This window comes from Paenibacillus sp. (genome assembly GCF_035645195.1).
GTDB lineage: Bacteria > Bacillota > Bacilli > Paenibacillales > YIM-B00363 > Paenibacillus_AE.
The window spans coordinates 1-57671 of the sequence record NZ_DASQNA010000004.1 but is presented as its reverse complement, the minus strand read 5'-3'; the positions used below and the strand labels follow the sequence as shown (position 1 = coordinate 57671).

At 54.6% G+C, this 57671-nt stretch carries 44 protein-coding genes and 2 pseudogenes (1 of these 46 running past the window's edge); 2 read left to right on the top strand and 44 right to left on the bottom strand.

The genetic code is table 11. The features are described 5' to 3' along the window. The 18 genes from VE009_RS00580 to VE009_RS00495 form a co-directional block, all read right to left on the bottom strand. Positions 1 to 1305 carry the 5' portion of an FAD-binding oxidoreductase gene (locus tag VE009_RS00580; protein WP_325005433.1) on the bottom strand. 162 nt of this gene lie to the left of the window's left edge, so 1305 of the gene's 1467 nt are visible here — the first part of the coding sequence; it begins with the start codon at positions 1303 to 1305; its stop codon lies beyond the left edge, outside the window. Positions 1306 to 1310: 5 nt separating this feature from the next. After that, entirely contained in the window at positions 1311 to 2663 is a 1353-nt protein-coding gene (locus VE009_RS00575; protein WP_325005432.1) for a (Fe-S)-binding protein, read from the bottom strand. Positions 2664 to 2665: 2 nt separating this feature from the next. Next, entirely contained in the window at positions 2666 to 3964 is a 1299-nt protein-coding gene (locus VE009_RS00570) for an FAD-binding oxidoreductase (protein WP_414694751.1), read from the bottom strand. Between the two features lie 51 nt (positions 3965 to 4015). Continuing rightward, positions 4016 to 5449 carry an NAD-dependent malic enzyme gene (locus tag VE009_RS00565; protein WP_325005430.1) on the bottom strand — a complete coding sequence of 478 codons (1434 nt, stop codon included), beginning with the start codon at positions 5447 to 5449 and terminating at the stop codon, positions 4016 to 4018. Between the two features lie 320 nt (positions 5450 to 5769). Beyond that, entirely contained in the window at positions 5770 to 6990 is a 1221-nt protein-coding gene (locus VE009_RS00560; protein ID WP_325005429.1) for a mandelate racemase/muconate lactonizing enzyme family protein, read from the bottom strand. Between the two features lie 17 nt (positions 6991 to 7007). Then, entirely contained in the window at positions 7008 to 8063 is a 1056-nt protein-coding gene (locus VE009_RS00555; RefSeq protein ID WP_325005428.1) for a tartrate dehydrogenase, read from the bottom strand. Positions 8064 to 8086: 23 nt separating this feature from the next. Next, positions 8087 to 10381, bottom strand: coding sequence for a helix-turn-helix domain-containing protein (locus tag VE009_RS00550; RefSeq protein WP_325005427.1), 2295 nt, complete (start codon positions 10379 to 10381; stop codon positions 8087 to 8089). 44 nt (positions 10382 to 10425) lie between these two features. Further along, positions 10426 to 11511 carry a mandelate racemase/muconate lactonizing enzyme family protein gene (locus tag VE009_RS00545; RefSeq protein WP_325005426.1) on the bottom strand — a complete coding sequence of 362 codons (1086 nt, stop codon included), beginning with the start codon at positions 11509 to 11511 and terminating at the stop codon, positions 10426 to 10428. A gap of 81 nt (positions 11512 to 11592) precedes the next feature. Further along, positions 11593 to 12504, bottom strand: a complete 912-nt coding sequence (locus VE009_RS00540; protein ID WP_325005425.1) for a hypothetical protein — start codon at positions 12502 to 12504, stop codon at positions 11593 to 11595. Positions 12505 to 12530: 26 nt separating this feature from the next. Further along, positions 12531 to 14099 carry an extracellular solute-binding protein gene (locus VE009_RS00535; RefSeq protein WP_325005424.1) on the bottom strand — a complete coding sequence of 523 codons (1569 nt, stop codon included), beginning with the start codon at positions 14097 to 14099 and terminating at the stop codon, positions 12531 to 12533. Between the two features lie 13 nt (positions 14100 to 14112). Continuing rightward, on the bottom strand, positions 14113 to 14934 hold the full coding sequence (locus VE009_RS00530) for a hypothetical protein (RefSeq protein WP_325005423.1): 822 nt from the start codon (positions 14932 to 14934) through the stop codon (positions 14113 to 14115). 32 nt (positions 14935 to 14966) lie between these two features. Beyond that, complete coding sequence (locus tag VE009_RS00525; RefSeq protein WP_325005422.1) at positions 14967 to 15842, bottom strand: carbohydrate ABC transporter permease; 876 nt, start codon at positions 15840 to 15842, stop codon at positions 14967 to 14969. Between the two features lie 41 nt (positions 15843 to 15883). Then, positions 15884 to 16804 carry an ABC transporter permease gene (locus tag VE009_RS00520; RefSeq protein ID WP_414694750.1) on the bottom strand — a complete coding sequence of 307 codons (921 nt, stop codon included), beginning with the start codon at positions 16802 to 16804 and terminating at the stop codon, positions 15884 to 15886. Between the two features lie 653 nt (positions 16805 to 17457). Next, positions 17458 to 18573, bottom strand: a complete 1116-nt coding sequence (locus VE009_RS00515) for an SGNH/GDSL hydrolase family protein (protein ID WP_325005421.1) — start codon at positions 18571 to 18573, stop codon at positions 17458 to 17460. Continuing rightward, positions 18570 to 19406, bottom strand: coding sequence for a carbohydrate ABC transporter permease (locus tag VE009_RS00510; RefSeq protein WP_325005420.1), 837 nt, complete (start codon positions 19404 to 19406; stop codon positions 18570 to 18572). The genes VE009_RS00515 and VE009_RS00510 overlap by 4 nt, the downstream gene beginning before the upstream one ends. A 21-nt stretch (positions 19407 to 19427) precedes the next feature. Continuing rightward, the gene (locus VE009_RS00505) at positions 19428 to 20315 is read right to left on the bottom strand and encodes a sugar ABC transporter permease (RefSeq protein ID WP_325005419.1); all 888 of its coding nucleotides are present in this window, start codon (positions 20313 to 20315) and stop codon (positions 19428 to 19430) included. A gap of 120 nt (positions 20316 to 20435) precedes the next feature. Continuing rightward, a complete protein-coding gene (locus tag VE009_RS00500) occupies positions 20436 to 21908 on the bottom strand; it encodes an ABC transporter substrate-binding protein (RefSeq protein WP_325005448.1) in 1473 nt (490 codons plus the stop codon). 123 nt (positions 21909 to 22031) lie between these two features. After that, the gene (locus tag VE009_RS00495) at positions 22032 to 22493 is read right to left on the bottom strand and encodes a YdcF family protein (RefSeq protein WP_325005418.1); all 462 of its coding nucleotides are present in this window, start codon (positions 22491 to 22493) and stop codon (positions 22032 to 22034) included. Positions 22494 to 22973: 480 nt separating this feature from the next. Here VE009_RS00495 and VE009_RS00490 point away from each other — a divergent pair, with 480 nt between their 5' ends. Further along, positions 22974 to 24146: an ROK family transcriptional regulator gene (locus VE009_RS00490; RefSeq protein WP_325005417.1), complete on the top strand. Its 1173-nt coding sequence runs from the start codon at positions 22974 to 22976 to the stop codon at positions 24144 to 24146. Positions 24147 to 24349: 203 nt separating this feature from the next. Here VE009_RS00490 and VE009_RS00485 read toward each other — a convergent pair whose 3' ends face one another. From VE009_RS00485 to VE009_RS27180, 22 genes and pseudogenes are all read right to left on the bottom strand, one after another. Further along, positions 24350 to 25108, bottom strand: coding sequence for a 3-oxoacyl-ACP reductase family protein (locus VE009_RS00485; RefSeq protein ID WP_325005416.1), 759 nt, complete (start codon positions 25106 to 25108; stop codon positions 24350 to 24352). A 52-nt stretch (positions 25109 to 25160) separates the two neighbouring features. Then, a complete protein-coding gene (locus VE009_RS00480) occupies positions 25161 to 27866 on the bottom strand; it encodes a UxaA family hydrolase (protein ID WP_325005415.1) in 2706 nt (901 codons plus the stop codon). 376 nt (positions 27867 to 28242) lie between these two features. Then, complete coding sequence (locus VE009_RS00475) at positions 28243 to 29781, bottom strand: alpha-L-arabinofuranosidase C-terminal domain-containing protein (RefSeq protein ID WP_325005414.1); 1539 nt, start codon at positions 29779 to 29781, stop codon at positions 28243 to 28245. Between the two features lies 1 nt (position 29782). Further along, the gene (locus tag VE009_RS00470; RefSeq protein WP_325005413.1) at positions 29783 to 31264 is read right to left on the bottom strand and encodes a response regulator transcription factor; all 1482 of its coding nucleotides are present in this window, start codon (positions 31262 to 31264) and stop codon (positions 29783 to 29785) included. Then, positions 31261 to 33072 (bottom strand): sensor histidine kinase, encoded by a 1812-nt coding sequence (locus tag VE009_RS00465; RefSeq protein ID WP_325005412.1) that lies wholly within the window; start codon positions 33070 to 33072, stop codon positions 31261 to 31263. Before VE009_RS00465 ends, VE009_RS00470 begins: the two co-directional genes overlap by 4 nt. Before the next feature lie 78 nt (positions 33073 to 33150). Then, positions 33151 to 34101 (bottom strand): aldo/keto reductase, encoded by a 951-nt coding sequence (locus tag VE009_RS00460; RefSeq protein ID WP_325005411.1) that lies wholly within the window; start codon positions 34099 to 34101, stop codon positions 33151 to 33153. Positions 34102 to 34103: 2 nt separating this feature from the next. Then, entirely contained in the window at positions 34104 to 34898 is a 795-nt protein-coding gene (locus tag VE009_RS00455; RefSeq protein ID WP_325005410.1) for a sugar phosphate isomerase/epimerase family protein, read from the bottom strand. 12 nt (positions 34899 to 34910) lie between these two features. Further along, complete coding sequence (locus tag VE009_RS00450) at positions 34911 to 35753, bottom strand: phosphoenolpyruvate hydrolase family protein (RefSeq protein WP_325005409.1); 843 nt, start codon at positions 35751 to 35753, stop codon at positions 34911 to 34913. Then, a complete protein-coding gene (locus VE009_RS00445) occupies positions 35750 to 36982 on the bottom strand; it encodes a Tm-1-like ATP-binding domain-containing protein (RefSeq protein ID WP_325005408.1) in 1233 nt (410 codons plus the stop codon). The genes VE009_RS00450 and VE009_RS00445 overlap by 4 nt, the downstream gene beginning before the upstream one ends. Positions 36983 to 37004: 22 nt before the next feature. Then, a complete protein-coding gene (locus VE009_RS00440) occupies positions 37005 to 37844 on the bottom strand; it encodes a carbohydrate ABC transporter permease (RefSeq protein ID WP_325005407.1) in 840 nt (279 codons plus the stop codon). A gap of 4 nt (positions 37845 to 37848) precedes the next feature. Further along, positions 37849 to 38739, bottom strand: a complete 891-nt coding sequence (locus tag VE009_RS00435) for a sugar ABC transporter permease (protein WP_325005406.1) — start codon at positions 38737 to 38739, stop codon at positions 37849 to 37851. Between the two features lie 77 nt (positions 38740 to 38816). Further along, positions 38817 to 40115, bottom strand: coding sequence for a sugar ABC transporter substrate-binding protein (locus VE009_RS00430; RefSeq protein ID WP_325005405.1), 1299 nt, complete (start codon positions 40113 to 40115; stop codon positions 38817 to 38819). 36 nt (positions 40116 to 40151) lie between these two features. Further along, positions 40152 to 40970, bottom strand: coding sequence for a carbohydrate ABC transporter permease (locus VE009_RS00425; RefSeq protein WP_325005404.1), 819 nt, complete (start codon positions 40968 to 40970; stop codon positions 40152 to 40154). Position 40971: 1 nt separating this feature from the next. After that, positions 40972 to 41862 carry a sugar ABC transporter permease gene (locus VE009_RS00420; protein ID WP_325005403.1) on the bottom strand — a complete coding sequence of 297 codons (891 nt, stop codon included), beginning with the start codon at positions 41860 to 41862 and terminating at the stop codon, positions 40972 to 40974. 66 nt (positions 41863 to 41928) lie between these two features. Then, the gene (locus VE009_RS00415) at positions 41929 to 43197 is read right to left on the bottom strand and encodes an ABC transporter substrate-binding protein (protein ID WP_325005402.1); all 1269 of its coding nucleotides are present in this window, start codon (positions 43195 to 43197) and stop codon (positions 41929 to 41931) included. 254 nt (positions 43198 to 43451) lie between these two features. Beyond that, positions 43452 to 45269: a family 43 glycosylhydrolase gene (locus VE009_RS00410; protein WP_325005401.1), complete on the bottom strand. Its 1818-nt coding sequence runs from the start codon at positions 45267 to 45269 to the stop codon at positions 43452 to 43454. A gap of 22 nt (positions 45270 to 45291) precedes the next feature. Beyond that, positions 45292 to 46170 (bottom strand): carbohydrate ABC transporter permease, encoded by an 879-nt coding sequence (locus tag VE009_RS00405; RefSeq protein ID WP_325005400.1) that lies wholly within the window; start codon positions 46168 to 46170, stop codon positions 45292 to 45294. Between the two features lie 11 nt (positions 46171 to 46181). After that, positions 46182 to 47081: a sugar ABC transporter permease gene (locus VE009_RS00400; RefSeq protein WP_325005399.1), complete on the bottom strand. Its 900-nt coding sequence runs from the start codon at positions 47079 to 47081 to the stop codon at positions 46182 to 46184. Between the two features lie 75 nt (positions 47082 to 47156). Further along, positions 47157 to 48416, bottom strand: a complete 1260-nt coding sequence (locus VE009_RS00395; protein WP_325005398.1) for an ABC transporter substrate-binding protein — start codon at positions 48414 to 48416, stop codon at positions 47157 to 47159. 19 nt (positions 48417 to 48435) lie between these two features. Next, a complete protein-coding gene (locus tag VE009_RS00390) occupies positions 48436 to 49356 on the bottom strand; it encodes a nucleoside hydrolase (protein ID WP_325005397.1) in 921 nt (306 codons plus the stop codon). A gap of 83 nt (positions 49357 to 49439) precedes the next feature. After that, positions 49440 to 49889, bottom strand: coding sequence for an AraC family transcriptional regulator (locus VE009_RS00385; protein WP_325005396.1), 450 nt, complete (start codon positions 49887 to 49889; stop codon positions 49440 to 49442). A 469-nt stretch (positions 49890 to 50358) separates the two neighbouring features. Further along, positions 50359 to 50730, bottom strand: a pseudogene (locus VE009_RS27180) (hypothetical protein); the annotation flags it as partial. Positions 50731 to 52156: 1426 nt separating this feature from the next. Between VE009_RS27180 and VE009_RS00380 the strand changes: the two are divergent. After that, a pseudogene (locus tag VE009_RS00380) lies at positions 52157 to 52671 on the top strand (MFS transporter); the annotation flags it as partial. Positions 52672 to 52816: 145 nt separating this feature from the next. Here VE009_RS00380 and VE009_RS00375 read toward each other — a convergent pair. From VE009_RS00375 to VE009_RS00360, 4 genes are all read right to left on the bottom strand, one after another. Next, positions 52817 to 54706, bottom strand: coding sequence for an ABC transporter ATP-binding protein (locus VE009_RS00375; protein WP_349256546.1), 1890 nt, complete (start codon positions 54704 to 54706; stop codon positions 52817 to 52819). Continuing rightward, positions 54703 to 56937, bottom strand: coding sequence for an ABC transporter ATP-binding protein (locus tag VE009_RS00370; protein ID WP_325005395.1), 2235 nt, complete (start codon positions 56935 to 56937; stop codon positions 54703 to 54705). Before VE009_RS00370 ends, VE009_RS00375 begins: the two co-directional genes overlap by 4 nt. A gap of 74 nt (positions 56938 to 57011) precedes the next feature. Next, positions 57012 to 57446, bottom strand: coding sequence for a MarR family winged helix-turn-helix transcriptional regulator (locus tag VE009_RS00365; RefSeq protein ID WP_325005394.1), 435 nt, complete (start codon positions 57444 to 57446; stop codon positions 57012 to 57014). Positions 57447 to 57573: 127 nt separating this feature from the next. After that, the gene (locus VE009_RS00360; RefSeq protein WP_414694749.1) at positions 57574 to 57657 is read right to left on the bottom strand and encodes an IS3 family transposase; all 84 of its coding nucleotides are present in this window, start codon (positions 57655 to 57657) and stop codon (positions 57574 to 57576) included. Positions 57658 to 57671: the final 14 nt, after the last annotated feature.

Sequence of the window (57671 nt, the reverse complement as noted above, 5' to 3'; positions counted from 1 at the left end):
TCGCATTTCTTCCTTCTTCTCGATCCCGACGCCGTGCTCCCCCGTGATCGATCCGCCGACATCTGCACAAGCTTTCAAGCAGGCGCTGCCGGCTTCCAATGCCTTCTCCGTCTGACCCGGGATTCGTGCGTCGAATAGGACGAGCGGGTGTAGATTGCCGTCTCCCGCATGGAAGATGTTTGCGATGCGAAGCCCCGATTCCTCGCTAATTCGGTGAATTCGGTTCAACACCTCCGGCAGCTTGCTGCGCGGAATGACGCCGTCCTGAACCAAGTAATCCGGGGAAATCGCCCCCATCGCCCCGAACCCTGTCTTGCGATTCGCCCACCATCGGGCCCGTTCCTGCTCGTCCCGAGCGACCTTCACCTCACGTACATTCCGGCGTTGGCAGATGTCCAGAATCTGATCGATTTGTTCGTCGATGCCCGCGGAAATGCCGTCTACCTCGATGAGCAGGAGGGCTGCGATATCCTTCGGATGTCCGACCGGAAATGCAGCGGCTTCCACGGCTTCGATTGCCGTCTTATCCATCATTTCGAGAGCGGCCGGCACGATGCCCGCAGATACGATATCGGATACGGCATAACTGCCGTCCGACACTTCGTCGAAGTAGGCAAGCACCGTCTTTTTGGCTTCGGGATTTTTCAAGATACGCACCGTAATTTTGGTGACGATTCCCAGTGTGCCTTCCGAACCTGTAAATAGGCCGAGCAGGTCGTAGCCCGGCGCATCCGCGATACCTTCGGTATTGATATCGACGATTTCCCCGTTCGGCAGAACGACCTCGAGGCCGAGAACGTGGTTCGTGGTTACGCCGTATTTCAAACAATGCGCTCCGCCGGCATTCTCCGCCACATTGCCGCCGATCGTGCAGCAGTATTGGCTCGAAGGGTCGGGTGCGTAGTAGTAACCTTTTTCGGCGATCGAATGGGTCAATTTAAGATTTACAAAGCCCGGTTCCACGACAGCGCGGCGGTTTTCCAAATCGACGCTCAGCAGGCGCTTCATACGAACCATGCTGATGATCACTTCCCCATTAATCGGGATGGCGCCGCCGCTTAATCCGGTCCCCGCCCCCCTGGCAAGGAAAGGGAGACCGCGGGAAGTGCAGTACCTTACCACCTTGGCTACTTCATCGGTATTTTTCGGAAAAACGACCGCTTTGGGCAAATGCCTATGAATCGTGAACCCGTCGCAATCGTAAGCAATCAAATCTTCCTTTAAATAAAGGATGGAATTCGGACCGTCCACAAGCTTCGCAAGATTGAGTATATGCTCATCCTTCGTTTTCAGCTTCTGCGACACAGCCTTCACCTCCTAGATTGGATTGTATTTACGCCCCGCTCATCGTCTTTCTTATATGCCCAATCCAGCAGCTGCACGGTGTGCACGATCCTTTGATTTCGGCCATACTTTTTGACCCCCACCGCCATTTGCAGCATGCAGCCTGGGTTCCCCATCGAAATCATTTCCACGTCCTCCGGGACATTCTGCATCTTGCTTTCCAAAACAGCGCCGGCCATCTCGGGATTCGTAAGGTTATAAATCCCAGCGCTGCCGCAGCAGCGGTCGGCGTTCGGCATATTCACCATCTCGACCCCCGGGATATCCAGCAAAATCTCGCGCGGCTCCTTACGGATTCCTTGGCCGTGCGCCAAATGGCAAGCGTCGTGATACGTCAATCGAGTTTTGATTTCAGACTTCGGTTTTTCGTAACCTGTGTCGTGAAGGTATTTGGATATGTCCTGCACTTTGGCGGAGAAGGCTTCCGCCTTTTCCTTCCACTCGGGTTCTTCGCGGAATAACTCCGGGTAGTCCTTCAACATGCAGCCGCAGCCGGCGGCATTGACGATCACCCGATCCGCGTCCTTGAACGCCTCGATATTTTGCTTCGCTAATCTTCTGCCGGTTTCCCGGTCGCCCGCGTGAACGTGAAGCGCGCCGCAGCAGGTTTGCTCCTTCGGAATGACGACATGATTGCCGTTCCGAGTCAGTACATTAATGGTTGCTTCATTGATATCGCTAAACATAACGTCCATGATACAGCCAGTTAACATGGCAACTGTATTCTTGACTTTTCCCTTGGCCGGGATCATACCCTTACTTTTATATTTCTTGCGGACAGGCATGCCGATCTTGGGCATGATCGATTCCATCTCGACAAGATGCTTCGGCATGATGCGAAGGAGTCCCGTCGAACGAACAAGCTTTTGCAATCCGCTCTTTTGGTAAAACTTTAAAAGGCCTCCCAACGTCTGCATTCGGGCGGGATGAGGAAATAAACCTTCGAGGAAAGCCTTGCTGACCAGCCCTTTCACGCCCGTTGGCGGCATCGCCTGACGAATTTGACCGCGCGCTTCTTCGATTAAACCGCCTACGTCAACATCGGCCGGGCAAGCGGTCGTGCAGGCGCGGCAATCTAAACACTGGAACACCGGGTCCGCAAACTGTTCATTCACTTCAAGCTTGCCTTCAGCCACCGACTTCATCAGATGAACGCGCCCGCGCGGCGAATGCTGCTCTTGACCCGTAATTTCGTAGGTAGGACATGATTCCAGACACATCCCGCAGTGTACGCAATCAGCCCATTTATTCTCATCCGGAGGGTCGCTCCACAAGTAATTGCTTTTGACGTTCGGGGAACAGGCCGGAATCTGTTTCACCTTCAAATCCCTCCAATATACCTCTTATCGTTCAAGACACGCCGGGGGTCGATCTTGGTCTTAATGCCTTCAAGCAAGAAGAAGGTATCCGGGGTCTCTCCCCAAACGTTAATGTTTCGACGCAGGGATAATGGAATATGCTTTACGATGACGTAACCTTTCAGCTTCCCTACCGCATTGCGCAGCTCCTGGATGGCGGCTTGCACGTCGCCCGCTGCTCCTTTTAACACCGTATGACATAACCCGTGCCCAACGCCGCCGTGCGCATACGCGGTCAAACGATGCCGATCCGCAACCGCCGAGCAATCTTCCAACACTTGAAGTACATCCATATTTTTCACGCCGATTTTTAAAGCAGCCTCGATTTCCGCCGTCGGAGACGGCGCCTCGAGCCCATTAGGAACCATGCTGTACAATTGGTTCCAAAATCGGGCAAGCTCTTCATTCCGCAACACGGTAACATGCGCTGTCTTCGGCACTGCTCGAGTCAATTTCTGTTCCTGATAAACGACGGCGCTCTCTACATCTTCGAAGCTGATGGCAAGCGTCGGCTGTCTTCGGCCGATCAATCGTTCGGCTAACGAAGGATTTAACAATTCGAAAGCAGTCGGTTCCAACATGGAGTCCAGTTGTTCGACCGCGAACGAGCGCAGCTCCTCCGTATGATGGTCTTGGAACGACACTAAAACCAAACTTTCGAATTTCGGTAAAGGCCGCAGCTTGAAGGTAATCTCCGTGATGACGCCAATCGTCCCCATCGACCCAATAAACAATTTATTCATATCATAGCCGGCAACATTTTTAACGACCTTCCCGCCGGTACGAATCACGGTTCCATCGGGGTAAACGACCCGCAGCCCAAGAACGACATCCCGGGCCGAGCCGTACCCAAGGCGCTTCGGACCACTATCATTGGAAGCGATTACTCCGCCAACCGTAGACAAGCGCGGCAGCGCCGGGTCAAGCGATACCTGCTGCCGGTGCTCCCTTAAAAAAGCCTGCAGCTCGTAAAAAGGCGTTCCGGCTTTTACGGTTACGGTCATGTCGCCCACGGTATGCTCTACGATGCCGGTATATTTGGATAACGACAGCAAAATATCGAACGATTCCTTCAATCCGCCGAACCCGCGCTTGGACCCATTGCCTTGCACCGATACCGACTTGCCCCGCTCATGCGCATACTTGAGCAGCGCTGCGATTTCTTCCTCCGATGTCGGATACACATGCACATGACCGCCGTTTCCTAACCAGTCGTTCATCCGGCCGGGTTCCATGGCCAACCCAGGGAACGCGGCTTTCATCTCGGATAACATTGCTCCAACATCCACATTGTACGCCTCCTAATTCATAAATTAGGTAATAGCTGTAAGTTCTTCGTGGGATTGCAGCTCCCGAGGAATCCGTTTGGCTACGCCCGATTTTACTGCTGCCTCCATCACGGCCTCCCTGACGGAAGAAACTACTTTATCGTTGAAAATACTGGGGATGATATAGTGTTCATTCAACTCTGCGTCGGTCACGATCGAGGCGATGGCTCTGGCCGCCGCAAGCTTCATCTCTTCATTGATACGTGTGGCTCGACAATCTAGGGCCCCGCGGAAAATTCCGGGAAAACATAGGACATTGTTGATCTGGTTCGGAAAATCGCTTCTCCCTGTAGCAAGCACGCGAACCAACGGCTCTGCCACTTCCGGGTCGATCTCCGGTTCGGGGTTGGCCATCGCGAACACGATCGGGTCTTTGGCCATCCTTTTGATATCTTCGGCTTTGAGGACTCCGGGACCGGATACGCCTATGAACACATCGGCGCCGGATATGACTTCGCTCAACGATCCCTCCTCATAATCAGGGTTCGTCTTGGAGGCGATCCGATCAAGCGTCGGGTGATCGTAAGTCGTGTTCGGGACGAGCGCTCCGCAGCGGTCAACCGCTACCAAATTGCGCACCCCTGCAACTAGAAGCATTTCTATGCAAGCTGCCCCGGCCGCGCCCACGCCGCAGACGACAACTTTGATATCGCGAATCGACTTCTCTACCAATCTAAGGGCGTTGATCAGTCCGGCAAGCAGGACGACGGCGGTACCGTGCTGGTCGTCGTGAAATACGGGGATATTCAACTCCTCCTGCAATCTGCGTTCGATCTCAAAGCAGCGGGGGGAACTGATATCCTCAAGATTGATCCCGCCGAACGTAGGGGAAATTCCCTTAACGATGTTGATGATTTCCTCCGTATCCTTCGTTTGCAGACAGATCGGGAACGCATCGACGTCGGCCAGCTGTTTAAACAGCATCGCTTTCCCTTCCATAACCGGCATTGCGGCTTCAGGTCCAATGTCGCCTAACCCGAGAACGGCCGTGCCGTCCGTGACGACGGCCACCGTGTTCCGCTTGGAGGTTAAGGTGTACACCTTTGTCGGATCCTCGACGATCGCTGTGCAAACCCTAGCAACGCCTGGAGTGTACACGCGTGAGAGATCCTCGCGATTTTTGATAGGCACCTTAGGGACTACTTGAATTTTACCGCCCAAATGGGCCAAGAAGGTGCTGTCGGAAACATGGATGATGTGTATACCTTCAAGCGATTGTATGGCATGTATCAATTTTTGATGCATTTCTATATTCAATTGAACGGTAATGTCGCGGATCGTCTTGAGCTTCCCGGCTTGAATCACGTCAACCGCAATGATATCGCCGCCGGCACCGTTAATGGCTGTTGCAATTTCGCCGAAGGTGATTTTCGATTTATCAATTTCTACCCGGCAAATAATATTCGTATGAATGGCCATTTTGTGCCCCTCCTGTTTTGTTCATCATAATGAACCACATTCTATATTATGAATTAATTATAATATCACATAGATTGATTCTTCTGTCAATTGCAAAAGTGGAAATCGAAAGCCGGGGTTCCTGAATCTCCCCCGGCTTTCGGCAATCAATCACTTATTTGCGGCTGCCCATGCGTCCAACTGCTTCTAATGCCGGCAGCCTCCATCTTTATGCATCCGGTTGTAACCACCGAAGAACGGTGATGAAGCCGGGGCGGTCCCGCAGGCCGAGATACGATTCGTCCGCTTTCGGGGCCGAGGAGCTCTAGGTCATCGATCTCCTACCACAACGTATGCGCGTGCCGCAGCATCCCGCGAACGACGCTTTCGTCCAGGCCGAGGCCGGGACCGCGGGGCGTCTTCATCACGCCGTCCTGCACCTGCAGCATCGGGTCGAACAAGCCGCCGGTTTCCGCGACGCCCGATTTCAGCTCCTGGAAGGCGCCGAGATTCGGGATGTACGAGGCGAAGTGAAGCATATAGGCGTACCCGAAGCCGCTCGAGATGTGCGGCGTGACGGGGATGCCCTTGAGCGCCGCCATGCGGGCGACGCGGGTCGTCCGGATAAAGCCGCCGTTATATTGCAGATCCGGCTGCATCACCTGCGCCGCGTCGCGCTCGACGATCCAGCGAAACCGGCGCAGGCTCGTCTCTTGTTCGCCGAACGCCAGCGGAATGTCCAGCGCGTTCGCGACGGCGAGCGTTTCCTCGAGATGATCGAATGGACAAGGCTCCTCATAGAAGAAGGCGCCGATGTCCTCGAGCAAATGGCCGTATTCAATGGCGAAGTCTGGGTCGTAGGAGCCGTTCCCGTCGGCGTGGATGGCGATCTCGTCGCCCAGCGTCTTCCGCGCCAAGGCGATCAGCCGCTCCGAACGCCCGCTGATCGAATCCGCATTGCGGCTCATGCGCCCGCCGATCTTGAACTTCACGGCCCGAGCGCCGGTCTCCGCCATCCTGCCCTGCAGCACCTCGATCTCTTCCTCCGGCGTCGTCCCCCGATTCCCGCTGGCGACGTAGATCGGCACTTCGTCCCGAATGACGGCGCCCAACAGATCGCCGATCGGGCGCCCTTCGATCCGTCCGAGCAAATCCAACAAGCTTGCTTCCACCCAAGAGACGCAGCACCAGAACGCGAGACCGGATAGCTTGTAGTTGTTGTCATACCCGTACACGCCGTCGATCAACTGCTCGAGCTGCCGCGCGTCTTTGCCGAGAAAGTACGGAACGATTTGCTCCCGAAGCAAAGGATGCAGGTACGAAGCTCGGTCGCTGGCGACGGCGATCCCTTCGGCGCCGTCCTTCGAGCGGGTCCGAACGAAATACTGCCCGTGGTTGAACAACAGCTCGACGGAAGCGATGACGACGGGCTCGGCGGTCCGGACCCGAAGCACGGGGGCGTTCGCCGCCGCCTCCAACAGCGCTGCGTCGACCCCCTGCCCGACGCACGCGCGAGACGGGTCCAAATACAAATAGGAGAGATCCCGATACATAGGGTTCATGAACGCCATGCCCTCCTTTATTGTTTCAATCGACGTACGATGTCCCGCGACACTTCCAGCGTCGAAGCCGTCCCGCCCAGGTCTCTCGTCTTGACGCCGGCTTCCGTGACGTCCTCGACGACCTGCAGCAGATGCGCGCCCATGTCCGGGTGCCCGAGATGGTCCAGCATCAGCTTGGCCGTCCAGATTTGCCCGATCGGATTGGCGATGCCGAGGCCCGCGATGTCCGGCGCGGAGCCGTGCACCGGCTCGAACATGGACGGATACTTGCCGTTCACGTTCAAGTTCGCGGCCGGCGCGATGCCGATGCCGCCCATGATCGCGGCGCCGATATCGGTTAGAATGTCGCCGAACAGATTGCTGCCGACGATGACGTCGAACGTCTCCGGCTTCGTGACGAGGAACGCCGCCAACGCGTCGACGTGCGCGGAACCGGCCGCGACGTCCGGATACTCGGCGCCGACCTCGCGAAACACTTGATCCCAGAACGGCATAGAGTGGACGATGCCGTTCGACTTGGTCGCGCTTGTGACGCGTCCCCGGCGCTTGCCCGCCAGTTCGAACGCGTACCGAATCGCTTGCTCGGTCCCGCGCCGCGTGAAGATCGCGCTCTGGACGGCTAACTCATCCGCGCCCTTATGAATGCGCCCGCCGATCTCGCTGTATTCCCCTTCGCTGTTCTCCCGTACGACGACGAAGTCGAAATCGTTCGGCTGCCGCAGCGGCGAGGGAAGCCCGCGGAACAACTTCGCGGGGCGCAGATTAATCGCTTGCTCGAATTCGCGCCTGATCGCGATCAATAAGCCCCACAGCGATACATGGTCCGGTACGCGCGCGGGATCGCCGACGGCGCCAAGGAAGATCGCGTCGTAATCTTGCAGCGTCCGCAGTCCGTCGTCCGGCATCATTGTCCCATAGGTCAAGTAATAATCGCAGCTCCACGGGAACGTGTCGTATCGGAAGGCGATGCCGCCGTGCAGCGCGGCGATCGCATCCAGCACCTCGAGCGCGGCGGGAACCACTTCTTTGCCGATGCCGTCGCCGGGGATGACCGCAATGCGGTAGGTGTGCACGAATTCTTCGACTCCTCTCGATTCTAATTCGCTTTATACCGACCCCGATGGTAGTCCTCGCGATACGATCCCGGCGTCGTTCCCGCCAACTTGCGGAACGAGCGGATAAAGTTCTGAGAGTTGTTATAGCCCAGCTTCTCCGCGATCTCGGACACCTTCAGATCGGTCTCTTCCAGCATCTCCTTGGCTTTCTGGATGCGGTATCGCAGCAAATAGTCGCTGAAGCTGATGCCGAGCTCCTGGCGAAGCACCTTGCTGATGTAGCTCGGGTGGTAGTTCAGCGCGTGAGAGCACGATTCCAGCGTAAGATCCGTATCGTAGTCTCGATGAATCATTTCCACGATTTCCTGGGAGATCGTCCGGTGCCGATTCTTCCGCTGCTCCTCGAAGACGCGCATCATCGGTCCGATCAGCTGCCCGGCGAACCAGTCGCGCACGTCTTGGACGGACGCGAGCGCATGCAGCTGCTCGAGCCGCGGCGGTTCCCCGCCGAACGGCTCCAGCTGCGGAACGCCGCTCTCTTGCAGCAGCCGAATGAGGTTTACGAAAAACCGGGTGACGGCAATTTGGTAATCGTTGTAATTATGGTACTGCCCGCCGATGTCCTTGAAGAACGCGTCGAGCAGCGGCGGCAGCCCTTCCCGGTCCGCCATCTTCACCGCATCGAGAATTTGCCGCTCCAAGTCCTTCGGATATTGCGTCGCGACCGCTTGTGCGGGTTGGACGTCCTCGATGCGAAGGATCGTCTTCTGTCCGTACAGCACGCGGTATTTTAGCGCGTCCCTTGCCTCCCGGTATGCGATCTTCGCATCCTTCGGTCCGCTGTACATCCGACTGACGCCGATGCTGACGCGCAGCGCGAGGCAGCTTTCGATGCCCTCTTGAATGCGTTTCGCCAGGGAATAGACGGACGTTCGGAAATCCTCGTTCGCGTTCGGATCGTCGAACACCAGCGTCACTTGGAAGGAGTCCGCCACGATCGGTCGCAGCCGCCGGTGCTCTGGCACGAGATCGCCCACGATGTTATTGATGGCGAAGAGCAGCAGCTCGCTGTCGCCGTCGCTGTACCGGGTCCCCCGCAGCGTGTCGATCTGAATCGTCAGAAGGGCCATATGCTTCCACTTCGTCGCGTCGACCTGCACGAACTCGAGCTTCTCGTAAATTTTCGAAGGCGGGATCTCTCCCCGAATGAGCTTAAGGACGTAGTACTCCTCCAGCTGCCGCGTATGGGACCGAAGGGAATCGGCCATCTCGAGCTGGGTTCTTCGCATGCTGGCGAAGCCCTCATGGATGGCGCGGAATTCGTCGAGCCGCTTCCGTCCTTTGTCCGCATGCACGAACAACGATTGATACAGCCGCTGGATCGGCGTATACATCCGGTGCGAACCGGCGAGCGAAATGGCGACCGCGAACAGCAGCATGGCGATGCTGGCGATCAAGATGAGCGCGCCGGTCTGCCGCGATTCCAACCGGACCAGGTCGATCGGGATGATCGAAATGTAGATCCAGCCGTTGAAGGTCGAACGTTGATACGCCACGCCGACCTGCTTCCCTCCGAAGCTCGTTTCGTACAACCCGGAAGGGTCCTCGGACGCCTTCAGGCGGGCGATCAGCGCATCCAACACTGCCGCATCTCCGATAACGCTTTCATTTTGCGCGGTCAACAGCCGATAATTCTCATCTAGGATGAGGATGTCGCCCAGCGCGTTCTTCTCGATCAAATAATTACGCAGTTGATTCCCGGGGATATCGATAATGAGCATGCCGTTCGGTCGTTCGGCGAAGGCCGGCACCTTCTTGACGAGGCGGATGCTGAACGATGCGTCCCTCCCGCCCTTCAGCACCTCTTCCGTATCAGCGGCCCAAAACTTCGTCCGATCCAGCTCCCGATAGCGGTCAATCGAGACCATCTCCGCCTGGGACAACGGGTTCAGTCCGTCGCTGTTGAGGATGGTGCCTCGATTCAAGTCGATCAAGTGCACGTCGCGAATGCCGATATCCAGTGTCTGCACCTGAGACATCGAACGATGGAGCTGCTGAACAAGCATGAACTTGGACGGCGTAATGCCTTCTTCCAGCGCCTCGGCGACAAACGGGCTTTCGGCCAGCCGTTCGATCTGCAGATCGAGCGCGCCGAGCACCTGCTCGATGCGCAGGTGCGTCTGCTCGAGAAGAAGGATGTTCCCGTGGTTCACCTTCTCTTGCACGGTGCCCGATGTCTTAATGTAGAAGAAGAGGCCTAGCAAAATAATGGGCAATGTGCTGATCCCGACAGTAAAGACGATCATCTTCGTCAGATATTTATTATAGGTAAACATCTATCGATCACCGCCTATGGGGTAGCTGCAATGCCTGCTCTTCCTTATCGGGTAACCTGCAACAGCGCTTCCATCTTCTCGACGTCGACCTCGATGCCGAGTCCTTCCCCAGTCGGCACTACGATCCGCCCGTCGTTCGGCTCGAACGGCGCGCGAAGGAATTGCTCGCGAAGATTGTCTTTCTCGATCGAATATTCGTAGTAGCCCGAACATTCCGGGGTACTCGCCGCAAGATGCAAAGCGGCCGCGAAGCCGATGCCGCGCGTCGTGTTATGCGGCACGTATTGGACGCCGAACGCCCGGCACAGCGCCGCGGCCCGCTTGGCGTTCGACAGCCCCCCGCACTTGATCGGGTCCGCCGCGTACATATGGCATGCCCCGCGCGCGATGAAATCCCGGAACGTATATATATTCCAGTCTTGCTCGCCGACATGGATCGGCACCGGGAGCGAGGCGGCGAGTTTGACATACGCCTCGACGTCGTAATAGGGGCACGGCTCTTCGTAATGATGAATGTCGTATTCCTTGATTTTATCATACAGTTGAACGGCCTGAGCGTATGAATACGAACTATTTCCGTCCACCATCAGCTTCACGTCGGGACCGACGGCTTCGCGGACGGCCTTCACTTTGGCGGCGTCGTCTTCGAGGCGTACCGGCAACCCCGAGCCCATGCGCGGCCCGACCTTGATTTTGACCGCCGGGAACCGGAACCGATCCAGCATCTCCCGCAGCTTCGCGGCTTCCTCCGTCGGCGGCAAATCCCGGCTCATGCTGGAGCCGTATAACGGAACTTCGGCACGATACAATCCTCCGAGCAAATTGTACAGCGGCTGCCTCGCCGCCTTCGCCCGAATGTCCCAGCAAGCGATCTCCACGCCGCTGTACGCCATCGCCAGCAGCTGACCGGACAGCTTGTAATGCTTCGTCAGCACGCGCTCTTCCATCTTCTCGCCGTCGAAGGGACTCATCCCGAGCACCTGCGGCTTCACGACGTTCCGGAGAAGCTGCAGCGTCGTCTCGATTTGCATCGGACTGCATTCTCCGAACCCCGAGATCCCCTCGTCGGTATCCAGCTTAATATACAATAACCCTTTAGCGGAGTAACACGTCAGTTCGGTAATCTTCAAGCTTCATTCCCCCAACCGCGGAAGTACCGGACCGGCGCGAACGCCGATCCGGTCTGCGAACGCACGGCATGTGCCGCGCCGTCAGACGGCCAACCCGTCTCTGCCCTTCTTCCCGACGTCCAGCCGATCTTTGAGCGTCTCTTGGTCGATGTCGCCTTGGAAGAAATCGCTGGCCGCGACGAGATATCCGTAGCCCATGCGCACCGCATGCGCGTAATGGCTGGTCGGCTCCTCTGCGTATGCCGCGTCGATCCGCTCCGGGGATACTTCCTCGCCCCGCCGAAGCGCTTCCGTCACCTGCAGAATCGTGTCTGCTTCGTTGTAGAAATTCGTGTCGACGATAAACCGTTGCACCTTCACCGGATCGGGCGTCAGCGCCGCCTCCGCGTACCGGTGCAGCGGAATGACATGCTCTTGATGCTTTGCATGCAGCTTATCGATCCATTCCTCGGCCGGACCGCCCTCCGAGGCGAACCGGTGCAGGCCGACGAGGTAGCGCTGCCAGACGGAGCGAACCGTCGCCTCGACCGCGGAGACGCGAAGCCCCGCCGCGGCCGGCAAGCTTGCCAGCTCGTTCTCGAAATGCGCCGCCCGGTACGGGAACGGTGTATTCGCGTTCCCCTTGTAGAGCCTGTTGTAGATAAAGCCATCGTGATAGATACTGCAATCGGTCGGGAACTCCCTCGATTCCGGCTCCGCCTCCCGGAAGACGACTTTCATCTGCCGATCGGCCGCCCGGTGGCACAGCCACCCCAGGACGTAAGCCAGCTTGAAGGATAACCGGTCCGCCTCCTTGCGTTCGTCCCAGATGCCTCTGTATTTCTCGAGGAGCGGCACCGTGAATTTATCCCCGGAGCGCGTGACGCTGCCGTACTGCGAGAAACGGATATGCTCGCGTCCCGCTTCCTTGAATGCCTCGCAGATCCGATTCCCGGCGAACATCATGAGGAAACAATCCTCGACGACCGCGGTATGCGTTACGTTTTCAGACATGGCTCATCCTCCGTTCGATCGAATGGTCACTTCTTGTTCGGATCGGCTTGATATTCCTTGTTGAGCTCCTCGAGCACTTGATCCCCGCCGGAGCGGTGCCAGTTCTCCAGAACGGCCTTCCAGCCGGCCTCGTCGATCTCGCCCATGATGTACTTGACGCGCGCGTCGTTAATCAGCTTATCCAGCGCCGTGCGCTTCTCGTCGTACGTCGGGGAATTGTACCCCGCGGCCGGGTTCACGACGAAGACGTCCGGGATCGCAGCGGCTTCCTTCTTCGCCTTCTTGTACTTAGCCGTGTATTTGTCGAGCGTGCCTTCCATGGCGAGGGAGCCGTCGGCAATCTGCATCGCCTGCTGCAGGTGGATGACCTCCGCCGCGTACTTCGCGGATTGCTCCGGCGTGCGTTCCGCCTTGCCGTCCTTCACCGTATAGTGAACGCCTTCGATGCCCCACTCGAAGATGTTCTGCCCTTCCGGCGTGGAGAGCGTATCGAAATATTGCAGAATCCGCTTCAATTCCTCTTCTGTCTTGACGGTTTCCTTCGGAATCAGGAAGCTGCCGGACAATCCGTTGTCCATGAGCAGCTTCTGGCCGTTCGCCCCGTTCAGGATGCTCGACGTGTCGAGCTCCGCGTTCGGGTTCAGCTTGAACAGCTCCGAGTGGCGCGTGATGAAGTCGTTGTCGCCGAGGCGGAAGCCGAACAGCCCCTTGTTGCCGTTGTCGATATTCTGGGTACGCTCCGTGATCGCGAAGTCTTGGTTAATCAGCTTCTCGTCGTACAGCCGTTTGTACCAATTCATCGCGTCGATATACGCCTGGCTTTCGTGCGCGGGGACGATCTTGCCGTCCTTGATTTCCCATACGTTCCCGCCGCCGGTCGCCGCCAAGATGAACTTAAATCCGCGGACGCTCTTCTCCTCGGCGAGACCGATCGTGTCGTGCTGACCGTTCCCGTCGGGGTCCTGCGTCGCGAACGCCTTGATGACTTCGTACATTTCATCGAGCGTCGTCGGCGGCTTCAGTCCCAAATTGTTCAACCAATCCGTGCGGTAAATCATGCCGTCTCCGACCAGCGAACGCGCGCGGTTCAGGCCGTACGTCTTGCCGCCGACCGCCGTGTTCTTCAACACTTGCGGATTGAGCGCCTTCTCGAGATTCGGGAATTCTTTCAGGTACGGGCCAAGTTCCCAGAAATACCCGTCGCGCATGGCGCCCTTCAAATTGGAGTTGAACGGGGTGACGGACGTGAGGATGACCATCGGCATCTGACCAGACGCGATCGTCGCGTTAAACTTCTCGTCGTAGGTGCCGTTCGGCACCCATTGAATTTGAAGGTCCGTGTTCGTCAGCTTCTCGACCTCGGCGATCACCGGATCGTTCTCCTTCGGCGGTTCGGCCAACACGGACAAGTTCATCATGGTAATGACGAACGGTTTGTCCGCCGCCGCTGGCGTATCCGTCCCCGCCGGCGTACCCGTATCGTTCTCCTTCGCGACGGGCGCCGTCCCTCCGCCGTTGCAGCCTGCAAGCGCGATCGCCAGCGACATTCCTGCGACAGACCATTTCATTGCATTCGCGTTCCACATCTTCGCCATCCCCGATCCCTCCTTAATTGGATGCTTCCAAGGTCAGTTCGTCGACGCGGCGAGCGAAGAACGCGTTCGCCTGCTGCAAGCTGCCGACGGCCGCCCGCAGCGCTTGCCCGTATCGGCTTACCGGTTCTGCGGCAAGCGCCGCCTCGCGTTCCTCGGCCGTCGCCGTCCCGCCGCTTCGCAGCGTGTTCGCCAGCGCCACGATCGCGTCGTCCGCCCGGTAGAAATTCTCCTCGAGGACATGCCGCCGTTCCCCGTCCGCGTCGGGCTCCGCGACCGCCTTCGCGAAGCGGCCCATGTAGGCGTCCCATGCCTGCATGCCGGCATACAGCGCGTCGAACCAACCTTCGATGTCGTCGCTGTCCGGCTTGAACGTGTGCATCTCGATGAAGTACCGCTGCTTCAGCACTTCGAACAACTCAACCAGCGCGGCGGCGTCGAGCTTCGCGTCCGGCTTCGCGTAGCGGGCCCGGAACAGGTACGCGTCGCGACACAGCTCCGCTTCTTCCGAAGCCGCGGGCAGCCAGCGATCCGCGGCGCGGTGCGCGAGCCAGCCGAGCGCCGCCGCCAGGACGGACTCCGCTTCGGTCTTCGTCGCCAGCGGCGCGGACCGGAAGCCGACATCCTCTCTCTTCGTTTTATATGTGTCCCAGTGTAAGCGATACCGGTCCAAGTAGGGAAGGGCGAATGCGTCGTCCGCGCTTCGCAGCGCGCCGAACTGCAGGAAGGCCGCATGCGCGCCGGCCGCCTCCGCCAATGCTTCGCTCACGTCGTCCGTCGCGAGCAGAATCGCCGCGCTGTCTTCGATCAATGCGGTACGCGTCAGTTGAATGACCATGTCTCAACCTCCAAAGTGGAAATAGATTCCTTCTACCCTTTCACGGAACCGATCAAGGCACCTTTCGCAAAATGCTTCTGCAGGAACGGGTATACGAGCAGAATCGGCAGCGTCGAGATGACGATGACGGCCATCTTGATGATCTGTCCGGGCGGCACGATATAGTTGGAATCGAAGACGGCGGAGTCGCCGAGCCCCCCGGAGGACAGAATGACGATCTGCCGCAGCCAAACTTGAATCGGCCACTTGTAGTTGTCGTTGATATACAGAATCGCCTGGAAGAACGAGTTCCAGTGGTTAACGGCGTAAAACAATGCGAATGTGGCAATCGCCGGCAGCGAGAGCGGCAGCACGATCTGCCACAGGATGCGAAGGTCGTTGCAGCCGTCGATCTTCGCCGCCTCCTCCAGCCCTTCCGGGAGCTGCTGGAAGAAGTTCTTCAGTACGATCAAGTTGAACGCGCTGATCGCCCCGGGCAGCAGCAGCGACCAGTACGAGTTGATCAGTCCGAGCGATTTCACGACCAAGAACGTAGGAATCATGCCGCCGCTGAAGAGCATCGAGAAGACGACCCCGAGCAGGATGATCCGTCGACCGTCCAGATCCTTCCTCGCGAGCGGATACGCCATTAAGCATGTGAACAGCAGATTGATCGCGGTGCCGGCGACCGTAATGAAGATCGTAACCCCGAGACTGCCTAAGAGCACCTCTGTGGAGAAAATGTATTTATATCCCTCCAACGAAAATTGCGTGGGAAATAATACGATCTTCTTGGTGATGAACTCCTGCGGCGAGGTGAACGAACCCGCGACGACGTACACGAACGGCAGCAGCGTCGCTAATCCGTACAACCCTAAGAACGTGTAGTTAAAAGCGTCAAAGAGCTTGCTTCCGATCGACGTTCTCATACGAACCTCTCCTTTCCCTGCGTATTCGCCGCGCCGCCGTCCTAGAGGATGCCCTCCTCCCCGACCTTCCGCGCGAAATAATTCGCTCCCAGCACCAGCACGAACCCGATCACCGATTTAAACAGGTTGACCGCCGTCGAGTAACTGAAGTCGCCGAGTTGGATGCCTCGTTCGTATACATACGTTTCGAATACTTCGCCGACCTCCCGGTTCATCGGGTTCAGCATGAGGAAGATTTGTTCGAATCCGAGATCCAAGAACGAGCCGAGCCGCAAGATAAGAAGCACGACGATCGTGCTCCGGATCGCCGGAAGGGTGACGTGCACCATCTGCTTCCAACGTCCGGCGCCGTCCATGCGGGCGGCTTCGTACAATTGCGGATCGACCCCGGCCAATGCGGCCAGGAACAGGATCGTGCCCCAACCGGTCTCCTTCCAGATCATTTCCCCGACGACCATCGTCCGGAACCAGCTGTTGCTAAGCAGGAAATTGACTTTCTCGCCGCCGAGCCGAGCGATCAGCTCGTTGACGATGCCCCCTTCGGTCGTAAACAGGATGTATGCGAGACCGACGACGACGACCCAAGAGAGAAAATGAGGAATGTAGATTAAGCTTTGGATCGTTCGTTTGTACGCCTCGCTGCGCAGCTCGTTCAATAGCAGCGCGATGACGATGGGCAGCGGGAAGAAGAACAAGATGTTATATAGCGCTAAAATAAACGTGTTGCGGAACAATAACCAAAACTGAGGCTCGCCGAAGAACGTTCGGAAATGCTCGACGCCGACCCAGTCGCTGCTCCAAAATCCACGAAACGGGGAGAAATCCTGGAACGCGATCAGCACGCCCCACATCGGGACATACTTGAAGATAATGAAGTACAGGACACCGGGCGCCAACATGTAGTACAGCCAGCGGTTTTTGATCATTCGTTTCTTTAAGGAATCCCCTGTGCCCGCGGTCAGCTGTCCTCCCCTTTGGATCGTCGACGTCGTTCTCAATCGCTTCACCTTCCCTTCCGTATGATTACAGCCGCGTTCCGCTGTTACGATGAATCATAGCATTAGGTGTTGTAACCGAATACAATCCGCAGAGAGCCAAAATGTATCCGTTTCCAAAACTCCCGCCGCGCCACACGTCGGTCCCGAGCGATCGCGCTCGATAATCATTAGAGATCCGCCGGATAATCATGAGAAATCCTGCCGGAACGGAACCCTCTATTCTTCTTTAGTCGTCGGCGTCGGGGATCGTAAGGGGACCGAGCGGGAGAACGGCAAGATTCATCGCTGATCCGTATTTCCCTTTCAGCCGCTCAAGGGATTCACTGATGTCGCCGACCGGTGTCAGCATCGGTGATCGTGCTAAGTTTATCATTACGGCATGTGGCGGGCGGATCTGGTCTCAGAACATATGGCGCCAAAGTCGCACGGAGCCCCTTCGTCCGTCGAAGAGCATGGTTTTACCACCAAAATTTTGTCGTTTTACTACGAGTCAATAAAAAAGGAGCCGCCAATGGCTGACTCCTCATCTTTACATCACGAATTGGGCAAAACAAAAGACATTGCGTTCAGACAGACTACTCCTGGGAAAGATGAAATCGACCGAAAGGTCGGAAACTCTAAGATTTAAGGCCGACCAGCTTTTCGATCGCAGGCTTCAGCGCCTGCGCGATCCGCATGAAGCCAAGGTCCGTCGGGTGCTTGCCGTCGACCGTGCATTCTTCTGCGTATTCCTCCCCGAGGAGAGCAGAACCGTCGAGAAAATGAATTTGGGAATCCCCGCCCGCTCGCCTCGACATCACGTATTCGCGTTGAATGCGCCTGCGGGCTTCGGACAATTCGCGCTTGTCCTCGTAGAATAGATCTACGCTATTACGAATTCTGGAGACGACGAGAATCGGAACGTTCGGATGACGCTCCCTAAGCAATTGGACAAAAACGGGAAGACTGCCTGCAATATTTTCGGGCGCTCCCGTATTCCCTTCGTAGTCCAGCACGTAGAGCGCTGGATCTTCGATATCCGCGATAAGCTTGGCGACCTCCGGTTCCCCCTTCCCGCTCCCCGAGAACCCAAGGTTTACGAAAGGGAGCGGAATCATACGGCTAAGAATGTTGGGATACGCCATGCCCGGCCGCGAGGCGCAGCCTCCCTGCGTAACGGAAGTGCCGTAGATGACGATCGGTTTGTCGCAAGCGTACGGCGGAGGTTCCCCGACCGAAGCCGCCTCGTCGACGCCGATCCAAACCTCCTTAACGCCTTGGTATAGCGGGAAATTAATGACGACGTCCATCGTCCGCTTATCTCCCCACTTGTAAAGCTGATCCGAGTATGCCATGCCATCCCTGTGAAATCTAGCCGTCGAGAGGTACCGCAGCGGCTTCCCGGGCTCGGCGACGTAACAGTCGAAGCCGCATTGACCCGCGGCGGTCATATGGTACATGCTCGCCGTTCCCGCCAGGCGCACCTTGATGAGCAGCCGGGAGGAGTCCGTGCGGAACCGGATCTGCCCCCCCGCCGTGCAATCGGCCAACGTGTCGACCGCTCGCGGCAATCTCACGCCGGGGTTGGAGGGCAGTCTGCGATAGATGCCTTCCTTCCCGATCCATGGAAAACCTGCGATACGGAAAGGAGGGGACAGCGGGGACATCCACTTCACGCCGACGTCGTCGACCGTCTCGACCGGTGCGGCAACGAGCGGATCCAATTCGTTTTTGCGTTTTAATTCTCGGCTCATCCTTTCACCGCCCCCATCGTCGCCCCTTCCATGAGCAGTCGCTGGAACAGAATATAGATGAGAATCGACGGCACCATCGTGATCCCGACGCCCGCGAACAGGGTAACCCAGTCGGCCGTAAACTCCATTTGCTTATTGGCCGAGTACATCTGCACCGCGATTGGATATTTATCCGGATCGCTCAAGTAAATGAACGGCCCCATGAAATTGTTGTAATACCCGAGAAACTTGAATACGGCGACCGTCACGATCCCCGGGGTAGACAGCGGAACGATGACGCGCCAGAATTTCTGAAATAATGTAGCGCCGTCCATTATGGCGCTCTCTTCTAATTCTTTCGGCAGGGAACGCATAAACCCGCCGAGCAGCATGAGGTAGAATACACTCTCCCCCAACCCAGAAAGCAAGATCAATCCCGGGATGCTGTTTGTCAGCCCGAGCTCCCTCATCACGACGTACTGCGGGACGAGCGCGTTCACGCCTGGCAAAAACAAGCTCAGCATGATCAGGCTCCAGATCAGTTTTCTGCCTTTGAACTCCATCCGCGTCAGCGCGTATGCATTGATCGTCGTGAAGAAGAGGCTGACGACGAGCGTCCCCCCTACATAATATAAGGTATTCAACAACGATTTCCCGAACCCGTAATCCGTCCAAGCGTCCGCGTAATTTTGCCAATTCAGTTCCTTCGGCAGCGCCCAGATGTTTTGGTAAAACTCGGGGTTTGTTTTGAGCGACTCGTAGAGCACCCAACATAGGGGAAACACGATCGTCAGCGCCCATATATACAACAGCAACCGCCAGAGCGCGTCCAGCCAAGTGTGTTTTTCTTTCAACGCGACCCCTCCTTTTACTATTTAGAACTCAACGCCCTTATTCGGAAAAAGTTTATCCGTGATGAGCTTCGCGCTTACTAAGATCACGAATAAGATCATCCCGACCGCGGATGCATAGCCGTAGTTTCGATACTCGTCGCCGAACGCAAGATTAAACATATACAAGCCGATGACGTCCGTCGAACCGAACGGGCCCCCGTTCGTAAGAATCAAGATGATTTCGAAGCTCTTTAAAGTTCCGACGACCAAGAACAAGATGCCCACGCGGACGACGGGCATCACCAACGGCATCGTAATCCGAAACAATCGGTCCATATGCCCGGCGCCCTCCAGAATCGCCGCTTCGTACAACGATTTGGGGATCGCCAGCATCGCATTCGCGAAAATAATGACGTATAAGCCTACCCCGCTCCATACCCATGCGGGTATTATCGCCGCCAAAGCCGTTCGCTCGTTCCCGAGCCAATAGAAGTTGCCTGTATCTATGCCGAAGAGTCCCAGCAGACCGTTAAGAAGACCGTAGGTGCCGTCGTATATGAATGCCCAGAGCAGGGCGACGACGATGGTGGATAACACGTTCGGGAAGAAAAACAACACTTTCAAAAAACCGTTTTCCCGGTAGGATTTATTCGTAATTAAGTAGGCAAGAATTAACGAGATGAACACGACGAGGAAGGGAACCGTCAGCATAAACCAAAGATTATGCGTTAATGCGCGCCATACGTATTTATCCTGAAACGCCGTAACGAAATTGGACAGTCCGACGAAGGTGGCGTCCGTGAATCCGTCCCAATCCAGCAGCGAGTAATAGACCGATAACAGGTTCGGAAACAACGTAAATACCAAGTACCCGCCGAAGGGCGGCACGATCGCGATCGTTAGAAAAATCCACTTTTGCGTTTTTGCCATATCCAGTCCTATTCTTCTCCCTTGGGAGCGCGTTGCGTTCGCCTCGGCCGGTGCCGCCATCGAGATCAGCCCCCTCTAGATAAAATAAGAGCGGAGAGGATGCCTCCCCGCTCGTCATCCTTACTTGTTTTCGGCCTCCAACGCTTTCTTCAAGAGCTCCTCGGCCTCTTCCAGAATCGGCTTCGGCTCCTGCAAACCTAAGGCGAATCTCACGATATTTTCGTCCAACAGCTTGTTCGCTTGCGCAAGGTTTGGATCCGAGATGCTGACGGAACGACTAGCCTTGTAGGTGTGCGCGTCGTTGTCGCCGATGTATTTCAAGATCGACTGGGCCGAAGTGGACAAGTTCGCCGTCTTGGCAGGATCCTCGATCAAGTCTTTACGCATCGGCAGCGCTCCGGATTTCTCCGCCGCGAATTGCTGATTTTCAAGCGTCAAGGTCCATACAATGAATTCCTTCGCCCACTTCTTGTTCAATTCCGGCTTCGCCGCCCAGATGTAGTTAAAGTTCGAAGTGCCGCTTCGAATCCACAGCTGTTGATCCGCGCTGTCCCGGAACGGTACTGCCATATATCCCCACTGGAAGTCCGCCGGCGTCGCTTCCTTCATCTCGTTCTCGACGTGGCTGCCCGTCGAAACCATCGCCGCTTGTCCTTGAATCACTTGCATCTGCGACTGCGTATGGTTCAAGGCCGGCAAGCCCTCCGCGAAATAGCCGTTCTTGCCCAGTTCGTAAATCCGGTTCCACATTTCAAGCTGTTCCGGACTCGTAAACTCTGGCAGCCCGTAAGTTTTATAACGTCCGATGAACTCGTCCGCGGTTCCGTTCATATCGGCCAATTCGAACATCTTCGCGGGACCGAACGCCCAGGCGTGATAGCTCGGATATAAGCCCGGGAACGTGATCGGGATGACGCCGTCCGCCTTGATTTCCGCCAGAAGCGACTCGAATTCGGTCCAGGTTTTCGGATTTTGATTCCAACCGTTCTCCTCGAATAGCGTTTTATTGAAGAACAAGCCGCCGAAGCTGCTCGCCGTCGTGAATTCATACATCTTCCCGTCGATCAAAGGAGTGGATTCGTACATCCCCGGCAGCATTCGGTCTCTTACCTTCTCGCCCGGAACGTCCGGCAGCGGATAATCCCAGAGATCGCCCATCTCCTCGAGTTTGCCCGCTTCCGCAAGCGACACTACGCCGCCCGGAGGAGCGGTGTTGAAGAGGTCGAACATATCTTCGTCGTCTCCTGCGGAAATTTTCGTAGAGAGGAGGTTTTTCAGGTCCGGGGAAGCCGTAATGTCGAAAGTTACGTTCGGATATTTCTCCGTGAAAGATTCGACGGCATGATCGAACCAATCGCGCCCGTAGCCGCCTACGAAGAAGCCGACTTTCAAGGTTACCTTCTCGTCCTTAGGCAACCCGTTTTCATATACCTCCGGCTGCGCTGCGGCTTCCGGGGAACCTGTGTTGGTCGGTTCTTCGGAAGGTGTTTGCTTGGACCCTTCCCCTGTAGTACCGCCGCCGCATGCGGCGAGCACGCCCATAGCCGCAACCAAACTGACGGCTAGCACGTTCCGAAACCCGATCTTGTTCATGTAAGCCAAAACGATTCGACCTCCAATTAATAAATTCAATTGATTTTATAACAACGTAAGTGTACCCCACTTTTGTTATGGGCTTGTCATGGTTGGATGAAGGTTTTGTAAAGGACGCGTCCTTCATCGCAGCTTCTCGATCCAGGGAAGAGAGAGACGGAACGCCCGAATTTCTTCGAAGGTCAGCCTCCACTGCTTGAATAGGATGCTTTGCAAACTGCGATCGGCATAAACCCCGGCGCTCACGTTCAGCTTGTCCGCAATGTATTTCATCCTCCGAAGGTGGAATGAGTTGGATACGATCACGCATGAAGCCAGGTTCGCTTGTCGAAGGAGGGTGCGGCAATACGCGATGTTTTGCACAGTATTGCGAGATTGCGCTTCCGACACGATTTTGTTCGGCGGTACGCCTTGCTGGATCAGATACTCCCGCATGATCTCCGCCTCGCTCCTCTCGCAGCCTACGGCGCCGCCGGATACGATGATGCATCGGTAGCGGTGCTGCCCGAACAGTCGCACTGCGGTGTCCAAGCGCTCCTGGAGCAGAGCTCCGATTTCCCCGTTTTCCGTACGTTGGCCCAACACGATGAGCGCATCGCAGGAGCCCCTCTCCCTTCTTATCGAATGCATCCAACCAAAATACGCCGCGGCAACGAGTAACAATCCAATGATCAAGTTCAACAACCAATTGAAGAACCACATTTCCGCTCACATTCCTTTGATGTATTTTGATATATTGCATAAGAGATCAACGGTTACTGCCAGCCTCTGAAGAAAACTAGGTATATTTTTTAATCAATTCGATATATTAATAGGAAATATTCGATCTCGTTATGGAATCTCCTTCACGCCGATATGTTATTTGATTGTAAAGCTGTCATGAGAGGCCGGTTCTCGGACAATGCTTCTCTCAGGTGAGCTATTAGTCTCGTTTACAATATATTCATTCCTGAAGCAAGCCAACTTCTTCCCAATTCCTTGGATATTCCTTATAATTAATAAATCAAACTTGTTTATTATTCGGAAAAGTTGACTATACTCCAACGGAACAGCGGGGTCACCGCCTTGCCAGCTCAAAAAGACACGAGCCACAAGCTTCTTAAAACGATCAATCAACAGAAGGTTCTTCAATTGATTTATACGTGCGGTGCCATCTCACGCGTCGAGTTGGCGCAGAAGACGGGCTTGAGTCAACAGACCGTCACCAATATCGTCAACAGACTGCTAGAGGAAGGCGTCGTCTCCGAGGGGGAGCATCTGCCCCAGGAAGCGGGAAGCGGCAGGAAACGCGTTCAACTTTCCGTGAACGCCAAGGACTTCTACGTCATCGGCATCGAACTCGCGGGCAAATACATTCGTGGCTCGTTGTGCGATTTCCGCCCCGAAATTCTTTGTAGCACGGAACGTCGCACTGAGAAATACCGCGGCCCGGATCACCTGCTTCAACTGCTTAGCGAGGTTGTCGAAGAACTGCTGCAGCAAGCGCCTGACATATCCCGGACGAGAGGAATCGGGATCAGCGTGCAGGGACTGGCGGATTCCCGAGAAGGCGTGTTGCTCCGTACGCCCGGGATCGGGTTCGAAAGAATCCCCGTCAAGGCGACGCTAGAGAAGATGTTCGGTATGCCAGTTTATCTAGAAAACGATGCGAATTTGCTCGCGCTTAACGAGAATATGTACGGTTCTCTCTTCGATTCCGCAGAAAACATTACGTTGAAATTCGATTACGGCATCGGCGGCGCGATCGTATCAGGGAAGCGGCTCATCACCGGTTCGTCGTTCGTAGCCGGCGAATTCGGTCATGTGAAAGCGTTCACCGGACGGGACGCCCACCCTTGTTTATGCGGCGGATCAGGCTGCCTAACGACGCTGCTTTCGATCAGCGGACTCCGGGTAACGACGGGTCACACATTGGACAGCTTTGCTCTCGCTTACCGCAATGGGGACGGGGAGATTGTGCGTATGTACGCTGCAATGGTCGATGCTCTCGCCATGGCGCTCAGCAATTTGGTAACGTTCTTTAACCCGGACCGCGTGCTGCTGACCGGGCGCGTACTTACCGCGATTCAAGAGGACATCCTCTCCATCCTTACGAGGAAGGTGAAGAACAACACCCCGCTGACTAGCCGCGGCGTCGAGTTGATCCATCTGGATCAGATGCCCGACGAGACGTTATTGGCTGCCAGGCTCGTGCTCAAGCACGTGTTCGACGTGCCGCTGGAAGTCTTAGGGATTTAACTTACGGATAAGCGAGGGGGGACGCAGGTTATCGTCGCATCGTTCCTACATTTTCAATGAGAAAGTGGTTAAACACGTGCGAGCGTCGTCTTACCGTAAAACAAAATGAACTCCTGAGTTCCATTGGAACAAAGGAGTTCGTCTGCAATTAATGTCGCTGTAAAGGCCGGCTTGACATGTCGTAGCTGTCCGCTTCTCTGTTGTCAGTCCATAAGCTGTCCGCCGTTTACTTCGATAATTTCACCTGTGATGTAGTCGGCGAGAGGGGACGCGAGAAACAGCGCCGCGCCAACTGCCTCTTCCGGCGTGCCTTCTCGGCCCATCGGGATCGTCGCCAGCGATTTAGCCCGAATCTCTTCAGGGGTGAAACGATCATGGAACGGCGTAGCGATGACGCCAGGCGAAATGGCATTCACTGTAATGCCGAATACGACCAAATCTTTGGCCAAGCCCCGGGTCATCGTGCTGACGCCGCCCTTCGACGCGGCATAAGCGATGGAGCCGAAGCCGCCGCCGTTTCGTGCCGCGATCGAGGTGACGTTGATGATCCGCCCCTTTTCCGACTTCTTAATTAGCGGCAGCGCGGCTTTCGTCACCAAAAACACCGACTTGAAGTTGACGTCCATGACCTCGTCCCAGAGCTCTTCTTCCAACTGCTCGAATCGCACTCTTTGAATCAAGGCCCCGGCGTTATTCATGAGCACGTCCAAACGGTCGAAACGTTCCCCGATCTCCTGTACCATCCGGGCGACTTGGTCCCTTTTTCCGACATGACCGGTGACCACCATCGCCTGACGGCCCATGGCTTGGATTTCCGCTGCAGTCGCTTTCGCCTGCTCGACGCTGCTGTTTCCGTGTACGATGACATCCGCTCCGTGCTTCGCGAAAGCGAGGGCGGCCGCTCTGCCGATCCCCGTACTGCTTCCCGTTACCCAGACGACTTTCCCTTCGAAAGTAAACATGGACAAACCCCTTTCCCGTATTTGGCGGGCAGCGAATACATTCCGCCTGGTCTTAAAGCGAAACGCCGAGATACCCACGCGTTAATTGGAAATCGACGTTCCCCTGCAAATAAAGTCGCGGAGAATAGCTGCGCTCGATCACTTTCTTGCAGCACTCTAAGATCTGTTCGGTCCAATCGTTCGGGTTCCCTGTCAGGGCAACATCCAATTCATTGGCGTACCTTGCTTGAACTGCAGGATCGGAAGCTGCTTGCAGCATGGGAACGAATGGGTGCGTCTGCATCGTCCGTTGATTGACCAAAGCAATGATTAACTGTACGCCTGTGGCCGCGATCCCCGTGACCGTCTCCACCCAGTGCTCCGTCGGGGTCTCCATGACGTGAAAACCGCTGCGGCGGGCAGACTCACCGTAGCACAGCGACGGCGAAACATGAGACGAGGTCAGTACATTCTCCGTATAAGCCTTCGTTGCAAGCAACCCGCTGTTTTCGGGAATGACGACCGTACCGCCGGCGCCGACGATCGCTCTCGTCAATTTCGCCAGCTGTTCGCCGGCAGCATCGTCAATGGATCCGTCACTTAGGATCCCTATGCGTAATGCCTCCAGTCCTGCAATTTCCTTCGTGGCCGCAGGAGTTTCAGACAATCGATCGGCAAACCATCTCTCCACTTTCTGCACGACCTTCTCGATTCCGCCGTCCAGTTGAATGCTGGCAAAGCCGAGACGGTTGTGGTCGATCCCGAGCTCCTCCATCTCATGCCGCATGTAGTCGTTATGCGTCTTCTCGCAGCCATGCTCCAGCAGGAGACAATACTTCACCGACGGGTGGGTGATATAACCGATCATGGTCCTGGAAAAAATCCGCTGCTCTTGTCGGCCATCCGAAATTCCGCATCCTTCCGTATGAGCCAACGCCACAAAACGCGAAAGATCGGGCTGTCCAAGACCTTGATGGTTCAGCCGCCGCGCAATCATATTCGCCACCTGACCGGAGCAAAGACTGGTGGGAAGAATGAGGCCGATTTGATCGGTTGCCAATCGGTTTTGATCCCGGATACATGCGAAGCGAGCGTTGACAGTAGCCTCTGCTGTATCCTTACGAATTGGAATCGGCTCCCCCGTTGGTTGGGGAGCGTTAAGCAGCAAATCCAGCCGGCTTCCATCGTTTTGCCGCCAGTTGCGCCAAATCTGCACCTGAGCATGGCCCGCCTTCTCGCCGACGCTGCGCTGGCCGGAGGCGATTTGCAACGTCAATTCGAAGGCTTGCTTGCCCAGCTCATCCATAGAGATCCCGTCTAGATATTGGCCGGCATTAATGTCCATATCCTTTTCCAACAGTTGATATCTTTGCGTCGTCGTCACGACTTTAATGGTCGGCACGTACGGAAAGTTGGTGATCGAGCCGTTGCCCGTTGCGAAGTAAATCAAGTTACACCCAGCAGCCACCTGGCCGGCAATGCTTTCCAGGTCGTTCCCCGGGCTGTCCATGAAATAAAAACCAGGCTCCTTCATGAGCTCCCCGTATTGAATCGCATAATCAAGGCGTGTGGCCGGATCCTTCTTCATGGCGGCGCCGATAGATTTTAAATAAATGTTATAAAGACCGCGGTATTTATTGCCGCCGGACGGGTTCCCTTCCGCGTTGGCGCCGTGCCAAGCCGCGCGCGTTTTGAATTGTTCGACGAGATTCAGAAATTTCCGGGCGGTCTCCATGTCACGGACCTTCTTAAGGATATAGGGCTCGGCGCCGATCAATTCGTCGGTTTCCGCCAAATTCGCGGCCCCGCCGTACCGAACAAGCTCCTGCACGACCCAGCCGAGCAGCGGATTCGCGGAAATGCCGGAGAAAGCGTCCGAGCCTCCGCATTGCAGACCGATCTTAAGATGGGCCAGGGATTCCGGCGTCCGTTCAAAGCTGTTGACGATCGGCAGCCACTCTCTAACGATTTCTTCACCTCTGGCCAGATTCGTCATAAACCCGTCTTGGATCGATAGGAAACGGTGCAGCACCTCGTCGACCGGATAATGGTGCTCGCGCATATAAGCTTCTAGCATTTGGTTGGTCACAGGCTCGGCGCCATGATCTGCAATCAGAACTGCACCTACATTCGGATTCACAATGAATCCGGCTAACGTGCGCAGCAACAGCTCCAGATTGTTCGGCTGCTCGGTCCCGCCCTCGGTATGAGCTACGGGGACGATCCCGTCTATTTTCGGAAAATGCGCCAACTCTCCCTGCAGCCGGGCGGCCAGCTGCTTAACAAAGCTGCCCGTAACGGAGGATGTGCCAAGCAAGACGATCATGTTGCGTGTGCCGACTCCGCGTGACGGACTTCGCCGGTAGCCTTGGAAGGTGCGGGTTTCCGGATATACTGGCGTCGCCGGGGCCGGTTGAAAGTTTGCCTCGTCCAAAACGAAAGGCGGAACCTCATCGTCAAAGTTGGGCGCCGCCGGCAGAGAAAAATCTAGTTGTCGAACTTTAAGCGCTTCCAAAACCATGTGATTGATTACATAATTGCCGGGCTGAATCGGCCGGATCGCCGTACCGAAGGGCAGCTCCCATGAAAGCAAAGGTTCGCCCGGAGCGATCGCCTTCACCGCAAATCGATGCCCCTCCATGACGGTATAATCTAAAGTAAGAACTTGATCCTGATAATGAATGACCGTTCCGGCGTCCATCCGGCGGACGGCGACGGCGACGTTGTCCCCCGGCAAGGGGAGTCGGCCTACCTCGTCAAAGTCAAAAGACGCAGGCATCTATGTACGCATCTCCTTTAATGAAATGGCTACACCTATTGTATCATAAGAAATACCAAGATCCCCTTTATTTATTGCAGGAACTTGCGATCAATTTTCCGCCCTTCTCGAACATCCGGGTGAACGCGATAGCTGTATGTTTCCGTCATTTTCGATACCCTACATCCCAAAGCGATTTCCTCCGGAGGCTTGTTCTTGCAAGATAATCCGGATGCAAATATACCTCTTGCGATAGTTCATCCATTGATATTTCTTTGGAGATATGATTCTCAATATATTGTGACCCTCCCAATACATCAAGAAAAAAACGAAGGCGCCCGATATAGGCTGCCTTCGCGATTATTTCACCTGTCTATCGATAGGGGAGCATATCAGTTCAAGACTGCCCCGCAATCAACAATACATTTACAGAATGCGGTTGGATCAAAAGTTCGATGCTGTTCCGATCCGCAACGACCAATGTCTCCTTCGTAACTTTGACATCATCGGGACGATCGATGTCGTTGTAAGCGTCCTTAGTAGGCCCGTTCAACGTATGCAAGGCGGCGGTCAACGCTCCGGACGTCCCGAGCCCCGCAAAGGACAACTCGATCGGCACGGCCGCCTCCGGATTGCGGTTCACGATCGATACCGCGAGTTCCCCGGTGTCGGATTTACGCGTGGCAACGACATCCAGCGAAGGAACGTGCACAGTCACGCCATCCCGATTTTGCGCCTCGAAGGAGGAGTCGGATCGCTCGTTCCAGCAGTCGATGACTTCATCCCCCATCAGGTTCACATACAGGTCGAATACGAAGTATGTCGAACGCAGAACGATACCGTCCTTATGCGCAAATACCGCGCCACGCGTATTGACCGTAGGAGCGAAGTTGGCCATGCCGACGACGTCGCTGTGGCGGAGGCATTGGTTCAAGAAGCATGCGCTGAAAACGGCGTCCGCCATCGTATAACTGGAGTTGACGTCATTCAAATTTCTCGGCGTTACGTAATCCTCGGTGGCCGAATTGACGTGGGGATGGTGCCAACCACGCAAATTCCATTCATCGAAGGCGATTCGGATTTTTCCCAAATAGCCGAACGCCCCGAGGATATGTTTCACAACTAAGATATCCCGTTCGATTTCCAACGTATAAGTCATGCACTTCTCGTAAGGAGAGAGGTTATTGTTTTGCCAGAGCCAATCCCAATAGCCGTGGATGGAGATCCAATCTAGGAACGGACCGGCTTGGCGGAGCAGTGTCGCGTTCCAGTCGATATCCTTGACGCTGGCGGCGAGCACCTGGATTGAAGGGTCGACCCGCTTCATCATTTTCGCGGATTCACGGACGAAGTAGCCCCACTCCGCCGCCGTCTTCGCCCCCATCTCGCCGGGAAGATAATTTTCATTGCCGATGCTCCAATATTTGACCCTGTGCGGTTCGGGATGACCGTTCGCAATGCGGCGCTTCGCGTATTTTCCTTCGGAAGGCAGATTGCAGTACTCGACCCAGTCGCTCATCTCCTCGGGCGTGCCGGTGCCGGCGTTCGTGCAAATATAGGGCTCCGTGTCCAAGCTCCGGCACAATCGGATGAACTCATCCGTGCCGAACGCATTTGAATCCTCCACGCGCCAAGCCTTGTCAAAGCTCGGCTGCCTATCCGGTCCGACCCCGTCCTGCCAGTGGTAAGCGGAAACGAAGCAGCCGCCCGGCCAACGCAATACCGGGGGCCGGATACGCCGAAGCGCGTCGACGACGTCTTTACGTATCCCATATTCGTCAGCGAACGATGAGGACGGATCGAACACCCCGCCGTAAATTTGGTTGTGGAAATGCTCCAAGAAATGTCCGTAAATGTTAAAGTCCCGAACGGACAACACGCGTTTCGAGTTGATCGCGAACTTTTCCATGGAAATCGTCCCTTTCATCAGTTCCATTTTATTGGCTGTCGTTCTTTCTCGCGATTCGATACTCCTTCGGGCTGCAGCCCGTATATTTTTTAAACACGTTACTAAAATGGCTTTCCTCTTGGAAGCCGAGGCTCGTGGCGATTTGGACCATTTTCATGTCGGTATTTTCTAGCAATGCCTGCGCCCGCTCGATGCGGACCTTCGTGACGTAGCCCCAGAAGTTTTCGCCGATCTCCGACTTGAACATTCGACTGATTACGAATTTGTTCATGTGAAATTTTTCTGAAAGCGCCTCTAGATTGAGCACATCGCCCGGGTTGTTATCGATGTACTTTTTAATTAGCTGGATCATCTCCGAGGAGCTCGGCGTTCGACCTGGAAAGAGGGAGAGCAAGCTTTCCTTGAATCGGCGCTTCGTTTCCTTCAGGCTCGTTCCCGGGTCGTTCCATGCGGTTCGAGGGCCATGCCCCCTGCCGGCGCAGGCGACGCTAGCCATCTCGTACAGCCATTCCTCGCACCAGGCGCGAACGCGGCTCGGTTTCGCCTTATGCGAGAGGAGGGACGCGAACATTTCGTCGATCATATTTTTCACGACCGCCTCCGAATATCGCTGCTCGAGCGCATCGAACAGCCGCCGTTTCCACCTTAGCGCAAAGTCCGGGTCATCCTCTCTCGCGAAATATAACGGATCGTGGAAGAAAACACCGCTTCCTTCGTAATACCCCCGCAAGTAAGCGTCGTTCGACTGCTGCAGGGATTCCCCGACGCCCGGCGCATCGAATGCGCTCCATCCGATCGTAAGCCGTTCTTGCTCCCCCGCCTCCGGAGCGAGTTCCTCGCGAAGGCGCGTCCCCAGTCGAAGCAGGACTTCCTTCGATCGCATCTCCGCGTCGAATACGATGAAACACTGCGAATCGTCGACGGGAAAGACGAGGAGGCGGTCCCGCAGTTCTCTGTAAGCCGGGCAATCTTGGAGTCGCTTCGCAAGCCCTGTCACTCCGCCGATCAGCGCCGTTGCGTGATGACGGAACCGCAGAATGCGCAGTGATTTCTTGATTTCGTCCTCCACCTGTTCGACAAGGAACGTTCTTTCCGGGAGAAGGGCGGGAATTTTTTGTTTCAGATTCGTACGCGCCTTTTGTTTAACGAGGTCGACCATGCTTTGTAACGCTTCCACCAACTGATTCGGATCGATCGGTTTTAATAAATACTGCTTAGCCCCGTATTTCATCGCTTCCCGTGCGTACTGAAATTTGTCGTATGCGCTTAAAATTACGGTGTGCGGCGCGACGGTCTGGCCATGCGTCGTCTCCAACACCTCAATCCCTGTGCGGTAAGGCATCTCGATGTCCAAAATCAGCAAATCCGGATGTCCCTCCCGGACGCGGCGGATCGTCTCCTCCCCGTCGTAAGCGTGTTCGATCGCTTCGATACCGAGCTTTCCCCAATCGAAAGATTTCGTTATGAAAGTATGAATCGAAACAGAGTCGTCGGCGATCAACAGTTTCATCGTAGAAGCGCCCCCTCATGGTATGGCACGAAAATGAAAACCGAAGTATATCCGTCGGGTTTGGACCGAACGAAACATCTCGCTTCACTTCCGTAACATAGCTTCAACCGGCTGACGGCGTTGTTCATGCCAATCTGATCGGACGGTTCGGCTTTTGCCAATCGCTCGTTTAATGTCCTTAGCTCCGCGGGAGGGATGCCCCTGCCATTGTCCCGAATGCGGATTAGTACGCCTTCTGCCGTACGTACGGCCCTTAGCTTAATTTCGGCTCCTTCCGCTTGGGGAGGAAAGCCGTGTTTCAAACAATTCTCGACGAACGGCTGAAGCGTCAGTTTCGGAAGAGGAACCTGATCTAGCTCCTCCGGAAGCCGAATGCGGAACGAGAGTTGGTGGATGAGTTTCGCGGAGGCAATCCGAATATAATCTTGCAGATAATCTGCTTCCTCCCGCAGCGTCGCCATGCCCTGATCGGTGTTCATGGAATAGCGCAGAAGCTTGCTTAGCGAGAGTACGATGTTGGACGATTCATGCTTATCGCCGAACATGATCTCGGTTTGGAGCATCTGCAACGTATTGAACATGAAGTGCGGGTTGATTTGCGATTGAAGCACCTGCAGCGTCGTGTTCTTCAATGCCAGTTCCGATGCGTAATTTTGAACGACCAGAACGTCGATTCGCTTCAGCAGGCTTTTGAATTTATCCTGGATCCGGTTCAACTCCCAATATGGGATCGAAACTGTTTTGAACGTTAATGTCTGCGTCTCGATTTGATCGATCGCCTTCAGCAACCGATGTACCGGCTGCCATATGCGGAGGGCGATTAACAACGACAGGAGCAGCAGAATGACCGTGCTTGCCAAGATCATTTTGTACAAATGCGACTTTAGATGGACCGACGGTCCGAGAATCTCCGACATCGGAAGGCTCAGCAGCATATACCAGTCGAAGAAGGAGGATTGCTGATAGATAAACAAGTGTTCCACGCCCTCGACGCTTGCCGTGAAGTGACCGTTCCGGCCTTCCCGGATGTTAGACAACACAGCCGGATCCGTCCCTCTCCCCAGCATGTTGAGGTCGTGATGGACGACAATGGCGCCTTCCTGATCGATCACGAACACGACTTGGTCCCGATCGTATAACTTCATGCTCATCATATCGAACAAGTTCTTCAAATCGAAGTTACAGATGACGGAACCTAACACGTTGCCGTCGGGATCGTACACATGATAGGCCATACCGATCGTCTTTAGCCCTGCTTTGGATTTGTAATTGTCGTTGTAAAAATCTTGGTCGTACTGCCCCAGGCTGATGATCCCCCTTGGGGCGTCTGCGAACGAGGTTTTTACCCAGGACTGCTCAAGGAATGGATAGTCCCATTTCAAAGAAAACCGATTATCCAAATTGTTGACGTACCCGTTCTTCCCGAGAATGAGAATATCGCTGATCATCGGCTTATAAATATTAATGCTCGACGCGATATCGGCGATGCTCCGATCCAGATACAGCTGCCTTGCCGGCGACGGCGAACGGATCGTCATCGCTTCGATGACGGCCGGGTCGAGCGCAAGCTTAATGAGCGGCTGCTGCGCTTCCCGGAACGTGACCTCCATGATTTTGGACATCTGTTCCATCGTCCTGTTTGCGGAATCGAAGATTTGTTTCGTCAGCTGGCTTGTCGAATCCCGAACGACGACGAACCCAAGCGTCGTGAAGAGGAATAAGCTGCACAACAAATAGCTATAAAAGATCGTTCGGATAATTGAGGGTTGATACAGCAGCAGGTTCAGAACGATCTTAAATCCCTTCATGCCGCGGCTCCTTCCTTTCAACGAACGATTCGCGCCGTCCCCCGGGGAGGTTTTCCTAGGGGAACGACGCGATTCGTATTATATCTTCCGAATTTGTTCCAACACGTCCTCCGGAAGCGGCCCCTTCCGCGCGGCTTCCAGGTTCGACTCCAACTCTTCGACCTTACGCGGTCCCGGAATGACCGTGCTTACCTGCGGATCGCTCAACAGATAACGAACCCCCATTTCCGCCAGCGGAATCCCCGTTTCGTCCGCGAGCTTGTAAATATGGTCAATCTTGCGAACCACTTCTTCGTTGAACCCCCACGGATATTCGCCCGTCCGGCGCATCTCCGCAATTCGCGCCTCCTGCTTCACCGCGAGCGCTCCTTGGCGGAACGGTCCTCCGAGAATGACGCCCATGTCGTGCTTCTTCGCGGCCGGCAGCAGCCGCTCTTTCGCATCCTGCACCGCGAGGTCGTAGTGCATGAACGTAAGCAGTACGTCAAACCGCCCCGTCTCCGCGAGGCGCGTCATGACGTCGAGATGGCCGCCCCCCATCCCGATCGCGCCAATTACGCCTTCTTTCTTCAGGCGCTCCAGCGTCGTCAGGATGACGCCGTCGCCCGTATCCGGGTCGAGCCCCCACTGCTTCCACTCGGGCTCGTGAACCATGACGATGTCAAGGTAGCTGCGCCCAAGCAGCCGCATGCTGTGCTCTACCACGCGGCGAATCGCCGCTTCGTCGCGGTACGCCTCGTCGCCAAGATTTCGAACAATCGTACGGTCAAGCCAGCCCACCTTCGTAGAGATGTAAATCTGTCCGCCGGCCTTCTCCGTCCCCCTGCCGACCAGCTCCTCGCTCTCCCCGAAGCCGTACATCGGGGCACTGTCCACAAAGTTGATCCCGCTCCGGAACGCTAGGTCCATAATGTCGAACGCGACCGCGCGCGGCACCCCGAATTCGCCGGTAAACTGAAATCCACCAAGCCCGAGCTCCGTTACCATCAAACCCGTTCGGCCAAGACGCCGCTTGTTCAATTCTGTCATAGTTATATCCCCAATCCTTGTTTGATGAACTGTCTGCTGATGGCTGCACACTCCCGGGGGTCTCTGCCCTTGCTTTTGCCTTCATGCCCATTCTGCTCGACAACGACCCACCCTCGGTACGGAAGCGTTCTCATGTAGGTGAATACCGCTTCGAAATCGCAATGTCCCTCGCCCAGCGGCGTGTTGAGGCCGGTGATTTCGTTAAAATCTTTCAATTCAATGAAGCTCATCCGTTCCCGGTACGAATCTAGGAACGCGGACGCTCGCTCCCGCACCGGAAGCTCAACAAAGTCTTTCGTCGCGTGACCGACGTCGCACATGACGGAAACGAACTTCGGGTCGGTTGCAGCGAGCAGCTTCTCCATATCGGTAAAGCTTTCGCCGGTGTTATCGGTATGGTTGTGATAATGTACGCGGATGCCGTACGGCCGCGCCTCCCGACCGAGGTAACTGAGGAACGTTCCGACCATGCCGTAATCGGATTCCCCCTTGCCGAACGCGCCGAGACAAACGAGGTTTACACAGTTATTCGCCTTCATGAACGAGAATACCTTGCGATATCTATCGAAATTGAAATGAATGCCGACAATCATGCTCGCCAGCTCCAACCCCTGCTCCGCAAGCGTCGTCCGGAACGAATCGCCGTCGTCGATATACGACTCCCATCCCCAGTCAGCAAAACCGGACACACCGTCGTATCCGAGCGCTTTCACTTCCTTCAGCCATGGGACCAAGTCGTCGCCCCGCGGGTTGCCCCAAAGCAGGCTGCATATGCCGACCTTTATCGTTTTCTCCAAAGCTTCTCCTCCTCACCCGTTCGAGTCGTTCAACTTAATGGCAGCGAACTTCCGGATTTGTTCCGTAATGGCGACTTCCACCGGAAGCCGCTCCATGCTAGAAGCACCGTAGAAGCCGTGAACCCCCTTCGTTCGTTGCAGCACGTATTCCGCATCCTCCGGTTCCGAAACCGGGCCCCCATGGCAAAGAACGATGACGTCCGGGTTTTCCGATTTCGCCGCGTCCGCCATTCGCTGAACGGCTTCCGGCGTCTCTTCCAGCCGCATCGCCGTTTTGGCTCCGATGTTGCCCTTCGTCGTCAGTCCAAGGTGCGCGACGACGATGTCGGCTCCCGCCTCGGCCATTCTTCTGGCTTCATCTTCGTTGAACGCGTAAGGCGTCGTAAGCAAGCCCATCCGATTCGCAAGTCGAACCATCTCCACTTCCTTCTGGTAACTCATGCCGGTCTCTTCGAGATTGGCGCGGAACATGCCGTCGCAAAGTCCGACGGTCGGGAAGTTTTGCACGCCCGAAAACCCGGCTTCCGCCACCTGCTTCAAGAACACGTCCATGCTTCGGAACGGGTCGGTGCCGCAGACTCCCGCCAGTACCGGCGTATGCTTAACGATCGTGAGCACTTCGCCCGCCATCTCCATAACGATTGCGTTCGCGTCGCCGTACGGCATCAACCCCGCGAGCGAACCGCGGCCCGCCATCCGGAAACGACCTGAGTTGTAAATGACGATCAGATCGACACCCCCCGCTTCCTCGCAAGCGGCCGAGATGCCCGTCCCCGCTCCCGCGCCGATAATCGGTTGACGCTCCGCGATTTTGTTGCGCAATCGTTCCAAAATCTGCTTCCGTTCGATCTTCATCGGTTTGTTCTCTCCTTCTCCGCGATCAATTCCAAAAACATCGAAACGGCTTTGTCCGCGAACGCGGGATCATTAATGTTCAAGTCGGCCTCCGCGACCCGGATACCAGGCGCGAGCTGTTGGCGCAGCGCATCATACAATGCCTGGTTTGCCTCCGGCTGCCAAAATTCGCCGCCCTCGCTGTCCAATATCGAAACGCCCTTGAGCGGCAGCAGAAACGCACGTGGACCTATCGCACGGTTCGCAGTTTCGGCGAATATTTCACCCATTCGCCGATTCTCTTCGACATTCGTCCGCATGAGCGTCACGTTCGCGTTCCAGACGTGGAACTGACGATCGGCGTACCGGGCGGGTACCGTCTCCTTCGGTCCGAAGTTGACCATGTCGACGCACCCGGGCACGATCAGATGCGGGATCCCGACCTCCCCCGGCGCGCTGAGCCGATTCGGTCCGGCGGCGAATACGCCGCCCGCGATTTCGTCAGCCCACTCTGTCGTCGTAATATCCAGCACGGCGGAAATCAATCCGTCCTTGACCAGCTCTTCCATCGTGCGTCCGCCCGTGCCGGTGCAGTGGAACACGAGCACCTCGTAGCCTTTCTCCGTCAATTGCTGTCGGCACCGATCGACGCACTTCGTCGTGTTGCCGAACATCGTAATGCCGACAATCGGTTTGTCAGCCGCTTCTTTCGAGGCTCCCGCGTTAATCATCCCGGCGACCGCCCCGGCTGCGCGGGTGAGCACGATGCGGCTGATCGAGTTGATGCCGGCAACGTCGACGACCGACGGAATCAACGTAATGTCGCGTGTGCCGACGATCGGACGGGTGTCGCCGCTCGCAACGGTCGAGACGAGCACCTTCGGCACGCCGAACGGCAACGCGCGCATCGCTTCGCCGACGACGGAGCTGCCGCCGGTGCCCCCCATGCCGAACACCGCGCTGAAACGGCCTTCTTCGTACAGCCGCCGCGCCAATTTCGCCATGCCGCGCCCCATCGATTGCATCGCGAAGCCGCGGTCTCCCTTGGCACGAAGCTCGGGCAGCGCGGCGCCCGCTTCCGCCGCAATCTCCTCCGCCGTAATGTCGGAACGAATGGCGTCGCTGTCGCCCATAACCCCAATATTGGCGTGGAGCGTACGCAGGCCGAGACTATGTAACCGATCGCGAACGAACGCGTACTCCATTCCCTTCGTATCGAACGTACCGATTAACAATACCGTTTGATTCATTCCTATCGCCTCCCGATCACGGTTATCCTTTCACCCCTCCAAGCGTCAACCCGGAGATAAAGTAGCGTTGGAAGAAGAAAAACAAAACAAGTACAGGAACGACCGACAGCACCGAACCGGCCAGCAGCACCTGATAGTTGTTGCCGTACGGCGTCATCATGCTGAACAACCCGATCGGCAGAGTAAACTTCGCGTCCGTCCGCAGCACGATCAGCGGCCAAAGAAAGTTGTTCCAGCTGTTCAGCGCTTGCAAAATCGCCATCGCCCCGAACGCCGGCGCCATGAGCGGTACCATAATGCGAAGAAACAGCCCGAATTCCGAGCAGCCGTCGACCCGCCCCGAGTCTAGGTAATCTTTGGGTAAACCGCTTGCATACTGGCGGAAGAAAAAGATCGCGAACGGCGATACGACGAACGGCAAAATGACGCCTCTGTACGAATCGATCATCTGAAAACCGATCAAGAGCTTATACAACGGCAAAATCATAATTTCGACCGGCAGCATCAACACGAACAAGACGAGCAAAAACGTCACATTGCGTCCCCGGAATGAATACACCGCCAAGGCGTAACCGACGACGGAGGAGAGAAACAAGCAAAGCGCGGTATGCACGACGGTAATGAAAATGCTGCTGCCGTACCACCTCAAGTAGCTCGTTCCGCCGGTCATAAGATACACATAATTGTCGAGCGTCAGCACGTCGGCCTGAAGCTTAAGATTGAGCCCGTATCGGAGCAATTCGCTCGCCGGCTTGAACGAAGCCAGAAACAAGCAGAAGAACGGGAACAATGTCGCCAAGCCGAGCAGCGTAAAGAACACGAATTGGATCGAAGGTACGCCCCGAGTCTTTAGAAACATCATCCCGTTACTCCCCCTTCCCAAACAATCCGAAGAACTTCAGTTGAATCAAGTTGATCGACAGCACAAGGAACAGCAAGCTGACGCCGATCGCCGAACCGAACCCAAGGTTGAAAAGCTCGAACGAATGACGATACAAATACCCAACAATCGTGAGTCCGAGATCGCCCGGCGATTTATTAGACCAAAATACGTAACTTTCCGTGAACATGGATAACCCGCCGTAAATGCTGATCGTCAGCACGTAAATCGATACCGGTTTCAACAACGGCAGCGTAATTCGAAAAAATTTGTTCCAAGCGTTGGCTCCGTCGATGTCGGCCGCCTCGTACAGGTCGTTCGGAATATTTTGCAATCCCGACAAAAAATAAAGAACGTTCACCCCGAGCCACCGCCACGACGAGAGGAGCACCATGAGCATCATTCCGGTGCCGGCCCGCATCGTCCATTTTTGCGGCTCCATGCCGATTCCGACGAGAATGGAATTGGCGAGCGACGTCTCCAACGTGCCGAAGATCAGGCGAAAGATGGCGCCCGCTGCAATGATGGACGTGAGCGCCGGAATGAACAGCGTCGAGCGGAACAGATTGCGCCCGGGAAGTCTCGGCGAATTCAGCCATACGGCAAACAGCAGCGGCAAGGGAATGAGTACGGCCAAAATCCAAAACGTGTACCCCGCACTTACTTTCAGCGCCTGGAAATACTGCGGATTCCACAAATTTCTGTAATTTCCGAAGCCGATAAACTCCACTTTCCCCGGCACGATATACTGAAAGCTCATAATGAAGGAATTTAAAATCGGGTAAAGCTGGAATAGGAAAAAGGAAACGATAAACGGCGCGATAAAGACGTATGGCATTTTCTTTTGGGAATACCAGATGCTCGTTCGCGGTTTCATGTTTGGCACCCCTCTCCCGCGACCGGCAGTTGAACCAGAATTCCGCAGGCGGAATTCTGGCACTGCCGAATGTTGGATTATTGTTGACTCCGAATTTCGTCCGCCGCCGCTTTCAACGCTTCCGCCGGCGTCTGCGACTGCTCCTCCAGCACGCGGAACATGACGTTCTTCTTCACAGCGTCGGAGACGAGCGGTAACGTCTCCGTCATGTGGACCGGATTAATTTCGTCCTTGATCTCCGACAACGTATCGAATATGCCGTTGCCGTAAAAATCGGTTAGCTTGTTGCTCGCGTTCATTTTCTCCGAATCCCAAACGTCCCAGCGGGCGGGATCGTAGCCGATGCTGTTCCAAATTTCGATAGCGCCTTCTTCGGAAAGCTTCGCGAACTCGAGGAACCTCTTCGTAAGATCTAGATGCTTCGTCTGATTCGTGACGACCGTAGCGGTGCCGCCCATGCCGGCCGACCGGTTGCCGCCTTCTTCCCAGTAGGGCATCGGGCGGATCGCGATCTTCCCTTTTAGATCGGGCATGTTTTCCGCGATTCGGGCGCCGTACCACATCGGCATCGTGATCGAAGCGATGCCGCCTTGGTTCATGAAGCCGTAGAACTCTTCGGAATGGTGGAAGCCGCCCGGAGCGATGACCGCGATCTTATCGCGGTGCACCATGTTGTACAGGAACTCTAACGTCTTAATATTTGTGTCATTGTCGAGGATGAGGTTGCCGTCGGCGTCGAAATAGTCAGAGCCTTGCTGCGAGATGAGCGGCCAGAACGACCATTGGTCCGTCGTCTCGACGCTCGTCATCGGCACGCCGGTCGCCGCTGCCACTTTCTTGCCGGCTTCCACATAGTCGTTCCAGCTGCGGATATCATCCGGGTTCACGCCGGCTTGATTCATAATATCCATGTTGTAGTAAACGACTGTCGCACCTACGTGGTACGGCAGGCCGTACACTTTGTCGCCTTTGCTGTAAATGTCGAACCGAGCCTCGACGAATTTGTCCCGCACCGGCTCAACCATTGGGGTTAAGTCCTCGATTTGAAGCTGCTCGCCTTTCAAGAAGTTCGGAAACTTCGATATTTCGATATCTGAGAGATCCGGTGCGCCGACACCCGACTGCAGCGAGATGAGCAGCTTATTGTGCTGTTCTTCGTAAGGATGCGTCGTCGTGGTGAGATTGATCGGTTCGTCCGGATGTGCTTCGTTCCATCTTTCGGCCATCAGTTCGAAAAACCCGGCATGCGCTTCGTGAAACGTCCAAAAGGTTAACGCCGTGGCTTCGTCCGGCGTCGTCCCGCTCTCCGAGCAACCTGCGAATACGGCGGTCGCGCCGAGCACGGTCGCCAAACTAAGCGTTTTCCGATTCAACATGGAATTCCCTCCTGCAGTGGATAGATTAAATGCCACTTACGACTTCACTGCGCCGGCCACTAGACCGCTAATAACGTAACGCTGCATCGATAAGAAAAACACGACAACCGGCAGGACGGTAAGTACGGTCAGAGAGAGGAACGAAGGCCAATCGACGTTAAACTCCCCTTTCGCCGCATAAATTTGCATAACGAGCGTCGAGTTGGACTGAGAGTTGATAAACAACGACGTCGCGAGGAAATCGTTCCAAATCCAAATGGTGTGATAGATGATTGCCGTCACCGTCACCGGCTTCAGGAGCGGCAGCACGATCGACCAGAACATTCGGAATATCGAGCACCCGTCCACCGTTGCCGCCTCCGCGAGCTCCTTCGGAATCGACTTCATATAGTTCATAATCAGGACGAACGAAAACACCGCCCCGCCCGTGTTGAACATGATCATGCCGCTCAGTTTGTTTAGCAGCTGTAAATCCCGCATAAGGATGTACAACGGCACGAGAATTGACTGGAACGGGATCAAAAATCCGGTCATTAAGTAGTACATCAGGAACGAATGCCATTTGTTCTTTCGAAAGACGACCGGATAGGCAGCCATTGCCCCGAAGAGCACAATGAGTGCGACTGAACACCCCGTAATTGTCAATGTGTTAAAGAAGCTTTGTACTACGGGTGTGTTTTCGAAAGCCTTCACGTAGTTGGCGAACGTGAAGTGTTTCGGAAGCGCTACCATGCTGAGGCTGGCTTCAGCGGACGTCTTGAACGTATTCACGAGCAGCACGTAGAACGGGACGAAAAATAAGAGCCAGACGGGAAGCATGAGCACGTCGGCCAACCACATTTTCCGATTCGCCATTTTAATCCTCCCCGTTTTTCTGCATCGTATGGAACTGCAGGAAGGTAAACGCCATGACCATCAGGAAGAACACGATCGACATCGCCGCCGCTTTCCCCATCTGAAGTTCCGAGATGCCCCTAAGGATCGTCACCTGGGTGATCGTGTAGTTCGTGTAACCCGGTCCCCCGCCGTTCGTCAACGCGAATGGGATTTCATACACCTTCAGGCTGCCCGTTAGAATGAGCATGACGCTGACGGCCATCGCGTTGCGCAGCAACGGAATCGTAATAAACCTTACTCGTTGTAGCGCCGTCGCCCCGTCAATACTCGCCGCCTCGTAATAATCCTTCGGGATCGACTGCATGAACGCCAGATACAGCACCGCGTGCCAGCCCGCGATCGCCCAGACATGGACGATGACGGAGCTCAGTCGCGAGAGTGTCGGATCCGATAACCAGGATACCGGCTCAAGCCCGAGCACGCTAGTGAGGAATGTGTTCAGCACACCGGATTCCAGCGGGGAGAAAATGTAACCCCATACGTAACCGATCAGCAAGCCGCTCATGACCGAAGGAAAGAAAAAGACCGAGCGCTGCAGGTTCTTCGTGTACGTGTTCATATTAAGAACGATAGCGAGCGGAATCGCCACGACGGTGGTCAACACGACCGAAAGCACCGTATACAGTAATGTGAACGAAAGCGCGGAGAGAATCGCTTCGTCATAGAAAATCGCGACGTAATTTTTTATGCCTATGAACTTGTAGTTAGGGTTATAGCCGTCGAAATTCGTGAAGCTGAGAAGCCAGGTTTTTAGCAGAGGATACATCGTAAAAACGCTGTAGACGACTATAATTGGAAGGAAAAACAGTTGATATTGCAGGAACGTCGATAGACTTCTACCTGGCTTCACGTGTATCCCCCTTTCGCGGGGAAGCTCCGTGCACGGAGTATTCCCGCTTGATCAACGCCAGCGGAGTTAATTCCCTTCCAATTCATTGAATTTCTTATCCATACTTTCCGCGGCTTCCTGCGGAGTAATTTTGCCGACGACCATGTCTTGCAACGAGATGACGTACTGGTTGCGTAGCGCTTCTGTATGCTTCGTCCAGCCGCCCATCGGAATGTACAGATTGCCGGCTTTCATGCCTTCGTAAGCGGAAGACAGGGACGGGTCTACTTCCGGCACGTAGCCTTGCGCCGTGATGATGTTGCCTGTTCCTTTGAAATAAAGCTCCAACCCTTTCGGGGAAGCTACGAACTCGAGGAACTTCATGGCGATTTCCTTGTTTTTCGATTTGCTATTGATGGCGAGCGATGCGTCGGAGGCGCCGAAATACGTTGCCGTTCCTGCCGACTCGCCTGGGACCGGCATCATCTTGACGTTCATCTCCGGGCTTTTCTTGCGCAAATCTTTAATCGTCCACGTCCCGCCTTGAATGATCGCAACATTTCCGTTAATGAACTCGTTCAGCACTTGATCGCTTTGGAGCGGCAGCATATCGCCAGTTAAGTACCCGGGTTGAACCAATCCTTCGTAAAACATCTGGAGCGGCTTCGTCCAGCCTTCCGCGAACGTCTTCTCACCGGACATCAGCTTCTCGTCGAATGCCGCATCCTGGGATAACGTCTCGTTCGCGTACAGTGGAGTAACGATGTTAACGGCTGCGTCGTTGACATTCCCGATCAGCGGCTTCACGCCGTGGGCTTTAAGCTTCGCCAAGACGTCGAGGAATTGTTCCCACGTCTGCGGTTCGGCCGTAATACCGGCTTCTTCGAACATATCGACGTTGTAGATTAAACCGCCAACCCAGGTGGTTGGACCGAACGAGTAAATTTTCCCATCCACCGTATACGTGGCACGGTTGAATTCAGAAAGGCCTTCGATGAACGGCTGGCCGGTCAAGTCGACCAAATAATTTCCGTTGACCAAATCCATTTTATTTTCGTAACACTGGAACACGATATCGGGGGCGGTACCTGCGAACATCATCGATTTCAACTTTTCTACGTAATCTTTTACCGGAGGAGCGTATTGGAAATCGAACGTGACGTTCGGATTTTCCTTAATAAACTCGTCCATCACCGGTTTCATGGCGGCTTCGTTAAACCACGACAAGATGCTTACGGTTACCTTCTCGCCCGAGCTGCTTTCTCCTCCCGCCGGCGTGCTACCGACGCTTTCGCCCCCGCCCGCAGTGCCCGAGCAACCGGCCGCCATGGCTACGAGCAACGTGAGAACGGTCATTCGATGAAGCTTCCTCTTCAATGTACTCAATCCCCTCTTTCGTGTTTTTCTTTTGCATCTTTATCTTATCGAAGGGCGTTAAGCGCTTACATGCAAATTCTTGCTCACCACTTGAGTATTATTGACAGGTTGAAGGGAAGAGGTCTCCCCTCCTCCTGGGTCGTTCCAATTTCGACGAAGCAATTTTGATTTCCTTTCGACTAATAAAAGATAAGCATCCCATATGTTTGCTATGGGATGCCTCCGTGAACGTATTAGGTTACATTAATTACACGAATTTTAACAGATACATTGGCAAATTGCGGATTCAGTTCCTGTTCGGGGGTCATTTCTAATACCGGATATCCTCCCGCATTCCAGTGAACACGCCTGATCGTAGCATGTCTAGGATTTTCGTCCTGCCCTGTAGCATATGGCCTTGCATGCAGCACGATTAAGTCATCGTCACTGTCGGGATCCTTAATGAAGTTATTATGTCCAGGGCCGTACTGGCCCGGGATACTTTCCTTTGTAAGGATAGGGTATGGTGTTTCCGTCCAGGATTCAGGCGACAGCAAATCGCTTCCGTATTTTGCATGAAGCAACCCGACACAGTAAAGGACGCCGACGCTGGAACCGGAGAAGGTTATAAATAAATCATCGTTATGTCTTAATAAATAGGGCCCTTCGTCGACCTCCGTCTCAATTCGGTCCCATCCATAGATGGGACGGCATATGCATACGGGGTCCGACGTAAGCTGCCAAGGCGCGTTCGGATCGATCGTAGCGATGTAAATATCTGCGGGACCGTTCGAGGTGCCGTATTCGTTGCGATTATCCCCGTTGTACAAAATATCGCGGTTGGACCATGAGACATAATGAACATCATCGATACAAAAATAAGTCATATCCAGCGTGATGCCATTCTCGTTCAATATGGTACCGTCTGCTTTCACGACATAACGAGGCGCCTCCCATGCGGTCGGGTCCGTCGGGTCGCCGTTGCAACGAAGAATCACGCTTTGCACCGTATTCCACATATTGTTTTTGCCGATAGTCGTAAAAACATATGGAATGCCGTTAATGATATGCATCTCCTGAGCCCACATGTTGCCGGACTCTTGATCTTCCTCGGGTATTTTATAAATTTCAATGATTTCAGCATCCCTAAGACCGTCAATGGTATCGCTGACGCGAACATTTACGCTTCTTCTTCCTGTTGCCATGAAGAAATACTTATTAAAGTATTTAAAAATGCAAGGGTCGGAAGCGTGCTCGATGAAAGGGAAGGGATATACCTTCTGGATAATCCTTCCGGGCACAGTGTACTCGCCGGGTTCGGATGTATCGATGCTTTCAAGCGTCGCCCGATCCCAGTCAACTGGCATGCTGTGCTCGGAGCCGTCGTTATATTCACAGATTGCCTTCGGAAGCTTGAGCACATCCAACGTGTCACCAACATGAACCGTCACTTCGATCGGTTTCACCCCGGTGTTGTAAATAACACCCAACGTATGTTCGATGTGCTTCGCTTCCTCCATGGTGATAGCAACGACATTGCCGGGTACCGCGTCCGGGATCCCGTAATCGCCTGCTGCTTCAAAGGAAGATTGGCAGGGTGCCTTTTCGGCGATGGCGGTAAAATCCTCGGTATATCCTCCAAAGACGCCCTCAGAGGTCTCCCACTCGATGCGATATGCATCGGTTGCTTCCTCATAGCGGCAGCGTGGATTTTGGATTTCGCTGCTGTCTAACGCAACAAATCCTACGAACTTGTAATGCGTGAAGTTATCGGACCGGTAGAGCATGATTGAACCGATACTCAGCGGATCGGGTCGGTTAGCATTGTTACGACGGACGGCAACGACTCCGACGCCCCCGTCTTTGAAGCGGAACAGCCAAGGATATAGTAAGGTTTTTGTACATCCCGGCATAGAACCGTCATTCAAATCGGCTTCGGGAAATAAAATACCGGTATTGTGGCGAAGCGGAACAAATTCCTTACCGTTGTAACTCAGCGCAAGATGCATGGAATCGTTGAGATCCCGATATTTGTCCTCCCCTTCTTTCGTGTAACAAAGAACGAATGGCATAGGTACCACTCCTTACGATGGATTATCCTTTCAACCCGGTCATCGCGACGCCCCGAATAAAGTACTGTTGCACGCAGCCGAACGCGATCAACAGAGGGAGGATGGATAAGAACGCCGCGGCCAGCGTTGGTCCGTATTGGATGACACGTTCTCCCACGAACATGGCCAGTCCGGCGGATAACGTTCTCATCTCCGTAGAACTGGTAAGCATGAGCGGGTAAAGAAGATCGTTCCACGCCCCCATGAAATGAATGATCGCCAAAGTAATGAGAGCCGGAGTGCAAAGCGGCATCATGATTCGCCAATATATTCCAAACTCGCGCAACCCATCGATTCTAGCGGACTCTTCGAGCTCCTTCGGCAGCGACACGAAAAACGCCCTCATCATATAAATCCCGAATGCGCTGGCCGCCCGGGGCAAGATCAAACCGATGAACGTATTCAGCATCCCAAGCTTATACACTTCGACGAATAATGGAATCATGATAACTTGGAACGGAATCATCATGGAAATCAGAATGAAGGCAAACAACATGCCCCTTCCGGGAAACCTGTACCTCGCAAAAGCATAACCGGCCATAGAGTCGATAAAGAGTGAAATCACCGTAACGCTTACGGAGAAAATCAGTGTGTTTCGAAGGAAGCTAAGAAGCGGAATACTCTCCCATACATGGACGTATTGGGAAATGGTGAACTCGCCCGGAAACAGCTTCGGCGGATATTGAATAATCTCCCCGTCGTTCTTAAAAGTGGACAAGAGCAGCCACACGAACGGAAACACGACGCTAACCGCCAATCCCAATAATAAAAGGGCTGCGAAGGCTCTCCCGAACCATTCGCCGAAGCCGCTTATGACCCGCTTGGCATCCGGGGTCGATCTGCTCAGCCCGATGTCGGTCATAACCTGCCCTCCTAAAACTCTGTGGTCTCTCGCTTTGCAAAGAAACGGTGCATCAGCAAGGTGATGACAACGATGATGACGAGCAGTACTTCCGCAATGGCGGAGGCGTAACCCAAGTCGAACGGCGCTAACGTAAACCCGGCATTGTAGATATACTGTACGATCGTTTCCGTTCGGAACAGAGGTCCTCCCTGCGTCATGACGTACACTTGGTCGAACACCTGCAAGCAGCCGATAGTGTTCGTAATGATGCAGAAGCTTAACGCGGGAATCAATAACGGAATCGTGATATGGAAAAACTGCTTCATCTTCGAAGCGCCGTCGATTTCCGCCGCTTCGTAATATGATTCGGAGATGCCCTGAATGCCTGCCAGCAGGATGACCATCGTAAACCCGAAGTTTTTCCATACGCTCATGACGGCTACCGTAGGCATGGCCAGATTCGGTTCCTTCAAGAAAGCAATTTTGGGAAACCCGAGCTTCTCAAAAAAATAAGGAATCATGCCGAGATTCGGGTCGAGCAGCATGGACCACAAAATCCCCATGGCGGTCAGGGAGCAAACCACCGGGATAAAATACGTCGTCCTCAATGCTTTCCTGAATTTTGTAGGCTTGGAGAGCAGCACGGCGGCGATTAATCCGACGGCGACTTGCAAGGGCATCTCCAGCACCGTAAAATACAGCGTATTCTTTAGAGAATTCCAGAATCGGTCGTCTCCCAACAACTTCGTAAAATTGTCGAGACCAACGAATTTAATGTTCTTAAGGAAGATGTCGATCGAAAACAGCCCCATCACCAGCGAAGCGATCAGCGGAATTACCATGAAGATGAAGAAGATGGCCATTGCCGGCAGCAGGAAGACATAAGCGGCACCCGTCGGTCCCACGAAGTAACTCAACCTTTGCTTCATTTCACATCACATCCGTTTCCGGTTTGGTTCCTGCCGCCTCAAAACGGAGGCGACAGGAGACCGTTTCATGCTTTGCTATTCGACCGTTCGCAAAATTTCGTCGATCTTATCCGATGCCTTCCTCACCGCATCTTCCGGCGTAGCCCCGCCGATGAATAATTCCTCGATCATAGGCCAGAGCGCATCCGAGTTGATGTTCGCCGCTCCGGCGTATCCCGGGAGCAGCGCTTTGGACACTTTGCTCGGCGCCGAGATGGAGGAGAGCACTGGATCCGCCTTCACCTCGGGATCCTCGATAGCATCCTTGTGGAACGGAGGGAAGCCGTTACGCATCGACCATTCCTTCGTAATTTCGGCGGACATCCAATGCTTGATAAATTTGTATGCAGCCTTCTTATCGCTCTCCGACGTGGAGGACGGAAGGGCAAAATAAGTGCCTGCGATCATATTGGCTTGAGTTACCGTTCCGGCAGGCGGCGCGGTAATGCCGAAGTCGATACCGCCGTCCCGCAGACCGCTGACGAGCCACGGCCCATTGATATACATTGCAATTTGACCGCTCGTCATGAGATTATCCAAGTCAGGACCCGTCGCCGCCTTCGGGGTAACCTGCTTATTTACGGCTAAATCTTGAAGCATGGCCATGGACGCAATGACTTCCGGTGAATTTAGAAGCGACTTCTTCTCTTCGACATCCGCAACTTCGCCGCCGTTACTCCAAATCAGCGGAACGAAATACTGCGGTGCCGTCTTAATCGGAAGCCCGAGCCCGTACTGATTTTTTGACGGGTCCGTGAGTTTTACGGCGTATTCGGCGAGCTGCTCCCACGTTTCCGGCGGTTTTTCCGGGTCGAGTCCGGCCTCTTTGAATAGCGTTTTGTTCCAATACAAATAAATTCCGTTATATTGCAAAGGAAGCATATAATATTTCCCGTCATACTTCCCGAGTTCGAGTACGTTAGGATCATAATCGCTCTCGTTTAACCCCGTTTCCGACCAGAAGTCGTCGAGGGACATGATCGAACCCGATTTTACGTATTCGGCGATCCGCCCCGTGCCGAAATCGACGAGCGCCGGCGCCGTGTCGGTTGCGATCGCCGGGGGGAGCTTTTGAAAGAAGGTGTCCCACGGCATAATATCCACTTTAATTTCGATGTTGTCTTCGTTCGTTTCGTTATAACGTTTTATAATTTCCTTCATTACCTCTCCATCCGAAGCGGTATGGCCGTTCCAGAAATCGAGAACCGCCTTGCCCCCTCCCGAGGAACCTCCCGTCGAACAAGCCGTTATTAGAACCACGGACGCCAGCGCCGTGAACGTAATCGGACGTTTCATATCGAAACCCTCCTTATCTTCAGTACAAACCACTTAGCTTTGTGTAGAGATCTCGGAAAATGGGTGAGCGTCGAGCGTACAGCGCCGACTTGATAAAGTGCCTGCCTTCCCCCTTTCCCCACGTCACCCGTTCGGTTACGATCGGGCTTTCGACCGTCAGGGTCGGTACCCACCTCTCATCTACGAGATAAGCAATCGCAGCTACATCCCATAGCTTTTTCGCCTTTCCGTACCAATCGGTGTCGTATTCCTTAAACATCGAGACAAGCGCGTCGCACATCGGATTGCGTCCTTCGAGAACGGCCTGAAGCTCATAAGGCGTGACAGTAAGGTGGGAGGCGACCCCGAAACAAGGGATTTGGACCAAGGGAACGCCGCAGTCAAAAAGGAATCTTCCGGCAATTGGATCTTGAAGCATGTTGAATTCTTTCGTATGAGGCCAATGCAACGGATTGCCGCCAAGCCAGACGACGACGATCTTCGTGATGATACGGGGTTCAAGAAGAATTGCGGAGACGACATTGGTGATAGCCCCGATGGCTACGACGTAAAGCGGATCGTCGTCGCTGCCGTTCATCGCTCTCTCGATCAGGTCTCGAACCGATTCACTTTCTTCCGGCGTCGCCAGGTCGGCGAGGAAGCGCTCCGAGCCCTTACACACCTTAGGTAATGTCTCGTACCCGGTCAACTGAAAGATTCGCTGGATTTCTTCGTAGCTTTTCAACATCCCTTCTTTCGGAGTGGCCGCCCGATCATTCCGGAACGGCGCCGCATACACGGCTTCCAACCGCAGCCGTTCTTTGGAAGCTAACGCGTATGCTAAGGCGAACTGGTCATCGACTTCGTTGTATGTATCCGTGTCCAGTACCATACGAACCGCGCCGCCGGGATAAGCGAGTTTTCGTACAATCTCGTCGGGGCGCATTCTGGGTATTTCCACGCTGCATCCCTCCCTTGTAAAATAACGCTTTCCGTTACGACTTCAGATTATTATGGAAACGCTTTAATTTCATTGGATATTCTTTACCTTTCCGTTGGACGATATTGACTGAAGGCAGTTGGGTTTTCGCGAACCTGCATCGGCGTCTTTTGCGTCATTTTCTTGAAGAGTCTATAGAAATATTGCAAATCGGAGTAGCCGACCGCTTCGGCTATGTCTTTGATCGGCAACGACGTGCGCGCCAACAACTGAATCGATTTTTCGATTCGCTTTTGTGTGATATATTTCGTCACCGTCGAGCCCGTCTTGCGCTTGAAAGCACGGCATAAGTACTCTTTGTTAAAATAGAAATGATTTGCGATGTTATCGAGCGTCAGCATTTCCATATATTTTTGGTCGATGAAGTGTTTAATTTCGTCGATATTGCTTTTTCTTCTTTGATTGGATTCTTCTTCTTTCCTGCGAACCAAATCCTGGATATAACGGTTCTGAAGCTCCAGCCATTGTTCAAGAGACTCATCGGAATCAATCATGCCCCGTTCCTCCTCGAAAAAAAAAGAGTTAGAGCGCTCGGCTTTCGGTCGACCAACACCTAGCTTCCCATGCCCGACTGCGCTAACGCTTAACAAGAAGAATCCCGTAACCGACGATTGATGATAGAAGCGTACCAGATGCCGAGTAGTCCATCCCCCCTGTAACCCCCAAGATGGGCTTCAGCATCTCCGGTATTCCGAACGCCTCAGGTCCTTACCCGGAAATCACAACGATGAAACTCAGGTGCCTTCTTCAACCGACTGTTAGAACAAGCTGATTACGCTTTCGCTACCGTCTGATGATCGAGAATATGTGTAGGATGATCGGCAGAACCGCCGATGATCGCAATACGGGAATGTTGAATTCCAAACGTTTCATCCAACGTCCTGTCTGGGGTCCCCGTAACCTGTCCACACAGCTCTTTACGGTCCCGATCTAACAAACTCGGTACCATAAACGGTTTGGTGACAGCGCAGCGCGACGAACCCTTTCGCGGCACAAAGATATGTTTACAGACTCAAGATGTTACCGGAAGGATATACGTCGGGATGATTACGGGGAGCAAACTTAATGTAATTGGGGAATAGAATTCGAATGATTTCGGGAATTTCATAATGACGAATGAATCCGCTGAACATATCCGGAACTTCAACGTATAAGTCCATCGGCAGATTTACGGACTGACGAACGCCAGCTTGGGGAGGAGGTGAGGACCGTTGGCATATTATACGTTATCCGCCCCTGAATCTCGCAAAATCTTTACTGACACCGGATTAGAAGCCATCATCTGTACTGAACACTACATAACAAATCGGGAGGAAGAACGCCGTTTCTTCTCATTAGCCTTGATCTTTCATAGCATACACGGGCTGAAGTTGTGCACCGTCCGGGAACCTCTTAGTCGGAGAGGGAAGATAGTACATGCCTAGGTTGCCTACTGAAAAGTAGTTTTGCACATCGTTTAAATGGAAACTCATCCTCCTTTGCCATTTGGGAATTACGGTGCTCGATGGCCAGCGCGGTCAACATGTGGAAATTTGGGACGCTGCTAGGGATCCGAATCATAATTTCGTTGGCGCAGGCTTCGACGATTACTCGTGGGCGATATCGACACTTAAGTAACCCTCAGCCTCTCCACATTCTCATGCATCCGGTTCGCCGCTTCTTTAATTCGTCTAATTTGCCAAACCGAACCCCGTTCTGCAGCGAGGTGAGCGTCTCCGGCTCTAGTAAATTCCGAAACTCCAACAGCGAGGACATATTCCAAAACGACACCCCGCTTAATTCAAACATATCGTCTGAGCGCCAATAGCTGTGAGCCAAAACGAATGTAACCCTTTTCTTTCAAAATTGACTTCCCGCAACGTAGAGACACTAATAGGGAATTCGGAAGCTAGGCGGATAACGAAGGCTTCTCTCCCGGTTTCCAATCACCATTTTGAATCTTTTCCGTCAGTTCGCTTAATACTTTCGTGCTGACTAAAACCTTCATATCCTTCTCCCCGTTGTCCGCCATCTCGAGTCGAAACCGCATTCTTTTTTGGACATGAATAAAATGACTATGTCAATATCATATGATGAGTTATGAAACTCATACTACCACCTTGTTTTTTTTGTTTACAATGACGGGGGAAAAGTGTTCGTTTCCCTCCGACATTTAATTACATACCATTTATATAGAGAGCTTATTTTGAAACCAATATTCCTTTAAACACCTTGAATTTGCAGATAATACAATACTGTTAGTGCGTATATTGATTTACACCATGCTAAGTACATACCTAATCGAAGTGTGTTACATGAGTTGCGAAACTCAACTCATCGAAACAGAAATAAGACCGCCCCCCTGGAGTTAAGGGAATGCGGTCGCGGTACGGTTCGCTTCCATTCGTTAAAATTCGAATCGAGGCTTGGGCTTGGGACGTACTCTACGAATTCGTCTGTGTTGCCATAAGACAAATTTGAACGACGCCGAAAGTTTATACATCCCTCATTCACTTCGTCGGTATTGTTTCGAGACAGACCGATGTGAATCCGCTTGGTGGCGGAGTGTTTCCGCAGCCGTCGCTTAAAAGTCCGCGGAGAAGAATTGAATGTCCCGAGTGCGCTCGGCGAATATTTCCTCGATATGGTCCCGCCGCTTCTCGGCTTTCACGCTGACAATTCTGCTTTATAGAAGCGCTATAACGTACCGGTGATATTAAAGCCTGTGATGTTTCACAAATAGATGGAATTTAAATCCTGGAAAACCGTGCTATCCCGCTGTTCCTCTACCCCGTTGCTCGACTTAAAGGCTTTTAAGTACAACATGTTTTCTTTGACAACGGTTATTGGAATTGCTGTTACGGTAGTCATGTACGCCGACATGATGCTGCTACCGATTTATTTGCAAAATGCACGCGGTTTTACCGCTCTAGAAACCGGTTTTGCTGCTGCTCCCTTGCGCGCTTATGATGGGGATGTTCATGCCTGTCACCGAGAAGCTATTTGACAAATTCGGAGCAAAATGGCTTTCGATTACTGATTTACTCATTACGATTGTAACGACCTTAGGGTGTTATCAATTTAACGGACTCCACGAGTTATACCTATCTTCTTCTCATTTCTACGGCGCGTCGAATCGGAATGGCATTATTCATCATGCCGATTCAAACCGCGGGTTTAAATCAACTGCTGAAACGGCTAAACCCGCATGGCACAGCAATCAGTTATACAATTCGTCAAGTCGCCGGAGCCGTCGGAACGTCGCTGTTAGTTACCATCATGTCCGAGCGAACCGAATTCATTTGTAGGGTATGAGATCTTCCGGTGGAGGGGAAGGGGAACGCAATCGGAAGTGGCGATTGCGCATCCATTCATGGGTTAAGTGACGCGGACTCGATATCGAATCCGCTCCCATTCCGTCTGACCGCTGCGATCCAACAGCCTACCCCGCCACAGGCTCCGCCTCCGGCTGCTCGAACTGGCTGTTGTACAAATTCGCGTAAAATCCGCCGCGGCGCATCAATTCCTCGTGCGTGCCTTGTTCGACGATGTCGCCTTCGTTCATGCAAAGAATCAAATCTGCGTTCCGTATCGTCGACAGCCGGTGCGCGATGATAAAACTGGTCCGACCTTGCATCAGCCGATCCATCGCCTTCTGAATAAGGATTTCCGTGCGCGTATCGACAGAGCTCGTTGCTTCGTCTAAAATGAGCACCCGCGGATCCGCCAGAATCGCTCGCGCGATCGTCAGCAGCTGCTTCTGCCCTTGCGAAACGTTGCTCGTTTCCTCGTTCAGTTCCATCCGGTAGCCGTCCGGCAGCGTCCGGATGAAATGGTCCGCCTGCGCCTCCTTCGCCGCCTCGACGACCTCCCCGTCCGATGCATCCAACCGTCCGTACCGGATATTTTCCATAATTGTGCCATTGTACAGCCACGTGTCCTGCAGCACCATGCCGAACTTCGTCCGGATGTCCTGCCGCTTGAACGACGTTAAATCGCGCCCGTCCACATAAATCGCGCCGCCGTCGAGCTCGTGGAATCGCATCAGCAGCTTGACGATCGTCGACTTCCCCGCTCCGGTCGGACCGACGATGGCGACGCGCTGCCCGGCCTTCACGTCTAGCGAGAAATCCTTAATGATCGGTTTCCCCGGCTCGTAACCGAACCGCACATGCTCGAACCGGATGTTGCCCTGGATCGCCGTCGACTCGATCGGCGCCGCGCCCGTGCGCTCCTCCTCCTCGTCCTCATCCAGAAACTCGAACACCCGCTCCGCCGCCGCGACCATCCGCTGCAGCTGACTCGATAAATTCGCCATTTGGATAATCGGCTGCGTAAAGTTCCGCACGTACTGAATGAAAGCCTGAATGCCGCCGATGCTCACCCTGCCGTTCGCCGCCAGCGACGCGCCGACGATGCAGACCGCGACGTACCCGAGGTTGCCGACGAACATCATGACCGGCATCATGAGCCCGGCGAAAAACTCCGCTTTCTTGGCGCTGTCCGCCAGCTTCTCGTTCTCCGCGTCGAACCGCTCGAGCGCCTTCCGCTCGCCATTGAACGCCTTCATGACGAGAAATCCGCCGTACGTCTCTTCCACCTGTCCGTTCACGAGACCGAGGAATTTCTGTTGATTGCGAAAATGTTTCTGCGACACCCGCACCAAGGCGATCACGAGGAACATCGAGACCGGCACCATCACGAGCGCAATCAACGTCAGCTGCCAGCTGATCGTCAGCATCATCGCGGTGACGCCGATGACCGTCGCAAGCGACGTCAGAAGCTGCGTAATGCTTTGGCTAAGCGCCTGCTCCATCGTATCGACGTCGTTCGTGACCCGGGACAACACGTCGCCTTGGCTGTTCCGATGGAAATAGCCGAGCGGCATGCGATGGATTTTGCGCATGATCGCGTTCCGAAGATGGTACGACATCTTCGTCGCGACGTTCGCCATCACATGGCCCTGCACGTAGCTGAACGCCGCGCCGAGCAGGAAAATGCCGAGCAAAGCAACCGCGATCGTACCGATGAAACCGAAGTCGATCGCCGCTTCCTCGCCGCGCATCATCCGTCCGATGCCGGCCGCCAGCTCGTCGGTCGCCATCGCGAGAATTTTCGGCCCGACGATCGTAAAGACGGTCGCGCCGACCGCGAGGAACGCAACGGCGACGAGCTGCCACCGGAAGGGCGTCAAATACGAAAGGAGCTTCTTCATCCCGCCTTTGAAGTCCTTCGCTTTCTCGAACTTGCCCATCCCCCCGGGCGGCCCGCCCATGGGACCTTTCGGCGGGGCGTCGTGCTTCGGTCGGTTATGGCTGCCGGACCCGCTCATGCCAATTCCTCCTTCGTCATCTGCGATTCCGCGATGTCCCGATACGTCGGGCAACCGGCCAATAGCTCTTGATGAGTGCCCTTGCCGACGACACGGCCTTGATCGAGCACGATAATTTGCTCCGCGTTCTTAATGGTGCTGACCCGCTGGGCCACCACGAGCACGGTTGCGTCCGCGGTGAACGTCTTCAGCGCCTTCCGCAGCGCCGCGTCCGTCTTCATGTCCAGCGCCGAGAAGCTGTCGTCGAAGATGTAAACCGGCGCTTTCTTAATCAACGCGCGGGCAATCGCGAGGCGCTGCCGCTGGCCCCCGCTGACGTTCGTCCCGCCCTGCGCGATCGGCGAAGCGACGCCTTCCTCAAGTTTGTCGACGAACGCCTTCGCCTGCGCGACCTCCAGCGCTTCGCGGATCTCCCCTTCGTCGGCCGACTCTTTCCCGTATCGAACGTTGGAGGCGATATCGCCCGCGAACAGGACTCCTTTCTGCGGCACATAGCCTATCCGCTCGCGCAGCTCCGCTTGCGTTAGCTCCCGGATGTCCGTTCCGTTCAGCGTAATGCAACCTTCGGTGACGTCATAGAAGCGCGGCACAAGGTTCACGAGCGTCGACTTGCCCGAGCCGGTCGTTCCAATGATTGCCGTCGTTTGTCCGGGCTTCGCCGTGAACGAGATGTCGTGCAGTACGTCTTCCTCCGCATTGCCGTACCGGAAGGATACGTTCCGGAACTCTACAGTGACCCGGTCGGCGCCCCGTTCCAACGTCTTCGCCTGCTGCGGGTCGCGAATCGTAAGATCAGTGTCGAGCACTTCCCGGATCCGCTCCGCGGAGACGAGCGCTCGAGGCACCATTAGGAACATCATCGACATGAACAAGAACGACATGATGATCTGCATCGCATATTGCATGAACGCGAGCATATCGCCGATCTGCAGCTCGGACGCCGCGATCTGGTGCGCCCCGACCCAAATAATAAGCACCGTGATCAAGTTCATCACAAGCATCATCGCGGGAAAGAGGAACGCCATCGTGCGCTGCACGAACCGATTCGTCTTGCGCAGGTCGTCGTTCGCTCGCTCGAACCGCTGCTCCTCGTACGTTTCGTTGCCGAACGCGCGTATGACCATCATGCCGGACAAATTTTCGCGGCTGACCAGATTCAGCTTGTCGACCAGCTTCTGCAGCACCTTGAACTTCGGCACCGCCAAAGAAAACATGATGAGGATGAGTCCTAGGATTGAAATGACCGCCACCGCAATAATCCAACTCATCGATACGCTGCTGCGGATCGCAAGGATGATGCCGCCGATGCCCATGATCGGAGCGAACAGCAGCATACGAATACCCATCAGAATCAGTTGTTGAATTTGCTGTACGTCGTTCGTCGAGCGCGTGATGAGCGAAGCCGTGGAGAAGCGGTCGTATTCCGTACTCGAAAATTTCCCGACCTTCTCGAACACATCGCGCCGCAAACGCATCGCGACGGACGTGCCGATCTTCGCGGCGAACCAGCCGACGAGGATCGCCGCCGTTCCGCCGAGAAGCGCGACCCCGAGCATTTTGAGGCCTACTTGTAAAATGTAATCTCGCTGTAGCTTCGGAAGATCAACGCCGAGCTCTGCGTAGAACATCCGAGTGAACGCGACAGCGATTTGCGGTCCGCCCGTCGAAACGTTGCCCGCCGCAGCCGCGAGCACGGCGTCCAGCTCGCCGGAAGCTTTCATCTGCGACAGCAACGACGTCAGCTCATACAGTTGCTCCGCTTGGACGGACGCCGCGCCGTCGGGGACGCCGGCCGGCGCAACGGACGTACCCGGCTGCTCCTCTTGCAGCTGCTGCATGGCGAGCGCCAGCGCTAGCGCCGCGCGCGTATAGACGGCATCCATCGCCTTCGCCTCTTCGCCGTCCGCCTCCGCCAACCGATACATATCCTTCGTTGCCGCCGCCGGATATCGATCCGCGACTTCGTTCGTTCCTGCCGGAACAAGCTCGTAACCGGACACGAACGTTGCGGCGTCCCGCTCGTTCAGAAATACCGTAAGCAGTTCTACCCCTTCGGCGCTGATCGCCTCCGGCGCTCCTTGCTCGATGCCCCCTGCCTGGATCCCGGTGTCGACCATATCGCTCATTAATCTCGGCAATCCGAGATCGCATAGCACCTGCACAAACAAGAATACAATCGTGACCGTCAGCGTCAGCGCGAACGGCTTCAGGTACCGTAACATGAGTTTCATAAACAACGTTCCTCCCACTCGCCCTTTTGTTCACACCCTTACTGTTAGAACCCTAACTATTCGGGTAAAAAACGCTACTCTAGATTTTTCTTCAGCTTCTCCGCGATCGCATAAAACAACTCGATCTCTTCCTCGCTCAACCCGCGCGTCAGCTTGGCTTCAAAATCCAGAAATCGTTGAACGTTCCGTTCATGAAGTTCCAACGCTTTCGGTGTCAACGTAATTTTCTTCAGCCTAGCGTCGTAAGCCACCGACTCTCTAATAATAAGACCGTTGCGTTCCATCAGCTGAAGAACACCGGTCACGGTCGCCCGGCGAATGTTGAAATCTTTTTCGATATCTTTCTGAAACACTTCGCGGTTTGCGTTCGCAAGCACATATCCGATCACCCAGCCCTGCATCCCCGTGAGCGAGTCTTGCCCTTCCTCCGACGATGCTTCGTCCAGGTTCCGTTTGATTAAGTTCGACAATACCTTGATTTCGAAACCGACCGCCTTCGGCAGGTGCATCTGAATCACCTTCAATTGTTAGGATACTAACATTATGTGTCGAAAGGGTCCTTTTGTCAAATTAAAAAAACAAAGCCTTGGCGATTTGGTCATAGCCCCGTCAAGTAGACAGTAAGAAAAGAGTATGTTAAGCGGCGATCGTTTCCCTGTATTCGACTGGGGAGCGGTCGCCGAGTTTTTTCTGAAAACGTTCGGTGTTGTAGTACAAGATGTACTCAGCAATTT

Bases quoted from the DNA above. Each gene is read 5' to 3' on its own strand.
- VE009_RS00440 (WP_325005407.1), bottom strand. From the start codon at position 37,844: ATGATGTTTCTAAAGACTCGGGGCGTACCTTCGATCCAATTCGTGTTC.
- VE009_RS00370 (WP_325005395.1), bottom strand. From the start codon at position 56,937: ATGAAACTCATGTTACGGTACCTGAAGCCGTTCGCGCTGACGCTGACG.
- VE009_RS00500 (WP_325005448.1), bottom strand. From the start codon at position 21,908: ATGAACAAGATCGGGTTTCGGAACGTGCTAGCCGTCAGTTTGGTTGCG.
- VE009_RS00475 (WP_325005414.1), bottom strand. From the start codon at position 29,781: ATGGAACTGATGAAAGGGACGATTTCCATGGAAAAGTTCGCGATCAAC.
- VE009_RS00375 (WP_349256546.1), bottom strand. From the start codon at position 54,706: ATGAGCGGGTCCGGCAGCCATAACCGACCGAAGCACGACGCCCCGCCG.
- VE009_RS00480 (WP_325005415.1), bottom strand. From the start codon at position 27,866: ATGCCTGCGTCTTTTGACTTTGACGAGGTAGGCCGACTCCCCTTGCCG.
- VE009_RS00550 (WP_325005427.1), bottom strand. From the start codon at position 10,381: ATGTTTACCTATAATAAATATCTGACGAAGATGATCGTCTTTACTGTC.
- VE009_RS00410 (WP_325005401.1), bottom strand. From the start codon at position 45,269: ATGCCATTCGTTCTTTGTTACACGAAAGAAGGGGAGGACAAATATCGG.
- VE009_RS00435 (WP_325005406.1), bottom strand. From the start codon at position 38,739: ATGAAACCGCGAACGAGCATCTGGTATTCCCAAAAGAAAATGCCATAC.
- VE009_RS00515 (WP_325005421.1), bottom strand. From the start codon at position 18,573: ATGAGCCGAGAATTAAAACGCAAAAACGAATTGGATCCGCTCGTTGCC.
- VE009_RS00395 (WP_325005398.1), bottom strand. From the start codon at position 48,416: ATGAAACGTCCGATTACGTTCACGGCGCTGGCGTCCGTGGTTCTAATA.
- VE009_RS00450 (WP_325005409.1), bottom strand. From the start codon at position 35,753: ATGAAGATCGAACGGAAGCAGATTTTGGAACGATTGCGCAACAAAATC.
- VE009_RS00400 (WP_325005399.1), bottom strand. From the start codon at position 47,081: ATGAAGCAAAGGTTGAGTTACTTCGTGGGACCGACGGGTGCCGCTTAT.
- VE009_RS00385 (WP_325005396.1), bottom strand. From the start codon at position 49,889: ATGATTGATTCCGATGAGTCTCTTGAACAATGGCTGGAGCTTCAGAAC.
- VE009_RS00505 (WP_325005419.1), bottom strand. From the start codon at position 20,315: ATGGCAAAAACGCAAAAGTGGATTTTTCTAACGATCGCGATCGTGCCG.
- VE009_RS00365 (WP_325005394.1), bottom strand. From the start codon at position 57,446: ATGCACCTGCCGAAGGCGGTCGGTTTCGAAATCAAGGTATTGTCGAAC.
- VE009_RS00460 (WP_325005411.1), bottom strand. From the start codon at position 34,101: ATGACAGAATTGAACAAGCGGCGTCTTGGCCGAACGGGTTTGATGGTA.
- VE009_RS00565 (WP_325005430.1), bottom strand. From the start codon at position 5,449: ATGGCCATTCATACGAATATTATTTGCCGGGTAGAAATTGATAAATCG.
- VE009_RS00445 (WP_325005408.1), bottom strand. From the start codon at position 36,982: ATGAATCAAACGGTATTGTTAATCGGTACGTTCGATACGAAGGGAATG.
- VE009_RS00415 (WP_325005402.1), bottom strand. From the start codon at position 43,197: ATGACCGTTCTCACGTTGCTCGTAGCCATGGCGGCCGGTTGCTCGGGC.
- VE009_RS00405 (WP_325005400.1), bottom strand. From the start codon at position 46,170: ATGACCGACATCGGGCTGAGCAGATCGACCCCGGATGCCAAGCGGGTC.
- VE009_RS00465 (WP_325005412.1), bottom strand. From the start codon at position 33,072: ATGAAGGGATTTAAGATCGTTCTGAACCTGCTGCTGTATCAACCCTCA.
- VE009_RS00485 (WP_325005416.1), bottom strand. From the start codon at position 25,108: ATGTTTACTTTCGAAGGGAAAGTCGTCTGGGTAACGGGAAGCAGTACG.
- VE009_RS00570 (WP_414694751.1), bottom strand. From the start codon at position 3,964: ATGAAAGCCGCGTTCCCTGGGTTGGCCATGGAACCCGGCCGGATGAAC.
- VE009_RS00540 (WP_325005425.1), bottom strand. From the start codon at position 12,504: ATGTCTGAAAACGTAACGCATACCGCGGTCGTCGAGGATTGTTTCCTC.
- VE009_RS00535 (WP_325005424.1), bottom strand. From the start codon at position 14,099: ATGGCGAAGATGTGGAACGCGAATGCAATGAAATGGTCTGTCGCAGGA.
- VE009_RS00530 (WP_325005423.1), bottom strand. From the start codon at position 14,934: ATGGTCATTCAACTGACGCGTACCGCATTGATCGAAGACAGCGCGGCG.
- VE009_RS00425 (WP_325005404.1), bottom strand. From the start codon at position 40,970: ATGGCGAATCGGAAAATGTGGTTGGCCGACGTGCTCATGCTTCCCGTC.
- VE009_RS00560 (WP_325005429.1), bottom strand. From the start codon at position 6,990: ATGAACCCTATGTATCGGGATCTCTCCTATTTGTATTTGGACCCGTCT.
- VE009_RS00525 (WP_325005422.1), bottom strand. From the start codon at position 15,842: ATGAGAACGTCGATCGGAAGCAAGCTCTTTGACGCTTTTAACTACACG.
- VE009_RS00470 (WP_325005413.1), bottom strand. From the start codon at position 31,264: ATGAAACTGTTGATCGCCGACGACTCTGTTTCGATTCATACTTTCATA.
- VE009_RS00430 (WP_325005405.1), bottom strand. From the start codon at position 40,115: ATGTTGAATCGGAAAACGCTTAGTTTGGCGACCGTGCTCGGCGCGACC.